Genomic DNA, 48,398 nt, shown 5'->3' with positions numbered 1-48,398 from the left:
CCACAGGATGTGGGTCAGAACGGCGTTGCCACAGGACGTGGCGAATATAGCCGTTCTTCCTCTAAAACAGGGCGCTTCCGCTTTTCGTGTTTCCCATGTAACAAGATTTTCCGTCATTCTTTTATGGGATTATTCATTTTCCTGCAATTTTCGTGGAATATTGAAGGTGAATGTTGTCCCTTTTTCAAGCATGCTGTTGACTGAAATATAGCCATCATGCGCCATTATGATATTTTTTGCGATTGCAAGGCCGAGGCCGGTTCCTGATCCTCGGGTTCTGGCTTTATCCGCCTTATAAAATCGTTCAAATACAAAAGCAAGGTCTTCTTCGGGAATTCCTGAGCCAGAATCACGGACAGACAGTACAAGCCCTTTTACAGGGTCCGTCCACTGTATCACTTCAACCTCTCCCCCTGCCGGAGTATGCCTGATTGCGTTATCAATCAGATTTGTCAAAACCTGCTCAATCCTGTCGGGATCCAACTCCCACGTAAGTTCAGATTCTTCTGTGCGAGTTTTAATTGTAATGTCCTTTTCCTTAGAAAGACCATGAAATTTATTCGTGATTCGATTTAAATACGGATCCATATCTATTTTTTCATAGCTTAGAGTAATATGTCCAGCTTCCATTCTTGCGAGATTAAGTAAATCGTTGACCAGGCGTCCCATCCGGAGTGATTCATCATAAATGATCTTGGCCATTTCTTTGTTTTCTTCTTCTGAACCCGCAATATCATCAATTATAGCTTCACTATAGCCTTGAAGCATGGATATTGGAGTCCGCAATTCATGGGAAACATTAGCGATAAAATCTTTTCGCAGTTTATCCAGTTTGCGTTCCTCAGTCATATCACGAAGAATTGCAACTGCACCGCGTATAGATTCATTATTATACAGCGGACTGACAATGAGCACCCAGTCATGCCCTTGCAGGGTGATTTCCCCGACCTGTTCATTTTGCATTTCCCCTGATCGGTTAAACAGGTTCATAAGCACCGAGGGAACAGAGTGTTGCTTTTCATGGATAAATCCTTTTTCATAGTACCAATTTTGGAGAAACCGATCTGCAGGCGGATTTGTTACTAAAATCGTACCATCATTATTAAAGGTGATAACACCATCTGCCATACTGCTAAGAATACTAGAAAGATTTTCCTTTTCCTGGTTTAATGCATTAATATTATATTTTAACTGCCTGCCCATTTGGTTAAAAGCTGTAGCCAGTTCGCCGATTTCATCATGTGTCAAGATTGGGACCTTCGTATCAAATCTCCCTCTTGCAACCTCAAATGCGGCTTCCCTCATTTTTCTAAGCGGAGCCGTTATTCTTGTAGACAGGAAAAAAGCAAAAATGGTAGTAAGGATAATAGCGACGCCTGCTGCAAGAAAAATGAATTTTGTGGTGGAATGGATTGTTTCCTCTCTTGATTCCAATGATTGATAAAAATAAATAACATCTTTCTTTCCGTCAAGTTCCAGCGGCAAGCCGACAACAATCGCAGAAATATCCTGGTTATCTTTATTCTTAATCGGTAGCCGCATTTCTGCCTTCACTGTTTTTCGTTTTGTAAATACTTGTTTCAGAAGCGGATCTTCCTTGAAAAATGAAGGTGAAAGACCTGTTTCAATAGACAGCTCCGAGGAATACAGTTTCCGTTCATCTTCTATCAGTACAATTTTTGTCTGGTCCCCCAGCAGCTCAGAAGCAATTGTCAATGCTGTGCTCGTGTCTTCGTGTTCAGATATTATATTTACCACCCTCGAGGCAGTCTTGGTGAGCTCATTTTCTATTTCCTCTTGATAGAAATTCTCAAAAAACTCCATTAGCAGAACGGATAAAATAAATAACACAAAAGATACAAGCAGCAAAATGGTAAACCAAAGTTTACCAACAACACTGCGCCAAAACATCATTGATTCACGACTTCGAACTTGTATCCAACGCCCCAAACTGTAACAATCATTTGGGCTGCATTTTCAGAAACACGGTTTAGCTTTTCCCTAAGCCGTTTTACGTGTGTATCTACAGTTCTCAGGTCTCCAAAAAATTCGTAATGCCAAACTTCCTTTAAAAGCTGCTCGCGGTCAAATACCTTGTCAGGCGATTTTGCAAGGAAATACAAAAGTTCATATTCCTTTGGAGTAAGTGCAACTTCTTTCCCATCTGCCAGTACACGGTGGGCATCGTTATCAATTGTTAAATGCGGAAATACGATAACATCCTTAGTGGAGGTTTCTGTCTGGACAAAGCTGGTGGATGATGAGCGGCGCAAAATCGCTTTTACCCGAAGCACAACTTCCCTTGGGCTGAAAGGTTTAACGATATAATCATCCGTTCCAACTTCAAAGCCTTGGACTCTATTGACTTCCTCTCCCTTGGCAGTCAGCATGATAACGGGTGTCGCTTTCTTTTCCCGCAATTCGCGGCATACTTCTATACCGTCCTTTCCAGGCATCATAATATCGAGAAGAATTAAATCATAGTCGTTGGCAAAAGCCTTTTCCAAAGCCTGGTTACCATCTTCGGCTTCATCAATGGAATATTCTTCCCGCTCCAGATACATCTTCAAAAGACGGCGAATTCTCTCCTCGTCATCAACAACCAAAATTTTTACATTATCCATCAAGATACCCTCCCGTTCAAGTTGTCACATGAAACTACTTACTATTTTTTTTGCCAAAGCAAATAGCCTTGAACAAATTTTCAAATAGAATGTTTTGATTAAGCGTAAGAATGCAAACCTGCTAGAACAAGGTTGACTGCAACAAGATTAAACATCATAATGGCAAAACCAATAACGGCAAGCCACGCAGATTTTTCTCCATGCCAGCCTTTTGATAGTCTTAGATGAAGGAATGCTGCATAGAAAAGGAATGTAATAAGAGCCCAAACCTCTTTCGGATCCCATCCCCAGAATCGGGTCCACGCAATTTGTGCCCAAATCATAGCAAATATTAACGCTCCCAATGTAAAGACAGGGAAACCTATTAATACGGATCGATAGCTTATCTCATCTACTAAATCCAGATTAATATTTTTAACAAGCGGCCTTAATAAGGCTGCGACTCTCTTTCGGAAAATTAGCCTTAACAAGCCATAAAGCACCAAGCCGCCGCCAATGGACCAAATAACTGTATTTAATTTTTTGGCATTAATGATGGCCGGCATCTCCGCAATTGGTTCGAAATTCCCTTCTAACAGTTCGCCTTTATGCGGACCTGCAAGGGCTGGTAAGGAATATTCCATTACAGCTTCTTTACCCTTTTTATCAACCCAGTTGAAGCTTTCCTTGTAATCCAGACCTGAAAAAACGGACGAAACAATGACGAATGCCAATGTACAAATTAATCCAAACATAACGGTTTCAAGCCAAAATGTCTGCTTGCTGCTTTTCGTTTGATCCACTGCCTTCACTAAAAAGATCAGTCCTGCAGCAAAGCTGACAGAAAGAATAGCTTGGCCTGCTGCAGCAGTGGTAACATGGATATGCAGCCAGTCACTCTGCAGGGCCGGAATCAAAGGCGATATGTCCCTTGGGAACATGCTTCCATATGCAATAACAAGGATAGCGACTGGAAGAGTGAACACACCCAATGCCGCAGTTCTGTAAATAGAATAAATAATAATAAATGCACCTACCAGCATCATGCCAAAGAAGGTGGTAAATTCGAAAAGATTACTAACGGGAGCATGTCCGCTGGCAATCCAGCGTGTCACAAAATAACCGAGTTGGGCTGCAAAACCCAGAATAGTTAATCCAAACCCCATTACAGCCCATTTGCTTTGTTTCTTTTCTTTTTCTGTCTTTTTGTCCTTGATCGCACCGCCAAACACTAATGTTGCGACAAGATAAATAATAAAAGCAGAGTATAATAGATTGCTGCTAATCTCAGCCAACTGTAATCCCCCTCTTATGATATCTTTTTCTCCTGTTCCTGAGTCTGGTCAATTGGCTCATGAATCCCCGTATCTTTTATAACCATATTGATTTCTCTTTTTAACCCATGCCAGTTTTTATTCGTATGCCCCGCGATCCAGACTTCTCCGGACTTCGGCTGTATCCAGATCCGGCGGTGGTTCCAGTAGGCCCCCTGGATTACGCCAATCATAAAGATCGCTCCCCCAAGTCCAATAACCCACAACGTTAAATCCTTTCGCACAGTTAAAGCAGAAACGTTCTTTGTTTCAATCCCGGCAAAAGCCATCTTGTATTCATTATCGCCAAAAGGTTCAACCGTTTGCTGGATAGCGACAAAGCTGACCTCTCCTTCAGGATTGTCAGGTGTGAACATTTTAAAAATGAATGCTGGGTTGTTCGGAACAGGTGATTTGGTAACCGGATCACCGTTCTCATCAAATTCAAAATCAGGAAAATAATTCATTAATTGAACTGAATACCCTTTATTCAGTTCATATTTAAGCTTCGGATTATATAGATCAATTTCAATTTCTCCAAAGCTTTCTTCTGATTTTTTATTAATAAGATTAAAGTGCATTTTATCAAGCTCATCAAGCTTGTAATCTACTTGGTATAAAGCATAGTTGTCATACTTTAAAGGCTCGTTAACCTTAATGCTGTAATCCTTTACTTTTTTCAGATTAGGTTCTTCACCGGGAATGGCATCACCTTCACGTTCCAAAAGCGTGACATTGCTTTGATAGTTTTTAGCAACTGCGCCCATCTTTCCAAGCGCATCACTAAATACTTCTTTATCCTTTTCCTTATCATATACTTCAAGGATAAATTTATCGCTCGATAAGTAATACTGCCCATTGGTTCCTGGAATCGCTTTCGTCTCCCCTTCCCGGATCCAAAGCACTTTATCGACATACATTCCAGGTACAAAGCGGAGCATCGCGCCCAATAAGAATATAATCAGTCCAATATGGTTGACATAGGGACCCCATCTTGAGAATCGTCCTTTTTCCGCAAGTAGATTGCCATCTTCTTCTCGGATGGAATATCGCTTATCCCGTAGATTTATTTTGATTTGTTCCAAATCTATATTAGAATTTGCACCCGTTGAAATGCCAAAAAGCCTCTGCCGTTTTAAAAAGCCCTCATGCCGGGAAACCTTCTGTGCCTTCAATGCCCTGTAAAGCGGAATCACCCTGTCCAGGCTGCATATAACTAGTGAGATTCCTATAGATGCAACTAGAATTAAGTACCACCAAGACCCATAGAGATTATGGAATCCAAATTCAACATACAGCTTGCCGAACGTTCCGTATTCATCCAGGTAATACTGCTCCGGTGGTATGTTGGGCGGTATATACATCTCCTGCGGCAAAATCGTCCCTAACGCAGAAGCAATCAGAGTAATGACTATCAGCCAAATTCCCACCTTAACAGATGAAAAAAAATTCCATATCTTGTCAACAATTGTTTTGTCATACGTTTGTGAACGGCGAGCGCTTCCTTCATATCTCATATCGACAAGTTTTCTGTCCTTCTCTTTCTCATCCAGAACCCTGCCGCATGCTTCACAAAGCACCGTACCATGAGGGTTTACATGGCCGCATTCGCATTTCACTTCATTCATGTTAAAAACTCCCCATTGTTTATGGTTTAATTCTCTCCATTAGTTTTTGAACTCCTTCTTCAGTCAGACTCCCAGTAATAGATTCGACTACTTTGCCTTCCTTATCAATCAGGAACGTAACAGGCAGAGGGTTAACCTGATAGGCACTCTGCACCTCATCCTTTGCATCAATAAGCACAGGGAAATTCAGGTTATGCTTATCAATAAAACTTTGGACCGCAAATTCGGACTCTCCTACATTTACAGCAAGAATCTGCACGCCCTGGTCCTTATAAACCTTGTATTGGTCAGCCATATAAGGCATCTCTTTTTCACACGGTTTACACCATGTTCCCCAGAAATTCAGGAAAACCCCTTGGCCCCTATAATCGGAAAGTTTATGTTTTTGGCCGTTCATATCAGTAAGTACAAAGTCAGGTGCTTCTGCGTTTAATTTTAGCACTTCACTTTTCTCTTTTGTAAGATTAGCGTATAACGAATAGGCTAAAGCTGCGCCCAAAATGATAAGAATAGCCGTTCTAATCACGAGGCGTTGCTTTTTCTTCATAAATATCCCCCTAATTCCCTATAAATCTTCCCCTCATTATAACATTTAACCTCATTTCGACATTGTTTTCATTTTTGAAGGTTATGTGACAATTACCTTTTTTGTCCGGTTACAGCCAAAGCTCTGAGCTGTTTTACTTCATGCGGCGTCAGCTCCCGTGAGTCGCCGACTGAGAGCCCTTGAAGCGTGAGAAAGCCGTATCGCTCCCTTTTCAGCTTCATAACCGGATGGCCGATTGCTTCAAACATCCTTCTGACCTGCCGATTCCTGCCTTCATGGATCGTAATCTCTACAATCGATGTCTGTTTTTTCTTATCAACGGATATCACTCTTGTCCTTGCGGGTGCTGTCATTCCATCTTCGAGTTTAATTCCTCTGTCCAATTTTTTCAGACTCTCCCTAAGCGGAATGCCCTTGACCTTCGCAACATACACTTTGTCTACTTCATGTTTAGGATGCATTAGCACATTGGCAAATTCACCGTCGTTCGTCAATATCAAAAGACCTGAAGTATCATAATCAAGCCTTCCTACTGGATAAATCCGTTCTGCTATTTCCGGAAAAAAGTCAGTGACAACCTTCCTGTTCTTATCATCAGATACAGCAGAAATAACGCCGCGCGGTTTATACAACAGATAATAAACGGGAGCTTCTTTTTCTAGTGGTACTTCATTAACCTCGACCTTATCATTCGGACCTACTTTCGTTCCGAGCTCCCTTACAATTTTGCCGTTCACCTTAACTTTGCCTTCAGCAATCAATTCCTCCGCTTTCCTGCGGGAAACTAAACCTGAATGGGCAATTACCTTCTGTAATCTTTCCATTTATAATCACCTCTTACATATTACTTCTTCCATATGTATTGTACAAGCACCACACAATTATACAATTATTACATATCCAAAGAAAAAAACAAATGGAGAAGAGTGGCACAGCTTTTGTTTTTTCTGCCGTTGGAGTAAACAGCCTGCTTGGAATTACGGGAGCATTCCACAAAAAATAAGAGCTTACCTAAAAAAGGCAGCCCTTGCATGATTTAGTATATGAAATTTATGCTTTCAAAACTTTGAATTATTTTCATCTGCCAAAAATCATAATCACGACTACTATTGCTGCAATGATCCCCACAAGGTCAGCCAGCAGGCCAACCTTGACGGCATCCCCCATTTTCTTGATCCCAACTGCGCCAAAGTAGACGGTAAGCACGTAAAAAGTTGTGTCCGTACTGCCCTGAATGGTGGCCGCCAGCCTGCCGATAAAGGAATCCGGGCCATGAACAGAGATTAAATCACTCGTTAAAGCAAGGGCAGCTGAACCGGAAATTGGTCTGATTATGGCGAGTGGCAATATTTCAGCAGGCACACCAATCATTTCAAGCAGCGGTCTGAGCAAGCCGACAAAGAAATCCAAAGCCCCAGACGCTCTGAATACAGAAATGGCCACGAGCATTCCTACTAAAAATGGAATGATCGAAAAAGAAATGGTTATACCTTCTTTGCCGCCTTCTACAAAACTCTCATAAGTAGGCACTTTTTTAAAAGTACCATATATTAATATAAAACAAATCATTATCGGAATCATCCATATCGATATCGCGGTAATCCACTGCAACCCTATTTCCCCCCATTCCGGGTTCTTTTATAATAAAAATACCTATCTATGAATATGGCTCCCACCGCCGATATGGCTGTAGCTATTAAAGTGGGAAACACAATGTCCGTGGGAGAAACAGAGTTGTAATTCATCCGGATTGCAATTACGGTGCTTGGAATGAGCGTAATGCTGGAGGTATTAATTGCGAGAAATGTGATCATTGAACGGCTGACTGTATTTTTATTTCCATTTAGTTCCTTTAGCTGTTCCATAGCTTTAATCCCCAACGGTGTAGCAGCATTGCCAAGACCGAACAGATTGGCCATCATATTGGAGAGGATATATCCCATCGCCGGATGGTTGGATGGCACTTCGGGAAATAGTTTTTTGACCGCAGGTCTGAAAAGAATGGCCAACTTCTCGAGCAGCCCGGCTTCTTCTGCAATTTTCATCAGTCCGAGCCAGAAGACGAGGATGCTCATTAACCCGAGGCAAATCGTTACCGCTTCCTGTGCGCTTGTAAACAGTACTTTATTCACCTTATCCATGGTCCCATTTATTAACGCATACGCAACTCCAATAACGGTCATACCGACCCATATGTAATTCACCATGTTAATTCAACCCCAGGAAGGTAAAGAATATTCGTTTCCACTGTGGCTCGTTTCCCATTCTCATTGTCGCTTCTGCTTTTCCAAAAAAAATGTTTCTGGTGCCAATACTTTCTCCATCAAGAAGGATTTCTGTCCTGCCTACTCTTTCAGGCAAATTCTTCCCTTTGCTCCATTCCTTTTTTGGCTGAATCAGTTTGTATGATATGGTAACCTGCTCTTTTTCCTCACCGGTTAAAGGATAGAGGAATGGGGTACGTGTATATATATTCCCTTTATATACTTTATTCTTCACTGCCTTGATCGGACCCGCAGCTAGTACTTCTGTTAAATCGTATTTTTGAAATGCAGATTCATACATATTAATGTGATCATTCCAATCATCTCCGTCATTGAGCGTAACCGCAATAAGACTCATATCATCCTTAGTGGCTGTTGACACAAGTGTCCTCTTTGCTAGTTTTGTATAACCCGTTTTGCCTCCAGTACAATATTCATACATGGAAAGCAATTTGTTTTTGTTACGCCAAACGTAGTCCCAACCTTCCATGCTGTTTGGTGCTCGATGCTTTTTAGTACCGGAAATTTTTTTATACTGTTCATTATTCATGGCATACCGCGTCAGTAAAGCCATATCATATGCTGATGAGAAATGGTCCTTCGTATTGTCCAGCCCATGAGGGTTGGAAAAATTAGTGTTTTTCATTCCGATTTCTTCAGCCTTTTGATTCATCATCCAGATAAATCCGTCGAAGCTGCCGCCAACAAACTCAGCTATCGCAACAGCTGCATCATTTCCGGAGCGAAGCATGAGGCCATACACTAAATCTTCAAGCTTCATTTTTTGGCCGTGCTGAAGATACAGCGCAGAACCTTCCGTCCCGATTGCTTTATCACTTATTTTGACCGTTTGATCCATCTTTCCTGATTCTAGGGCCAGGATGGCAGTCATTATTTTCGTTATACTGGCTATTCTTCTTTTTTCATGGGCATTGACTTCATATAGAACACGCCCGCTGTCCTGCTCCATCAAAACGGCATTCCTGGCACTCACTCCGATTGCTGCCTTTGCCTGGTGCGGGTTTAACGAAACAAGAAGAGCCATAGCTATGATAATTGAGGTCCATTTATATAAAACACGCATGCAGCCCATCGTCCCCTTTTATGTTTTGTACAAGTTTATGCATGAGGACAAGGGTTATGACAAGAAAAGCGTAAGCACCCTGTTCTAGAGGAAGAACGGCTATCCCACTGGGTTAATATCATGGGGCGCTCTGATTGGAGAATTTCAAGCCTTCTTGCCCTAGGTGACCAGATCAGCAGCGCCCAGCCGACACCCTCAACCTGCTTAGCGGCCTCGCTAAAATGCCTTTTGAATGCTTCAAAACTCCCAAAATTCTGTTCAATCTGACTCAATAAAATACCTTTAGGATTCCCCCCCCTTTTGGACTCATAATCTCCCAAAAGATTGTATGGAGATAATGGCCGGATCCGTAAAAAGCTGCTTCCCTTTCCCAATGCTTTAGCAGCTCAAAGTCATTAGATCGCCTCGCCTTATTTCATCATAAATTCAGCCTTATTCAAGCCATCCACGTACGCTTTAGGGTGCTTTTGACGATGAGGACGCATGATTTCCTCGGAAATGACCGGTTCCCATGCGTTATATGGATAAGGTGAGGCGGCAAAGTATGCTTCCCGATAGGGAACAGGGCCTATTACCTCCCCATCCATCGTTTAAAATGGGAAAAACATTGAGAAATTGTCCTGCGTGAAAATCAGCTATAAAGTTCTCACACCTCTGTTAAAAATGACAACAAATTATATCTTGGCCTCTATGCATTCTACCAAATACAAGAGGCATTGCTGCATTAAGCTCCTTTGCCTGCCAACCGGGAAGGAAAGGATGACCTCTTGCGTTTAATAGTTAAGTATACAAAAAGGCAGCGAAGATTCTTCGCTGCCCTTGGTTTCCCCGCATACAGTCCGCGAAACTGCTTTCTGGAGAAATGTTCTCTTTATTTTGATTGCATCATCTTGGTACGATAATCCGTTTCATAGAACTCAAGCTCTTCACGAGCGTTTTGAAAACCGCTCTCCAATTCCTTGATAATATGGGAGAGGCTTACCGGTACTTCTGAATGGAACTTGATCGAGTTTTTCCCGGTATAGGCAGAACGGCTATCTTCATACCATCGGTCAGATCTAGGAGAGAAATACTCATCAATGCATTGGTGGTAAATCTTATATAATGTTTTTTCGGCTGCACCTTTGTTGAAGGGTTCTGTTTGAAGAACAATCTGGCAAGCCTCAAGGCCTTCTTCACAGTTAACAAGTAATCTGCGCAGGCTTGAAAGTACTCCCTTATAGTACTGGTCATCACCAGCCTTTTCCTCGCGAAGCATTGTTAAAGTTGTTCCGTTTAGAAACTCCTCAAGCTTTCCAACCGTATTCCCCAGGAATACCCTGACGTCCTCTAATTGTGATTTAACGATTGTATTACCCACTAAATGCAGCCTCCTTTTGTTATCTTTGCTCCTGCAGAGTAAAATCCAATGGGGAAACGACCTCATAACCGTTTTTGTTAATGATTCCCTCAATTAATTCTTCAAGTTTTTGATAATTAATTTTTTCAAAGTAACTGGAAAATTCCTTTACCGAATTAATGTAGACTCTTTTCCGTGAACGGAAGCCCGGGTTTGCGAGCAGACAGACGATACCTGCAATATCTTTCAGATAAAATTCACTGCCGCCTGAGGTAAACAAAGGGTTTTCGGAATACGGTGTAAATGATAGGACGGATTCATCAAAAAACCTGACATATAAAACATGTAAAGTCTTTTCCTGGCCGTTTTCTATGTAGGTTACCTCTGAGCGGTTAAAGAAATCCTCCGAAGTGTTGGATTTTTCCTTTTCCAGCTCATAGCCCCTGCAATCTTTAATTAACACAAAAATCCCCCCGCTGATAATGTCAGCTTTACTTGTTCTCCACCATTTTAACACAATTCAGAATAAATTGTTATTCTACTGGGTCAGGAAAATTCCCAAAAAACAGGTCTGCTTCACCGTTCTCAATATCATCCTCTCCACGCTCCGCCAGCGGAGGAAGCTCTTCAATGGTCTTAAGGCCAAAATGTTCGAGAAATTCCTTAGTTGTCCCATATAAATAGGCCCTTCCTGAACCCTCGGCACGGCCAACTTCTTTGATTAAAGCTTTTGAAACAAGTGTTTGAAGCGGCCTTTCCGTTTTCACGCCGCGGATTTCTTCAATTTCAGCCCTTGTAATCGGCTGTTTATAGGCGACAATGGCCAGCGTCTCTAAAGCTGCCTGGGATAGGCTTTGATTTCCAGGGGTCTCGACCAGTCTTTTCAGGTAATCAGAATGCTCTTTTTTTGTGACAAGCTGAAAGCCACCTGCCATTTCGGCAATTGTAATGCCTCGGTGGCCAGCATCATATTCCTCCTTAAGAGAGGCGACAATATGTGCGGCCTGAAACTCCTCCAGCTCCAATACCGCAGAGATTTGTGAAAGGGATAATCCTTCGTCTCCGGCAGCAAAAAGCAGCGCTTCCAGAATCCCTTTCCATTTAATGAGTTCCAACTGCTTCTACACCTTCCTTGGCTACAACAAATATTTCCGCAAAGTTACTGTCCTGCTCTACGAAAATTTCATTCATTTTCATCAACTCCAGAACAGCAAGAAAAGTTACAACAATATATTCCTTTTCCGGATATGGGAACAACTCAAAAAAGCTTGTCCTTTTTTTTACTTTATTCAGGTTCTCCAATATTTCTTCCATTCGTTTTTCTATCGATATTTCCCGCCTTGTGATTCTTGTAAAGGCAGGCTTCTTCAACTTTTGCCTCCTGAGAAGCTTTTGAAACGCCCCCAGCATATCATAAAGAGTTACATTCAGCTCCTGACGGGAAGGTTCAATTTCTTTTGAGAATTGAGAAAGATCACTTGGCGGTTTCGAGAACATAAGGCTTCGTTCTTCTTCCATATGCTTGAATTCAACAGCTGCCTCTTTGTATTTTCTATACTCAATCAGCTTCTCAACCAATTCATCACGGGGATCGTCGTCATATTCTGTTTCATCAGCGCTGTGGTCATCCTCATATATCGGCAATAACATCTTGCTCTTGATCGCGAGCAAAGTAGCAGCCATTACAAGGTATTCACTTGCTATATCCAATTCCAATTCTTTCATTGCATGTATATAAGCCATATACTGGCCTGTAATTTCAGCCATTGGTATATCATATATGTCGATTTCCAGCCTGTTGATCAGATGAAGCAATAAATCCATCGGACCTTCAAAGGCATCAATTTTCACATTATAAGCCATTGCTATCCCACCAATTATTCCTTTTAGCTTAAGAGTCCTGCTAACAGAATCGAATATTACTAGTATAGAGGATTCACCTCTTTTGTCCAATACCTATCCAACTTTTATTAATTAATTACAAAAATCAGCACATTTTATTAACGCAAGAACTAACAGCCATGAATTCCACTTCGTTTAGCATGCCTCGTCCTAGGAGAACTTGACTTAGGGTTTTACAATAGTTTAGGCCCTAGCCTATACCGTATTGAATTGCTTTTCATATGCTGACAATGTAATGAATATCTAAAAATTCCAGGAGGTAATTATATGGGAGACAAAGGTTTCAGTTATGGCAACGGTTTCGCATTAATAGTAGTATTGTTCATTTTATTGGTTATTGTTGGAGCAGCTTGGTGCTAATTCTGACATAACCATACATGAATGCAGTCTGGCCGAATCAGTTCTGTTCGGGATTATTCTTTTAGTCCCGCAGCAGGACTGTTTTTTATTGTACAATATGTGACGCTTGATTTACTGGAAATAACAGTATATGCTTTGTAACAAAAAAGAACAGCTATTCAGTGGTTTTTTGATGAAGTATAAACTTTAAAAAAGTCTGGAGATCAAGTGCAAATCAGCCCGCCACAATTAATCTAACTTCAATAAGGGATTGCCTTGATCTAAATTAAAGGAGCATTGTTATGAGTTATCCAGAGGAATTTATGCTATACTTAGTCCATTTTCAGGGCAGCAGGGATTATTTTGAATGCCATGAAATACTCGAGGAATACTGGAAAGAGATAGATCCGGGTGTACGGGACTCACACTGGGTAGGACTTATTCAGCTCGCCGTTTCACAATACCATCATCGGCGAAACAATTTTGGTGGAGCTTTAAGGACAATTGAAAAATCCATTATTATTCTCAGCAACAAAAAGCTCGAGATGCTCTCTCTGGGCATTGATTATACAGAATTGATGAAGGTACTTCGTGAAAGCAGAGAAAATATTAAAAAGCAGCTAACCTACAGATCGATTGATATTCCGATAAGTGACAGCTTACTAGCTTCGAAATGCAAATTCCTTTGCGAGCAGAATGGATTCATTTGGTCCTCTCCCAGTAACATGGCAGATTACTCTTTGGTAAACAGGCACACTGTAAGGGACCGAACGGATGTAATAAAGGAAAGAACCCGGCAAAAAATGCTGAGGCAAAACAAAGGCTGAGCTTGCTGCAATAAGGTTTCTCAAGGTGAAATTAGGGGTAAATGGGTGCCTTTAGCAGCTCTTCAGTACCCCTCTGTACAGTATCGCAACAAAGAAAGCCGTTCAATATACAGGCAGATTTACTAACTCCTTTTTCAAAATGGAGGAAGATAAAAAAACCTGTCATAGCTGACAGGTTTTCGTGATAAGAAGTTTTCGGGTTTGCAGAAAACGATCGAGCCGATCTTTTTCGATATATGAAATATATTGTTAATCGTTATCTTATGCAAGGTCACACTTTTCAAGAAATGCCGCTGTATGTTCATTGGGCTGAAATTCTTTTTCCGGAAACATGTCCATTACAGCTTTGATCATCGTTTTGCCGATGCCTTGAAAACGGAAAGACGGATTAACGGAAATATGCTGGATTGAAACAGTATCATTATGGCCGGCCACGATCCCAACCAATCCGATAACATCATCTTCTTCTTTCCACAAAAAAAGCTGCCAGTTTGTGTCAGTTTCATACTGTTTCATTGTATTTTGAAGTTTTTTAATATCCTTTTCTTCCGGCATAAAGGAAAGCAGGCCCATTGCAATTTTTTCAAAGCTTTTCTTGTATCTTATTAACATAATGATCCCTCGTTACTGAAAAGAACGATGTGATAGTCACATCCCGTTCTTCCCTAAGATGACAGTAATCTTCCCTATCATACATAATATTGTTTATTCTTTCAACTTTTTGCAGGAGAATATTCCTGTGCTCAGCTCCTCAAACGATAAATTTCCAGTAAATCAGGCCCCAAACCACTGCTCCTATTAATAATATGCATAAGAGAATAATATTGCTCTTCCTCATTATCAGGCACTCCTTCATGTAGTTAATTTTATAAAAGCGGTTATTTTTCCTTTGCATTTATTAAGATATTTTATACTATTAACTATAGCCTGTCGTCTACCTTTTATAAAAAGGAAAGATTCTTCCATGGCATTTTTTAACTGAATCCTTTTGCAGGCACCCGTCGTCTAATACTTTAAGGAGGACTAATATGAAATCTAATACAATTAAAAAATGGGCTTTTTCAAGCCTCTTGCTTACAATGCTATTACCAGTAAATGCTCTTGCTGATGCACAGGTTGGAGAGATGACCGTAACCCTTGGAGAGAATTTAACACAGGAACAAAAGAATACCCTGCTCGCTGAAATGAATGCTCCAGAAAATGTGGAAGTGGTAACTGTAACTAATCAGGAGGAGCACACGTATTTAGGTGATTACGTCCCAAAAAGGCTTATCGGGACAAAAGCGCTTTCTTCCTCTGCCATTACAAATGAAGCGGCAGGATCAGGACTGACAGTTAAAACGAAGAATATTTCCTGGGTAACGGAAGAGATGTACATTAACGCACTTGCAACAGCAGGTGTCAAGGACGCAGACATTTATATAACTGCCCCAATTCAAGTTTCGGGAACTGCGGCATTGACCGGTATCATCAAGGCCTATGAGCTTCAATCGAACAAAGCGATCCCTGAGGAAGTAAAGCAGGCTGCAAACGAAGAAATGGTAAAGACCGCACATTTGGGGGACCAGGTCGGAACAGATGAAGCTTCTGCTTTGATGACAAAAATTAAAGAAGAAATCGCACAAAACCCTCCTGAAACTGAAGCTGATTTAAGGGCGATTATTGAAAGCGCCGCAAAAGAGCTCGGCATTACGTTAAACGAAGACCAAATCCAGAGTTTAATTGACTTGTTTAATAAATTAAAAGAATTAAATATTGATTGGAACGCTGTAGGCGACCAGCTTAATGAAGCAAAAGAAAAGCTTACAACCTTCCTTCAGTCAGAAGAAGGACAGTCATTCCTAGACCAGCTTAAGGATGTTTTTGCAAGCCTGATAGATGCGATTAAGTCGTTTTTCTCTTAAGAATGGCAGTCTAGTGAACCGATTTTTTTAGCAGTCATGTGGCAGACTTGGCCCTTTAAATTTAATTTCGATAAAAAAGACCCGTATGACTAAGTGTACGGGTCTTTTCTTCATTATTTACTGAAGCTGCAAATCCAGACGCAATAGATCCTCTATAGATTCCCGTTTTACAACTAAATGAGAGATTCCATTTTCAACGAATACAACAGCCGGCCTTGGTATACGGTTGTAATTGTTGGACATTGAGTAACCATAGGCGCCAGTACAGAATACAGCGAGCACATCCCCGCGCTCTGCTTTTGGCAGCGGCAGGTCCCAGATAAGCATGTCTCCGCTTTCGCAGCACTTTCCGGCAATCGCAACCGTTTCCTCTGCTTGATCAAGTGGACGGTTAGCTAATACCGCCTCATATTTCGCATCGTATAACGCAGGGCGGATATTGTCACTCATGCCTCCATCAATTGCTAGATATTTCCGCAGATTTGGTACTACCTTTTCAGAACCTACTTTATAAAGAGTCAATCCAGCGTCACCGACTAGCGAGCGCCCTGGCTCAATCCAGATTTCCGGCATTGGCAGGTCTGTCTGTCCGAGCTGATCCTTCACTTCTGTCACAATAGCATCAACATAGCTTGCTGCCGGGAGCGGCTGATCCTCCTCCGTATAGCGGATACCAAAGCCTCCCCCTAAATTGAGCACCTTTGAAACGTACCCGAACTTATCGTGAAATTCAGCTAATTTATCGATAATTTTCTTCGCAGCCAGCAAAAAGCCTGTTGTTTCAAAAATTTGGGAACCGATATGACAGTGCAGACCAAGAACCTGCAGCCATTCAGAACGTAATGAGCTTTCCAAAGCTTCTTCTGCTTGTCCATTTTGTAAATCAAAACCGAATTTCGAATCTTCCTGGCCAGTCAGGATATAATCGTGCGTATGCGCCTCAATTCCTGGAGTCACACGCAAAAGTATATTTACCTTCTGTCTCCTGATTTCACAGATTTCCTCCAGAAGAGCCAGTTCGGAAAAATTATCGACTACAATACAGCCTATATTGTGATCCAATGCCATTATCAATTCTTCTTCACTTTTATTGTTACCATGAAAGTGAATACGTTCTACAGGAAATTCGGCAGCAAGAGCTGTATATAATTCCCCCGCTGACACTACATCCAGGGAGAGCCCCTCTTCCTCAGCAAGCTGAACCATTGCTATCGATGAAAAGGCTTTGCTTGCATAAGCAACCTGTGCGGCTACTCCCAATCTTTCAAAGGTTTCCTTAAACCCTCTTGCCCTTTCGCGGATAAGCGCTACATCATATACATAAAGCGGTGTGCCATGCTCCGCTGCAAGATCCATTGTATCTACGCCGCCGATTTCCAAGTTACCCTTCGCATTCACTTGGGCCGTTCCATAATAATGCATTTCTCCACTTTCCTTCCTCTATCCCGTGTTCTTCCCATCATCTACATTTAAAAGCTAATAAAGATAAAATTACCATAGAAACAAGGGAACTTCAACAGGAATTCAGCTGAAATTTGCCCATATTATGGCCGCCTATATCTATCCTGAGGATGCACAATCCTCGGCCTAAGTTTTGATCCGGGTACCGTTGTCCTGAAAAGGATATGCTTGAAGGCTCCAGGGTTAAATGGAATGAAAGGCCATAAATAAGGTGTATGGAGAGCCCTGATACTGACGAGGTAAAGTATGTATACAGTAGTGCCAATAATTAAACCTGGGGCCCGGAAAACCGCTACAAGAATAAGCAGGACCAGCCTGATCATTTTATTGGCAACACTCAGTTCAAGGCTTGGCGTTGCAAAACTTCCAATCGTCGCAATTGCGACATATAAAATAACTTCCGGTACAAACAATCCAACATTTACAGCAATTTCCCCAATTAGTATAGCGGCAATCAGGCCCATTGCAGTCGTTAAAGCAGTAGGGGTATGAATAGCTGCCATTCTTAAAAACTCCATTCCAGCGTCAGCGATAAATAATTGTAAAACTATAGGAATATGGGTGGTTTTGCTAGGACCAATAAATTTCAGCATATCCGGCAGCATATGCTTCTCCAGGACAAATAAAAACCAAAAAGGGAGCAGATATAATGATGCAAAAATAGCAATAAACCGCATCCATCTTATAAATGTTCCTACAGCCGGAGACTGTCGATATTCCTCGGCATGCTGCACATGGTGGAAAATCGTTGTAGGAGCAATGATTACACTCGGTGATGTATCAACATAAATGAGCACATGCCCTTCTAAAATATGATTGGCTGCTACGTCAGCCCGTTCCGTGTAGCGGACAAGCGGATAGGGATTATAACCCTGATTAACCAGAAATTCTTCTACTGTTTTATCTGACATTGTCAAGCCGTCAATCTTAATTGATTTAAGGCGCCTTAGAATCTCATCAACTATTCCCGGATCGGCCACGCCTTCTATATACCCTACTGCAATATCCGTCTTTGATCGTTCACCTACTCTGAATATCTCAAATCTCAGCCGCTCATCCCTTATTCTTCTTCTTGTCAGTGCTGTATTGACGATTATATTCTCAACAAATCCGTCGCGTGAACCACGAATAACTTTTTCAGTATCCGGCTCTTGCGGCTGTCGACCTGGATAGCTCCTTACATCGACAACGAGTCCTTTATCTGTTCCATCTACCAAAATCACGATCAATCCTGATAATACCTCATCCACAAGTTCGTCCATTGTTTCAATAATCTTGACTGATTGGTGAAGAATTCTATTGTGTACCACTTCAAACGCTTTAGAGGCGGTCCTATATTCTGTTTCATTGGTATCAACCAATTCCTCAATGATATTGATAATGAACAATGGGTCGCATAGCCCGTTTACATAATACACTTGTACCTCTTTTTTCAGGAGGTTTAATTTCCTGACACCGAGGTCAAAGCTTTTGCCAAGCCCCACACGTTCCTTCATATATTCTTCCGCTTCAGCGGTGCGTTTCGGAATCGGTGTCATTGTTTGCTGTTTTGTATCCATTATATCCGCTCCTTTCTAGAATAATTTCGATCGCCAGCCTGGTGACGGGTGAACCAATTTTATAATAATCCCGCCTCGACATTTTCCCGATATCACCTATCCCGACCACTACGGGAGCATTCAGCTGATCAACACAATACACTGTATCTCCAGTGATTCTGCCAAGCTCCTGCTCCCTCGCCCCGTATTTATCAACACCAAATTCGGTGAGCTGGCAATCACGGTCAATGCACACATCAACCTTTGTCCATTCCCTGTGATGTGTTTTAGAAGCAACAGCGATTATGCCGAGCACTTCGATATCTTCGTGTCCTGCTACGTAACGCATTGCAATTTCCCCTGCACCCTCTCCTACATAACCGCAATCATCAAACATAACCAGGACCGGGTCATGGGCTGCCTTCTTAATCAGCTGTACGAGCTGTGGACCGGAAAGCACTGAAGGGTTGCCCTGGGACATTGAAATACAGCGGCAGTTTAAATCTGCGGACACACGTTCCAGTGTCCGCTTAGCATATTCATCTCCATCGGCGACAAGAATAACCTTCCTCTTTTCTGCCATCATTGATTTCCTTTCCGCTGACGCTCGATTCAGGGATTAGCGGTCTACAAAATAAACCCATTGAAATAAGGATCCAAATACCTTACCCAAGACTATAGCCATTAATAGATAAACAATTTTCTCCTGGAGGCCGATTCTTTTTGCAAGTATTGGCCAGACATTCAGAACTTCGGTGAGAGCAGCCGCCAGCATCCCATTAAATATTCCGTTTGCAAGCCCTATAGGAATAAGGAAGAATTTCCAAAATCCGAAGGTCGTATCCTGCAGGCTAATCCATCCGCCCGCTACAGCCCCAAGAACAGCAGCAAATTGATACGAATGAATCAGTTTTTCAGTCTTAGTAAGCTGTATCAATCTAGGTATGATACCTAGCACCGAGATGAATGCAACAAAACCTGCTCCAACAGCCAGGCCCCCAGCCAGACCAATAAATGCGGCGAACAGGATTTTAACGCTCATCTAGCTGCTTTACACTTTCCTTGTTTTCATTCATAATCATAAATTGATCCAAATCTTGCTGGTAATTAAAAATCTCAACCTCAAGGGGACTCGGCTCTTCATTGAATCGTTTTCGGAAAAAATGATTAAAAAACAAGATCATTCCCAACCCTAAACCAAAGCTGTACGGAATCTGGATAAGAAGGGGCTTGCTGTCTTCCCTGCCAGTGATTATTTTAAACAGCTTCTGATGCACATCCTGCATGCTAACATCTTCGTGATAGTTCATGATTGTCAAAGCTGTTCCGAAAAAAAGCAGCAGCCAGACTGCAGTGACAGCAAGATATGAAACTTTTCTTTTGTCATATATGATTTCAACGATTGTTTGTGTCGGTCCGAAGGTTTGAACCTCCAAACCTGGCATGCTTTCTAAAATTCTAGCCAGCATCTGTGACAGGTCAATGATCACAATTGTTTTATCCTCGATAGAAACCTGGTGAACAAAGATCTCCTCCACTTTTTTAACCAGTTGTTCCGGACCTAATACCTTTGCAATATTTTTCACTTGTATATTTTGGTCCTGATGCACGTGTACGCGGTAGCGCATTCTAATATAGACCATATTTTCCATGCTTCTCACACTCCGCACGCAAATTTACCCTAAAGGTAGTATCCGTAGGAAATCATTTGAAAATACAGCAAGAGCGATAGAACCATAAATTGGTATGATATTTTGCTGTTGATGGTTTGTTGGAAATTTTTTGAAGTCCATCTCTTTATAAGTGGCAGAGATTTCTTCTTAGAGGATGGTACAGCGAAGCGATTTATCCATTTGAGAATTAAAAAACCATATGAATCATTGATTCATATGGTCTTTCATTTGAGATAATATTTTCTTTTCAAGCCTAGACACCTGCACTTGTGAAATCCCTAGACGGGACGCTACTTCCGACTGGGTCTGATCTTTATAGTACCTCAGATAAACAATCAGCTTTTCACGTTCATCAAGCTCCTGGATCGCTTCTTTCAGGGCAATTTTATCAAACCATTTTGTATCATTCGCATCGGCAATCTGGTCAAGGAGAGTAATCGGATCCCCGTCATTCTCATATACCGTTTCATGGATGGATGATGGACTTCGGCTTGCTTCCTGGGCCATAATGATTTCTTCTGGAGAGAGCTGCAAATATTCCGAGAGTTCATTTACCGTCGGAACCCTGCCATAAGTTTTGGACAGTTCCTCTTTAGCTCTGCGGATTTTGTTCGCCATCTCTTTAAGCGACCTGCTCACCTTTACCGTTCCATCATCCCGAATAAACCTCTGGATTTCGCCGATGATCATGGGAACGGCATAGGTGGAAAATTTTACCTCAAATGATAAATCGAATTTATCTACCGATTTTAAAAGCCCGATACAGCCAATTTGGTATAAATCATCAGGTTCATAACCGCGATTTAAAAAGCGCTGCACTACTGACCAAACCAATCTTAAGTTGCTTTTTACAATCAGGTCTCTTGCATCCTGGTCCCCACTCTGGCTGCGTCGGATCAAATCCCTTACTTCATCATCCTTTAGATGGACTTGGCCCTTTTCTTTTTTGACACCCACATCCATAAGCAAATCTCCCTTAATTGCACAAAGCTTTACTTTTAGTTACGTGCTTTTTTAATCGGACGATCGTTCCTTCTCCACGGTGTGACACTACCTGAATTTCATCCATAAAATTCTCCATAATGGTAAAGCCCATACCTGAACGCTCCAGCTCAGGCTTAGAGGTATAAAGCGGCTGCATCGCTTCCTCCACATCATCAATTCCAATACCTTCATCCCTGATTGTGAGCTCGATAAGATCATCCTCAATTGTTACTGAGATAAAAACGGTGCCCTCAGGATTATTTTCATATCCATGAATAATGGAATTTGTCACGGCTTCAGAAACAACCGTTTTAACTTCAGTAAGCTCATCCATAGTCGGATCCAGCTGGGCAATAAAAGCAGCAACTGTTACACGGGCAAATGATTCATTTTGGCTAAGTGCAGAAAACTGCAATTCCATTTTATTTTTCATAACCTAGGCAACCCCCAATCTTTGTAAAGCATTTTCTTCGGAAACCTCGAGCTTGATAATTTTAAAGAGCCCGGACATATCGAATAAACGCTTTATCGACGGGGAAATAGCACACACAATCATTTCACCCTGTGTTTGTTTGATTTGCTTATATCTCCCAAGAATCACACCAAGACCCGAGCTATCCATAAATGATAGCTCCTCAAGATTTAATATAATATGCCGGATTCCGTGCTTCTCGATTTCACGGGTAGCCTGGTTCTTGAGATCTTCTGCAGTATGATGATCCAGTTCACCTTTCAGCCGGATGCAAAGAATCTGGTTCCTTGCCTCCATTTCAATAGTAAGACTCACTATATACAGCCTCCCTTTTCTGTCGTCTAGTGAGTCATTTCTATTTCCTTATACAAAATTCCTTCATGGTGACAAAACTAGTGCTTATTCGAGATAGTCAGCTCCGGTTTTGTACATATTTAGACAGAGACTGCTAATCTGCAGAGGAAAACATGCCGAAAGCCCGCTTATACATTTGCCACCAGCTTGCTTTCTCTACTGTTTCTTTAGCGACAATCGGCGACTTGACTAATACCTTTCCATCCTTCACGATTGAAAATGTTCCGATTCTATCTCCTTGCTTGATTGGTGCTTGAAGGTTTTTCTTAATCGAAATTTTATGAGTAAGATCCTTTATATTGCCACCCTTTTTCGTTAAGACAGAAATCGGCTCGCTTGTAACAGCGGTTACTGTCTTGGAGCTGCCTTTGCTGACTTTAACCTTTTGCAGCGAAATTCCGCGTTTATAAATCGGATGCGTCATATACTGAGAAAAGGCATAATCGAGCATCTTTGTTACTTGGGCATTCCGATCTTTAGGGGTAGGTGCACCGAAAACAACAGCGATTACCCGCATATCTCCCTTTTTCGCCGTAGCTGTTAGGCAATATTTTGCCTCATTTGTAAAGCCTGTTTTTAGACCATCTACGCCAGGATAAAATTTAACTAATCGATTGGTGTTTACAAGCCAGAATTTTTTTTCCGTGTCTTCCCGCAAATATGACTCATATGTTCCCGTGAATTTAGTAATTAAGTTATATTTAAGCAATTCCTTACCCATGATTGCCATATCATGCGCAGTACTGTAATGGTCAGCTTCAGGAAGTCCTGTTGCATTTTGGAATTTCGTATTCTTCAATCCCAGTTCTTTCACCTTTTTGTTCATCATGTCGATAAAGGCTTCTTCTGATCCGGCAATTCTTTCAGCCATGGCAACGGATGCATCATTCCCTGAACCTATCGCAATTCCCTGAAGCATTTGTTCAGTTGTCATTTCTTCGCCAGGCTCAAGAAAAATTTGTGAACCTCCCATTGAAGCTGCATACTCACTTGTTCTGACTTTCTCCTTCAACGTTAGTTCGCCTTTGTCGATCGCTTCCATAATCAATAGCATGGTCATAATTTTTGTCATGCTTGCCGGCGGCAGTTTTTCGTCCGAGTTTTTTTCATATAGAATGGCGCCTGTATCTCGTTCTATCAAGATTGCCGATCTGGCATTTTCGGCTAGTTCTACACTTTTCTTTTCAGAAGCCTTGGCAGCTTGTGCTGCCGGCAAAATTATGCTGGACAATAAAACTACAGTAAAGCATAGAGAAAGAATGCGTTTCATCTCCAAACCCTCCAATCTTTATAGCTTCCATCTTTTCCAAACCAGCCAAATTTATACAGCTGGTTTTAGAAAAAGATTTTCTAAAAAAATCAAAAAAAAGCTGATCCGTCGGATTTCCCCCGCGAATCAGCTTTTTTTGCTATAAATGTATAAATTTTACCCGTCAGGCAGTAATGACTTTATGGATTAAAATCGGTTTTGGCACCGAATCAGTTGATATACGGATATTTTCATAAAGTTTCTCTTTAACTTCGGATACATCTTCAAAATTGCTGTAAATGGTCACTAGAGATTCTCCTTTTGAGACTTTATCCCCGATCTTTTTGCGGAGCATCAGCCCAACTGCCAAATCGATAACAGAATCCTTCGTAGCCCTTCCCGCTCCAAGCAGCATGGCTGCTGTTCCGACTTCATCTGCAACGATTTCGGCTACATATCCGTCCTCTTTCGCCTCGAGTTCAAAGATGAATTTTGCCTGCGGCAGCCTGGCTGGATCGTCTACAACTTCAGCCTTGCCGCCCTGTGCTTCCAGGAAAACTTTAAAGGCCTTAAGCGCTGAACCATCATTTATTGCATTTTCGAGAAGAGCCCGTGCCTCGTCGAGTGAATTTGCCTTCTTAGCCAGAAGAACCATATGGCTTCCTAATGTCAGCGAAAGCTCAGTCAAGTCCGCTGGCCCTTTCCCTTTAAGCGTATCAATGGCTTCTAGAACTTCAAGCGCATTACCTATCGCATAACCAAGCGGCTGGCTCATGTCTGAAATGACAGCCATCGTATGCCTGCCAACATTGTTCCCGATATTAACCATGGCACGAGCAAGATCCTCTGAATCCGAAAGTGTCTTCATAAACGCTCCTGCGCCTGTTTTGACATCAAGCACAATCGCATCAGCGCCAGCGGCAATTTTCTTGCTCATAATTGAGCTGGCTATCAGTGCAATGCTGTTTACGGTAGCCGTTACATCCCTCAGTGCATATAGCTTTTTATCAGCTGGTGTCAGGTTACCGCTTTGCCCGATGACTGCCAGCTTGTTTTTATTAACGAGACTGATGAACTCTTCATTTTCGATTTCAACATGGAATCCTTCTACTGCTTCCAGCTTGTCAATCGTTCCACCGGTGTGTCCAAGTCCGCGCCCTGACATCTTCGCAACCGGTACACCAACAGAAGCGACAAGAGGGCCGAGAACCAATGTCGTAGTATCGCCTACTCCTCCGGTACTGTGCTTATCCACCTTGATACCTTCAATGGCAGACAGATCGATCACATCCCCCGAATGAACCATGGCCATGGTCAGGTCTGCACGTTCTTTTTCTGTCATCCCATTAAAATAAATGGCCATCGCAAGCGCACTTATTTGGTAGTCCGGGATTCTTCCGTCTGTATACCCAGCGATAATATAATCAATCTCTTCTGTTGCCAGCTCCAGCCCGTCCCGTTTCTTTTCGATTAAGTCTACCATTCTCATTCCAATTCACCACTTTTTGTTAATTATGGTTAAAAAATAATTACTTTTTCACAAATACTATTTCTAATTCCAGCGCCCAGGAATTTTTATGCAGTAAGAATAACGCCCCGAACAACACAGCGTGCTAGTTCCCGCTTTGAGACAGCACAAGGAAATCCTTCGGCAGCAATTCATCGCACGAAACAAAGCACTGCTTTGAGAGGACGTGATGATCATAGCCAACTCTAATAGAAAATGCCCGCTTCGACATTTGGCGCAGGACTGGATAGAACTTAATCGTCGTTCCTTATGTGTCGATGAGAGTCAGGACAGCGTTTCCACAGGACCAGGTTGTTACCGGTTTTAAGTTGCAAAACTGGTGTACCTAGCTGTTCCTCCTTTGTCGGGGAAATCCGCTTTTCTTAGATTTTCTTTACAATTTCCTTAATCAGACCCAAGAAGCTATGTTTTACTTTCTCGGTCGTTTCAATTACTTCTTCATGGGAGAGCGGCTGGTCTAGAATTCCCGCAGCCATATTTGTGATGCATGAAATTCCTAGAACCTTCATGCCGCTGTGCCTTGCTACAATAACTTCCGGAACGGTAGACATTCCTACCGCATCCCCACCAAGGACCCGGGCTAAGCGGACTTCTGCAGGAGTTTCATAGGTTGGTCCAGAGTTGCCGACATAGATACCTTCCTTAAGGATAATACCCAGCTTCATGGCTGCTTCCCTGGCCTTTTCTCCAAGTTCTTTATTGTAGGCTTCTGACATATCCGGGAAACGAGGCCCAAATCGTTCTTCGTTTGGCCCAATTAAAGGGTTTGTTCCTGTATTATTAATATGATCGGTAATCAGCATTAAGTCTCCAGCTGAAAAGTCTTCATTAACCCCTCCAGCAGCATTGGTTACTATTAGCTTTTCAACCCCTATCATCTTCATGACACGGACAGGGAATGTGACTTTATCCATTGAGTAGCCTTCATAAAAGTGAAATCTTCCTTGCATTGCAACTACGTTTTTACCGCTTAGTGTTCCCAGGACCAATTGGCCTGCATGCCCCTCGACAGTTGATACCGGAAATTCCGGGATATCTTGATAGGCTATTTTTATCGGATTTTCAATTTCATCGGCCAGAACACCCAGGCCTGATCCTAAAATTAAACCAATTTCCGGTTTTGCCTCCAGTTTTCCTTCAATAAATGCCGCCGCTTTCTCAAGCTTTTCATACATCATACAAAACTCTCCTTATTCTATATCGCCTAAAATGTTTTTTCCGTATAAAGGCATTTTAACTTTAAAATTGGCTGCAACCGTTGCGCCGATATCAGCAAAAGTGTCTCTCACAGGAAGCTCTTTACCAGGTGTAAACCGTTTGGAATACATAAGTAATGGAACATATTCGCGAGTATGGTCTGTGCCCGGATGAACCGGATCATTTCCGTGGTCTGCTGTAATGATCAGTAAATCATCTTCTTTTAATCTTTCAAACACTTCAGGCATGCGGGCGTCAAATTCCTCGAGGGCTTTCCCGTAGCCGATCGGGTCACGGCGATGTCCGTATAGCGCATCAAAATCCACTAAATTCAAGAAGCTTAAACCTGTAAAATCCATATCAAGTGTTTGCAGCAGCTTATCCATACCATCCATATTGGAAACAGTCCGCAGGGATTCGGTTACTCCTTCTCCATCATAAATATCGGAAATCTTCCCGATAGCGAGTACGTCGCACCCTGCATCCTTCAGTTCATTCATTACAGTTCTGCCGAATGGCTTCAGTGCATAATCATGGCGATTTGGCGTACGCTGAAAATTTCCAGGTTCACCGATAAACGGACGGGCAATAACCCGGCCCAATTTAAACTCATCCCTAAGTGTAATTTCCCTAGCAATTTCACATATTTTGTATAACTCTTTCAATGGAACCACATCTTCATGTGCCGCTATCTGCAGGACAGAGTCTGCTGATGTATAAACAATAAGCGCACCTGTCTTCATATGTTCTTCCCCAAGCTCCTTGATAATCTCCGTACCGCTTGCCGGTTTATTGCCAATAATACTGCGTCCTGTTTTCGCCTGGAGCTCCTGGATCAGCATCTCCGGGAATCCATCAGGGAATGCGCGAAATGGGGTACTGATATTAAGACCCATGATTTCCCAATGTCCAGTCATTGTATCTTTTCCCCTTGAAGCCTCTTTCATTTTCGTATAATAAGCAGTTGGTTGCTCCGCTTTTTGAATTCCCCGGATTTCACGGATGTTGCCTAGCCCCATCGCTCCTAGGTTAGGCATATTAAGGCCGTTCATTTTTTCAGCAATATGGCCAAGTGTATCCGAACCGATGTCGCCAAATAATTCAGCGTCAGGCGCCTCACCAATCCCGACTGAATCCATTACAATTAAAAACACGCGTTTGAAATGTGATGTGTTTTCCATATATATCCCTCCTGTTTTATAGCTGATAGGAAAATATCGTGAAAATAGTAGCTGCTCCGTACCTACTTCCTTTGGAACATTTCTGCCTTATTTTTCTTCATTGTATATTTCCCTTAATAAAGTGGATTAATCTATGTATAGCTGTTTTCTTCTTAATGTCAGAAGTCTGACCTCTATATTTTAAACGATTTGTAAGCTCTCTTACAATCCAAGAATTCCAATTGCTTCAGTATAAAACAACTCTGCTATTTGGCAATATCCGCCAAAGCGGCCGGTTTCCCTATCCGGCCGCTGGAGATTTCTCTCAATCTTTAATTCTACTATTATTTATGCACGAGGATGAAATTTGGAATAAACATCCTTAATCCTGACATTAGTTACATGTGTATATATTTGGGTAGTTGAGATATCTGCATGTCCCAGCATCTCCTGTACTGCACGGAGGTCCGCACCATTCATTAATAAATGAGTTGCGAATGAATGCCTTAGCGTATGCGGGGTCAGTTCTTTATCGATTGTTGCTTCTTGTGCAAGCTTCTTCAGAATTTTCCAGAAACCCTGTCTTGTCAGCCTGTTGCCAAGGTGATTAAGGAATAATGATTCTGTCTTTGATTTGCGGTTAGCAAAGTGCGGCCTTCCCTTCGACAAGTAATCCTCCACCGCCTTTAACGCCGTTTGCCCAATCGGGATGATTCTTTCCTTGTTGCCCTTCCCGACACAGCGGACAAATCCCATCGCTGCGTGCACATCGCTGACGTTCAGATTTATCAGCTCACTAACCCGCATCCCGGTTGCATACATAAGCTCCAGCATCGCTTTGTCCCTTTTGCCATAATGGGTGTTTTCCCGGGGCGAATCCAGCAAAGCCTCTACCTCTGCCTGGCTCAATGCCTTCGGAAGGCTCTTTTCCAGCTTAGGGGAGTCGATATGGACGGATGGGTCTTGGTCCACCGCCTTTTCCCTTATTAAAAATTGATGAAACGAGCGGACCGAAGCAATATGGCGCGCCAAAGTTTTCGAGGATTTGCCCTGATCCTTCAAATGAGCTAGAAAATGAATGATATGTGTCCTGCGGCACTCGTTCCAATCCGAGATTTTTTCGATATTATTCAAGTAAGCCATATATGATTTCAAATCCCGTTCATAGGACACCAATGTGTTCTTTGCCAGTCCTTTTTCAACTGTTAAAAAGTGAATAAAGTCCCTAAGTTGATATTCCATTCTATTATTCTCCGTTCAAATAAAACAGCAATAACCGGTCAAACCATGTGTCATCACCTGACTCAACAGCCTTGGTAACCTTTATTGCCGCCCCTTTTGGTTCATCATAACGCTGATAATTCTCATACTCTTGATTAAACCATACCATTCCGAAATAAAAAAGAACAGTAAAGCTAACAAACAAAACAAAAACTTTCAATGTGTGATATGCATTCCTGATCGTTGCCTTCATTCCATGCTACCTCCGATCATGTTCCTATTTCAATCTATGCCAAATAGGACAGGTTTTATACATAAAAGAACTATTCCTGCCCCTGTGGATTATGGAAAATAGCGTTTGTAAACTGCCTCTTGTTATACCGCGTCCTTCTGGCTATCTTTGATCAATTGTCGCTTTTTGAACAATAAATGAGTACATGGAAGAATCCTAAACTGGATTTACAGGGTACTTTACGGAATGAATCATATTTTCTCTGAATTTGTCCTGTTATTACGGAATTGATAGATATTTCACGGAATTATTTTATTTTTTCACGAAAATTAGTCATGTTTTTACGGAATTATTTCGTTGTCCTGATTTCGATTTTCACGCTCATTCAGGATCCAGGAAAGAAACCGATTTTCAAGGCACTTAGTACACTTTTGACATACTCTTTTGACACAAATATGTGCTGTCTTCAGCTGGATCTCACAAGCTAACTAAATTCCAATGAAAGACATCCTGATTAAATCTTGTACCTTTTTTCAAAACATCCATTGCATACCCTCAGGATTCAGCCATGAAAATCAAAAAACCCTTTCCCGCTGGAAAGAGTCTAAGCATTTGATTCTTGATCAGAATCATCTGTTTTACTTTGGCATCTATGGCAAATTCCATGAAATGTCAGTCTATGGTCCTTAATTCTAAAATTCCAGTCCCGTTCCACTATTGCTTCGACATCTTCAAGGAGGTCATCCTGTATTTCATCGACCGCACCGCATTCAATGCAAACTAAGTGGTGATGGAAATGGGCGGCCCCTTCCTGCCTTAAATCGTAACGGGATACGCCGTCTCCAAAATTTATTTTATCAACAATTTTTAATTCGGTAAGCAGTTCAAGTGTTCTATAGACAGTTGCTAATCCTATTTCAGGCGACTTTTCTTTCACGAGGAGGTACACGTCTTCGGCACTTAAATGATCCTCTTCATGTTCGAGTAAAACACGGACGGTTGCCTCCCGCTGAGGTGTCAGCTTATAGCTGGACGAGTGCAACTGTTTCTTTATTCTATCAATTCTAGTCTCCATAATTTCCCCTCCCGCGCCGCAGTCCTTATTATTATATCAAATAGCAGGGAACTGTCAAAATACATTCATTTTTAATAAAGAAAAATAATTTTTCTAAAAAAAGAATGAATTTACTTAGCTAGCAGGGAAACAGCGTTTTTCATCAGGACGGGAGAAACGTAGGCTTCCATTGCCCCGGCCGCGGTTAAAAAGATAATTGCTGCCGCAAGGGCTCCAAAATAGCCAATTAGAACTGGTTTTAGCGGTTCTCTTAACTGTTTTATGAACACCCGCTTGATTAGCTTTATTGATAAAGATACTGAAAGAACGGCGATGAGAATAAAGACCGGGATCACGATAATATTTTGTGGCAGTATCGCAACAAATGAAAGCAGCAACCCATTCCATCCCATTTGGTTCACTAAAAATCCGACTGTAAATCCGACAACCATACCCTTTAAAAATAATAGTAAAAGAATGATTGGAAGCCCAATTATCGAAACTCCAAGAATCCACATGACTCCTATGTATTTAACATTGTGGCTAAGACTTTGAATAAACATTTCAGGGCTAGCTGCGATTTTGCCCAGCGAAACCTGTCCAAAAAACTGAGATAAGTAATAAAACAAATCTTCTTTTTGGGTGAAGCTTAAGCTATTGACAATCACTGCCCCAAATATTACCCCCATCAGAAAAAGGACGGTGATAAAAATGTAAATTGAGGAATTGTTTCGAATATGGTTGGCTGCGGCGGCTTGTATTGCGTTTTTTTGCTTCATTTTAACTCCCCCTGATTATCACTTACTAGATTCTATGATTTCTGCTCTCGTTTATGACATTTTTATTTAGCGGCATCCAGTACCATTCCCTAAAAAATATGGTTCTGATATATGATATAAAAAAATTAATCCCTGCTTTGACAGCAGGGATTAGTTACTTATTGTCTATAGTATTACACTGCTAGAATAAACACTTTCAAGATATTCCAGAACAGGGCCATATCCCCTTTGTGGGATGTCCTTTAGAAAATAGGTAATATATCGATTATCAGATATCGATTCAAAAGTAGCCGTGGACTTAACTTCAAGGCGCCATTTGACTTTAGAAAATTCAATAGTTGTATCTTCTCTATTTGCCTTGTTTTCAGCTATGACATCCTGTACAACTGCAGCTACTTCAGTTGAGATATCAGCCCCGGAAACACCAAGGCGGTCCCTTAACGCCATTTTTAAAAGTGGGTGTTTGTCCAATCTTGGAGGCAATATGTCATTGGCTGCTTTTATATAGGCATTTGTCTCGTCATCACCATTATTTATATACTCGTTTTGTTTATCTTCTATTAGTTTGCTTATGCTATGGCCTCCGTCAAGTGCTTTCTGAGCTACCGATTCTGGGCCGGCATCAAAGTCCTTCACTGCCTTATCCGTTGTCTCCAGCAAAACGGAGGTACCAGCCAGAGCAGCCTGTTCAACTGATAGATTTGCTTGCTCTTTTACTACATACACCTTCACAATATTTATTGTAAGCACAAAGATCAGAGCCACAATCCCCAGCAGCCAGAGCAAGTAAAATGTGGAGTTTCCTTTTTGATTTCGGAGATACTTCATGGAGCCATCACCTTGCCGATGGCCTCCTGCTCCAATTCCAAAGATGCTTTTTTTCTCCATTGTTCAGGCACAAACGTAAGAGAATGTTCCGTATATAATATTATTTTAAACTTTCCATTCCCCAAATCAGAAGGCACCAGGTTTTTATAGGAAATGATTTCGCTGCTGCCCAGCGTTTCCTGGGCGGAAATAATAGCCTCATTTAACTCATTAGTGGCTGCAAAGGTTTTAGCTGCATTATTAACAGCCGTTTTTGCTGTAAATACCGCATACCCTGAAGCAACCACTTGCCAAAGCAGCAGGAAAAACATGAAGTAAAACGGAAGAATTCCAAGAAATTCAAGGCTTACGGAGCCTTTTTCATTTCGCAACCGCCTCTTTGAAGCTTTGCTTCTCATTTCCCGTCCCCTCCAATCGATTTATTTTAAATTGAAGGTACCAAACATGAAACAGAACAAGCAGCCAAGGTTTAAAAATGTCCTCCTGATATCTGTCCTCCAATAAATCTCTTACTCTAAAAACAGAGTAATAAAGCAGACCTAAAAAATAGAAGGAGAAAATGACATCAAAGGAAGTAAACAATGCATTCCCGTAAGGAGTAAATACCGCACCGCCTATGAAATTATGCAAAAAAGAAATTCCCAGTAATACGGTAAACACCCACCATACTTTAACAGGAATTAACCTCCGCTTATCAGCGGTTTTAAGGGTTTCCCTTTCCTTTAGGAACCAATATCCGAGATAGGCACCTAAGGTCACTGCGGTTAAAAGGATTACCAGCCATACACTAACCTTTTTAAAACCCCATTCAAATTTTTCATTCGCCATAGGCTGCACCCAAATCTTTTCGATATTTAATAGTTAGGTAAAAGAAAATAAGCGGAAATAAAAATGCATTCAGCAATACGCGGACGATTATATAAACGAAACTATTATTTTCAAAGTCAGCTAACAGGTAAAGGGAACCTGACCATACCAGCAGGTTTAACGCTGCAATAATCAAGACATCCAAAAGGATAAAGATATGTTCCTCTTTTAAAACCTTCCAGACACCGCTAATAGATTTTCTGATGCTTTTTTCATCAGAAAATAAAGGAATCAGCAATATGGCTGCTGTAGCCAAAACCGTTGGAATAAATAACAGTACAGAACCGAACATTCCTATAAGGAACAAAACGATAGTAAAGAATCCAATATAGCCAAATTCCCCAAAAAACACCTTCAATAAATCCATCCAGCTATAAGGAGTTTCACTTAAATCATTTTTGGCCATGTAAAAGAAAGGAGGAAACAAAGCTGTAAAATTAATAATGATTAAAAAGACTATGATCAAATTATTAAGCTGAATGGTTTCAAGGCCTCCAAAATAAGCTATGGCCGAAAAAATAAAAAATGTAAAGGGCATAACCAACACTAGATTAATGAGGATAATATTTAATAAATGCCGATTAAACATATCAGTAATATCCCTAATCATTTTGAAGTTCCTTTTTCCTGTTTAAAATTTGGATAACGGCAAATGACACAATAAGTGAAATGGCTGAGTTACGGACCAGCCCTTTATTGATTTCTGCAGGATCAGCAAATACCATTACATCAAACACGAAAACAGCGAATAACAGATTGATTACAGTTAGTGAAATGCTGGCCAGATAACTGGCAAAATAAGGAGTCTCCGGATTCCAGATGGGTGCAAGCACACCGTTTAGTACATAACATAAAACGTAAAGAATCGACAATGAAAGTGCAATCTGATTGATATTAAAAAGTCCAAGCAAAAAGGAAATAAATATAAACAAAGCCAGCACAATTCCAATTCCCTTTAAGAACCCAGTTAGATTAAACATATTTTCCCCACCATTTATATTCAGAAGTCTTATCAGCTTTTTATATCCTCTGGCCTCTTTAGCATGGCAGACGATATAAAGGATACTAATAAACCAATGCCAAATAACATCAGGGAAATAAAGAACGCCCCCTCGTTATCATTCAGCATTTTCATTATCAGGAGCTCCTGTCCATTTCTAAACGAAAAAGCCCCGATAATAATTAAAATAAACAAGAATACAAAAGTGCCAAGAGCAATCTTTGATCCTTCAGGCCGGTGAAAGGCCTGAAAGATCAATTCCTTCTTAAATAATGAATAGCACAGTACCAGTAAATACAGCAATAGAACTGGCCAGAAAAGCAATGTATCATTGGTAATTCTCAACAGTGGAGTTACCGTAAAAAAACCCATAGATATAAGCATTATAAATGTTACGAGAGAGTTATACCTTACCGTACCCGGTACAGTTTTCCACCAATACCTGGCAAGGGATAAACCTGTTATGGTTATAAGCATATTTAAGAGAAAAATGCGAAGTGACCCGGACGGAATGGCACTAGCTCCTGCACCTATTAAAAGATCCAGTACTAGCAGGCCAAACGCATTTCCTTTCATAAAATCAGCTTTCTTATCCAAATAATCCACCCAACTTTCTAAATCCGCTCTTAACACCTTTGCTTATCCCATCATAAGCCCACTTAATTCCCTTTGTAACAGCCTTTTTGGCCTTTCTTCCGGTGCTGGTTCCATTTATCAGATAGGTTGTGATAAGACCAACGGTTAAACCTGCAGCTGCTCCTGCGACAGTACCCAAACCTGGAACTACCGATCCGGCTACCATCCCGGTTGCAATGCTGGAGGCAACACTTCCTATAGCAGTAGAACCTACCCCAATGGCCAGCTCGGTCGTAACATCTGCTGCAAAGTCCGTAGATCCCCAGCCTGTATCAGCTTTGCTTCCGGCAGGACTATAATCCCAGATAGACCCGGCAGTTGCCATGGCATAGTTTAGAGGGCCGTTCATTTTCATCACATTGCTTTTTGCAAAGAAGGCCTTATTCAGCCCTTTTTTGCTAAATGGATTCCAGCCATCATTGATACCGGAAACAACAGAGTTTTTTACGAAATTTTTAAAATCCATGTCTGTAGTCAAATTCTGTTTGCTTCGCTGAAATGCATTAAATGTTGTTTCCTTTATCCTTTTCGTATGGTCTCCCAGTGCCCGTGCATTCCCATTCACATCATAGCTTTTAAATCGCTGGTAAAGATTATTCAGAACTTTGTTATCGAATTTCTTCCGGCCAGATACTTTATAAGCGTCCGTTCCGGCAATTTTTTCAATGTTAAATCCTCCATACCAGGAAAGAGCGGCTCCAGCAACATCACGGTTTAAAAAACCGAGACCGTAGGTTTTATAGTCATCAAAAAAACCTGCAACATGGCTAAACCAGCCTCTTTCTCCATCCGTTGTCTTGACAAGAATATTTAACAGGGAGGGAGGTTTTTCTTCTCCGGCAGATCCATCACCGGTTCCGGCACTTCCACTCGGACCCTTGCCGGCAGTCACGCCTTGGCGTCCATTAGGACCAACGCCTCCATTCACGCTTTGGCTCCCGTTAGGACCCTGGCCTCCACTCATGCCTTGCCCCCCGTTCAGGCCTTGGCCTCCTTTTATGCCTTGGCCCCCGTTCAGGCCCTGGCCTCCATTTATGCCTTGGCCTCCGTCCGGTCCTTTTCCTCCATTAGCACCCTGTCCCCCCTGAACACCACTTCCTCCATTTATTGGAGTTCCGCCTTGAATGGCATCTCCATTTTGTTCCATGCCCTTAAGCTCCCAGTATAGTGAACCAGGCGGGATTGGGGTTGCATTCGGAATGATAAAAGTACCGCTGGCAAAAGGTTTTGCGGGAAGGATTGGCTGCCCTGATGAAGAACCTGCCTTCCCTGCATCAACAGGGTTGCCTGGCTGATATACCTCTCCAGGAACAATGAATGCGCCCCCTTCAATCGGCTGGCCAGGCTGATAAGCTTTTCCCGGTGTGATAGCCTTTCCCGGTGTAATAAATGTGCCGGCATAAATTATGGATGGGAAGAAGAGCCAGAACATCAGCACAGCGGCCATTATCACGGCACATAACCGGTGGAATATAACTTTACCCATCAATCGCTCACCCCGTTACTGAGTGTTTTGCTGATATTTTTGCTCCAAAGCGCTTATGGCTTCTGTGTAGCTTTTTTCATTTAATGCTCTAAGTTCTTCATTAAACTTATCAATCTCGCTAGAAATCCAGTCATGATATTCATTATTTTTCTTTTCAAGGTAATCATAGGATTCTCTTTCCATTAACTTTTCCTGCCAAAAGACTGACATAATCAGGTAGATGGTTGTTTCTTCATCCGTACATTTAACTTCTTCATTTGTGATATAACTAAAAATATCCAAACTGTTCCTCGTTTTTTTGTATTCGATATTCTGCATACCCTGCTCTTTCCAATCCTGCCATGTTTCAGCGAGATCATTAAGTTTTGACAGTTCTTTGCTTAATTCCGTCTCGTCTGCGACATTTGAATAGAGTCCTTTTGTGGCAGCAGCGATTTCATTTAGCTGATTTTGTCCTTTACTGTCCACATCAAACCCTATGACATTTACGATAGGAGTTACATTGGAATTAAATAAATCTGTAGCAGCCTGTACCGGGTCATCTTCACAGGTGGAGATGCCGTCGCTTACAAGATAAACAATGTTGGTGTTTGTCGCTCCATCATACTTTGATAAATCCTTTTGAGATTCTCTCAAAGCAAGCCCTATCGGCGTCCAGCCCACAGGTTTGATCGTATCAAGTGAAGCCTGGAATTTACCTTGTTCATATGGAGAAATAGGATAGACAATCTCACTGCTGCTGCAGGAAATCTGTTTATCCGAATCCGCATTGCTTCCCTTTTGCCCGTACACCCTTATCCCCACATTTGCTTCTTTAGGGAGAGTGCTGACAAACTTCAAAATAGATTCCTTGGCAGCATCCATTTTTGCTTTTCCGTTTACGGTTTGTGCCATGCTTCCTGAAGCATCCAAAATGATTTGCACATTTAGCTTTTCTTTAAACTGGTAGCGTGTATCCTTGATCTCTGGATCCCCGATTGATTGAAAACGCAGCTGCTTTATTGCTTCCTCAGGGCCTTTGTAATCCTCCTGGACCATTTCTAAAAGTTTATTATAAAAAAGATCAAGCTCATTTTGAGAAGGGCTTTTAGATATATCTGGCAGGTCTTTAAATGTGTCCACTACCATCTTTTTGTCCTTGTCATTCATGAAAAAGGAAAATTCCTCATACTCTCCAACCTGCCTTGCAGCAAGCTCTTCATATGTTGCAGGAAGCGGTTCTGCCTTGACTTCCTGCTCTGCAGATGCTTCCTGTAATTCCTTCTCTTTTCCTTCTTCTTTCTCAGCTTTTTCACTTGATTCCGTTTTATCCTTTGAGTGTTTTTCGCTTGCCTCAGCTTTTTCTTTTTCGGTACTTGTTTGCCCATCCTGGCTGCAGCCTGAGACTAAAATTAAAAATGCAGACATGATAGCAAAATGGATTTTTAACAGCTTCATCATTTCCCACCTTAATTGTGCCAGACTGATATGTAATTGTTTCCTTAGCCTACCATTTGGGTAATTTTATCAATAATTTTTGTAATGACATCTCCGATGCTTCCTTCACTCTTGCTTACAGCCTGAGAAACAATACCTAAAACAAGAATCAGTAAAGCAGCGAGACCAAGCCATTCCAAAGACTGGGCACCTTTTTCGTTTTTCACTGGATACATCCATTTTGTCCAAGCTTTAATCATCATGTTTTTCATAGTAAAAATCTCTCCCTTTTCATTCGGATTATTTAAAAATATTGAATAGATTGCTATTGTCATTGAATAGATTGATGGCCATTAAGCCTCCAATCAATGCCAAAGCAGAAGGCATAACGATAAATGTAGTAATCAGAGTTACTTTTGGCGAGGCCTTTGCAGCCTGTTCTTTTATTTTTTCCTTTTTGATTTTCCTCATTTCACCGGCCTGATGCTTAAAAGTACGGGAAATGGGAACACCCAGCTTTTCTCCCTGGATAAGCGATTTAATCAACATTTGAAACTCTTTGCTGCTGTTTCTGTCCAGTAGTGACCGATAGCCTTCCGCCCGGGGAACCCCTACATCCGTTTCCTGGATAAAGCGGCCAAATTCAGTCTTGATTGGTCCTTCAAAATAAGGAACAATATCACGTAAAGCCTGATCCAGGCCAACCCCTGCCTGCAGTGTCACGCTCATTGTGTCCAAAAAATCAGGCAGCTGAAACGATAATTCCTCCTGGCGGTTTTTAGCTTTTTGGTTTAGCCAGAGAATCGTGCCCATAAATCCGGCTACCGGATATATGATAACGGCAACTTCTGCAAAAGGCAGCCTTAATATCAGTGATATCCCGCCGATCAGCAGGCCAACGATCATCAGAAATATTTTTAATCCCTGAAAGCGCTCGACTGTTAAATGGTAAGGAAAACCTGCCTGCATCAATTTTTTTTGAATATCTTCATTTTCACTAAAAAAATTAATCCGCTGCCCCATTGAAGAAAAATCATCAGCATATTGGAGCATTTTGGAAATGATCTTATCTTTTCTCGTAATCTTATGTTCCAACGCATCGTATATAAACGTTTTTTCTTTGATTTCCTCTCTTAGCTCTGCTTTAGACTGCAAATAGTTGTAAAAACTCTTAAGGCTAAGGGCTAAAAAGATAAGACAAAGGCAAATAATAATAACTAATAATCCATCCACGTTTTCACACCCTTATATTTGTCACTTTTCTTACAAGAATGAACGTGAGAACTGTTCCTCCAAGGAAAAATATCAGCAGAATAATACCAAGCCCTGAAAATAAGGGGTCGAGGAACCCATCAATAACATTATTCATCATAAGTACTAGAATAATAGGGATAACAGGAACCAGATAGGAGACATATCTTTGCTCCGCTGTCATTGTTTTTATTTCCTGCTGCAATATTTTTCGTTCTTCAAGCGTCTGGCTCATTTCATCCAGAACCGAGTAGAGGTTTCCCCCTGCTTTCTTCTGGATTAAGAGCGTGGCTACAAACAATTGAAATTCCCTACTGTTAATCCTTTTTTCCATTGACCTTAACGCTGAATTAAAGTCAATCCCCAGGGTAATTTCCTGTGCAAGCCTTTGAAACTCGCCTTTAGCCGGCTGGCTGATTTCCTGTGCTACCAGGTTTATTCCTTGGGTTAAAGTCATCCCTGAACGAGTGGAGTTCGCCAAGAGCCGGCAAATTTCAGGAAGCTGCTCAATAATCCGCTGCTTTACCATGTTCTTTCTAATCAGAAAAAGCACCCTTTTGCCAGCCTCAAGCATAAAGCCTGCCAAAATAAAGGTGATTGACAGTTTTAAGCTGAAAAAGTTTTGCAGGATGATGATGATGCCCATGTAGGAAACCACCAGGGCGCCAATATACTCGGAAGGGGTAAACGGTATATTTGCACCCGTTAATTTTTCATATATCGGCTGGGCTGTTTCTGTTCGGTCAAATCTGTCCCCTAATAAAACGATGAAGCTTTTTCGCTTATTTCCTTTATTATAAAAATCGTGAACATTCTTTCTCCATTCACGTTTGTCCTTTCGATAGTCCAGATAGTAATATCCGGAAATGATAAACATCAGGACAGTAAGTGCAGTAACTATAAAAAGTGTCATTGCTTCACCCCTTCGTATATCGGAGTAAAGGCCGCCTCGGGAATCGTTATTCCAAAAACCTCAAGCCTGCTCAGACACTGCGGGATGTATCCAGTAGGCGTGAAATATCCTTTAATTGAGCCATCCTGCGTCATGCCGGTTCTTTTAAAATGGAAGACTTCCTTTACTTCATGGGATCCATCCGGCTTTTTGACGACTTCGGATATAGAAATGATTTTCCGGGTACCATCTGTAAGCCGGGTAGCCTGGATAATAATATCAAGGGCACCCACAATATATTCTCTAATGATATGGCTCGGCAGCTCCATTCCGGCCATAACCACCATCGCTTCAACCCGCCGGAGGGCATCATCCGGAGAATTTGCGTGGACCGTTGTTAATGATCCCTCATGCCCTGTATTCATCGCCTGAAGCATGTCAAATGCCTCACCGCTTCGGACCTCTCCAACGATGATTCTGTCCGGCCTCATCCGAAGAGCATTTTTCACTAGCTGCCTGATGGAAACTTCACCGCTGCCTTCAACATTGGCTGGCCTCGCTTCAAGTCCGGCAACGTTTGGACGGTCGAGCCGAAGCTCTGCAGAATCTTCAATAGTGATAACTCGTTCCCCATATGGAATGGAGGCTGCAAGAACATTAAGCACGGTCGTTTTTCCGCTTCCTGTTCCGCCGGATATCAATGTGTTCATTTTTGCTTTGACAATTCCGTCAAGAAAGTCGGCCATCGCAGAGTTAAGGGAATGGAAGTTCAGCAAATCATCCATTTTAAACGGTTCTTTCCTGAATTTTCTGATCGATACCAATGTCCCATTCAAGCTAATGGGCGGGATAACCGCATTCACCCTGCTGCCATCAGGTAGGCGGGCATCAACCATCGGGGAGCTTTCGTCAATCCTTCTCCCGATTGGAGCGACAATCCGGTCGACGATATGGCGGACATGATCATCATCACGAAATGCAACATCTGTTAGTTCAAGCTTTCCAAGCCTCTCGACATACACTTCATTCCAGCCATTTATCAAAATCTCCGTAATCGCAGGATCATTGATTAATGGTTCAAGTGGTCCATAACCAACCGATTCATCAAGAATGCGTGTTATCAGAATTTCCTTATCATGGCGGGAGATAATAACCTTTTCTTCCGCCATAAAGTGACTCACAAGCTGTTCGATCCTAAGCCTCATCTCGCCCTGTGAGAGCTGGGTTAGCGCTTCAAGATTCGTATCTCTTAAGAGCCTTGCTTTATAGTGCTCCACCAATTCATCCACAAGATGATTTTCATATTGATAGGATTGCAGTTTTACTGAGCTGGCAATTTTCTCTTTACGTTTTTCAAATAAGGATGCCATTATGCATATCCCCCTACTTCAATACAGAAAGCCCCCATTTTCTCACATCTTTTGCAAATGGGATAAGCCTTCTCTCTTTTGCAGTTTTTCTTACCGGCTCCCCCTTGTTCAAGAAAGGCTGCAGCCCTTTATGGTCCAAACGGACAGCGGCCGCAATGGGAAACCTTAGAACATTTTTAAGGTCTTTTTCCTGTACTTCATTTTCTCTTCCAATTTTATTAAGGATAATGGAGGTCCTGGACGGCAGCTCAATTCCCAATCTGACCGATAGCTCTTCAAATTGCTTTAACACTTTTAATGAAGGGGTATCTGGATTCAATACATAGTAAATCTGATCAGATTCTTCCAGTGCTGTCACAACATGGCTATTCATATACGATGGCAAATCGACAATTACAAAATCAAAGCTTCGCCTGCAGGTTCTTAATAATTTCGCAATAAATTCCTCAGATATTGTTTCTGCTGTTTCCGCGTCACAAGGACTAATCAGTACTTCCAGCTTAGAAGAGTCCAGTTTTTGAGAAACATTTCGGATATGGCTCTCGTTTAATTCATCAATAACCGGTGTCAGATCGGCAATCGACCGGTTGGATTGGATAGATAACAGCGTTTCAATTCCTCCAAATTGGAGATTAAGGTCTATTAAAATCACTTCGGCGGCCGATTCTATTTTTATCGTTTGAGCTAAAGCGGTAGCCAGATTAGACTTTCCGCTTCCCCCATTTCCGCTAAATAACGAGAAGATCTTTCCTCTACCGCTTCTAAATGAAGCAGGGGCATCCGCCTTTTTCATTTTTTGAGCTTCATAGTTTTTTACTATGGCAGGAAAGCGGCTAACGAAAAGACTGTGTTCCTCCGGATAAACAAAGAACTCAGCTGCTCCGGCTTTTGAGATGTTTCTCAATTGGGTAAAATCTGTTTCTTTTGCAATGTAAATGACTAATGTGGATGGTCCTACCGATTTTATGTATTGAATGCTTTCCATTGCAATATCGGTTTGGGGCTGTACATAAATAACGATATCCTGCACGTCCCTGTTCACTTCTCGGACAGCTTCCTGGGTATGTATCAGCTGGACAGGATAGCTTGCTGAGACAGCATTTAATATTTGATTATGTATGACCTCATCGTCACTGATTAATAGAACTTTCAGATCCGGCTCCATATGATTCCCTCTTGCTATTTATTTTTGCTTTCATTTGTTGCTGCTGATGTTTTTGGCTGATTAGGCGCTGCAGCTGGTTTAGACACTGTTTGACCGGCATTCGTCACGGGCTGTGCTGTTTTTGCAGCGGGCGCTGGCTGTGCGGCCTTCGTTTGATTCGCTGCTTTCGTTTGGCCTGCAGTTTGAGGAGGATCCTCTTTTCCTACGTTGGCTTTCAGTACTCTCACTTTATCTGCATAATTTTGTATATGTATTAATTTAGGAGCGTCCTCCATTTTAACTTCCAATGCAACGCCGGCAAATTTATCGCCTTTCCCTTGTGCAAAAGCCACTGGCACATCTCTCATAAAGATTTCCGTTTTCGTCTGCCCTTTATTTTCAGTAGAGACGATTATGTCTACCCTATCTAACGTTTCAATTATTTGATCAAACTGGACTTTTTCGGAAGGATACATAGCAACCAGCCTATTGTTTTCTTCCCGAAGGTTTGAATATGGCTTTATCATGTTTTTGGTTATTATTTCTTCCTTTGATAAAGGGACAACGGACACCATATTCAGCAAGTCATCCTTATTTTTAATGAAGCCTTCATTTACGAATTTGTTTGGAATATCCATTGTAGTTATTTGATTCTCTTGAATAGGTTCCCTCACAGGAATATTAGTCCCTGCGACATATACTTTTGTCATGCCCCCCAGTTCTGCGTTTAAATTCTTGACCTTCTCGTACACTAAATAAGCCGCAACAGAAGCTAAAAGAAAGGCAAGAAGCAAAAATATAGCGGCTCTTCTCTTTGACTCTAACATCCTGCATCTTCTCTCCTAAAATAGGTTTTTCCGAGTTAAAATATGGAAATTTAATCATTACTTTTTACCTCGTTTAAAAACCTATAAACCAAAATTTACCGGAAATATACCATATATCTCTACACAATAAGTATCATCTGTTCACAAAAACGTCAAACTCGCCAGTAAATTTGTCAAATTTTGCATAAGAAATAAATCCTATAAATTGCAGCACAGGAGGAATAATTTAGGTAAAAAGCAATGATTCATCAGGATGTGAAAGTGGAGGAGATGCAATAAAGAAACTCTATTTTTGTAAAAATCCGTTATTATTTGTTACAACTATTACAAATAATAGGTCTAAAATCTTATTTTCCACTCCGGTCATGTAACATTTCTTTTCTTAAAAAGTTCAGAATTTATAGAGTAAAAATTTTTCCCTGAATACTTCCAATATTTTCAGTTCAATCTACTTTTTTAATATAATAATCCTAAATGAGCAAAAAAGCTGACGAGGTTTTCCTCGACAGCCTGATTGCAGAAAGTTTCATATTTCGTGTAAACCCTACCAAGTGTGTGAAAAGCTATTTAGAGAGTCTTATCCGATACCTTGACCTTTCCATACTTCCCTCCGCCCCCCGCTTCAATCTGCAGCTTTCCGCTTCTGGCAAGATCAATATAATAAGCTACTTTTTCGGGAACAACCTTGAGCAGTTCACTATATTCAGCCTTATGCAGGATCGACATTTCTGTTCCAAATGCATCCAGCAGGCGGTTCATCAGCTTTGGTCCTAGCCCTGGAATAAATTCAAGCGGGACCTGGTGAATATATGGAGGCCTTTCCGGTCTTTCGATGTCATCGCCGCCCAGTTCTTTAATACGTTCTGAAACACCTTTAATAATCTTACTGCTGCCGCAATGGCTGCAAGCTGCAGCGTTAATATCCTGCCCGGTAAGACAATTTGCACAAACTGTTTTATGGTATTTTCCAAGTAAAGGATTTAATCCATAGTTGGCTGCTACTTTTCTCCCGCCTTTCATCTTCAATGCCTTTTCAAGCTCGGAAAAGCTGGATGCCTGCATCTCTATCTTCTGGTACTCCCTCGCAATTTTTCCGAGCGAGTGGGCATCGGAGTTCGTTAGAAAAGTATAGCGCGACAGTTCTGTAATGGACTCTGCCATTTGAGTGTCAGAGCTTAAACCAAGTTCGACTGCATCTATTAAATCACTGTCAAAAACCTCATTTAGGCTTTGCTTAACCCCTTTGCCGTACATACTTTTAAATGGAGTAAACACATGGGCGGGAATAAATAGCCCCCCAAGAGATTTTACTGCTTTTTGAAGGGTTGTGGCATTAGTATAAATACGCTGTGAGCTTAAATGAATATTCTTCACATGTCCGCTCATCCAAGCTGAAAAGGTTTTCATCCTTTCAATTGTGGGTAAATATGCGAGCACATGTATCGGCCCATTGCAATGAGCATCATTGATCTCAATTTCAGAGCCCGGGATAAAGGTCATGTCTCCGTACTGAAGCCCGCCATCAGGTTTTTCGGCTAATTGACCAGTTTCCAACAACTCCATAATTTCCTCTATTACCTCCGGAGAATGGCAGTCGATAATGCCTATCATATCCAAGCCTTTTCTTTCCCTTGCTGTTGTCAAAGCATTGCTAAGCGTAAGCGACCTTGATCCCGTAATTTTAACGGCCCTGCCGGTTTTCGTCCGGCCAATATGGATATGCAGATCCACATAATATTCATCCATTTTCTTTCGTTGCCTCTCTCAGCTGTAAATATTGGACAGCAAAGGCCGTCTTAGCATCGTATATTTTTTCCTGTTTCATATAATCTATGGCTTCTTCCAGCCTCAATTCCAGAATCTCAACAAACTCATCATCATCAGCAGAGGCTGGATCTTCCTTCTTCTTCAGGTTTTCGGCAAGAAATAAATGAATAAGCTCGTCTGCAAAACCAGGGGATGTATAAAAAGATGTTACATAGACCATGCTTTCAGTTACATATCCTGTTTCTTCTTCAAGCTCACGATGAGCGGTTGCGAGAGGCTCTTCTCCTTTTTCAAGTTTGCCGGCTGGAATTTCTACCAAACTGCGTTCCATTGCTTTACGGTATTGCTCAACCATCACTATTTTATTTTCCGCAGTGATTGCAATAACCGCTACTGCACCGGGGTGCTTGATGATTTCACGTTTTGATTTATTGCCGTTAGGCAGTTCAACTTCATCAACCTGAAGCGAGATTACTTTACCATCAAATATTTTTTCCGTAGATAACGTTTTTTCTTCAAATTTCTTCATTTTTGCCACTCCTTGTTCTATTAACAGCATTATTGTTCATACATTTTACCATAAAGTGAAACTTCCATCAGCGGTATGCCCCACTGGATGTGGACATGCAGGCATTGTCAAACTTTGTGCATTTTCATCAAATAATTAGTTTCCCGCTGATGGTTAGTTGAGGCCCACAGGACAAGGAAAGCTCCGGCAGCGATACATCGCACGAAACAAGGCGATAGCTTTGTGAGGATGTGGGTCACACAGACTTTGCCACAGGACGTGAAGTTTGTTGTCTGTGGTCTGTTATTCGGGCCTTTAAGGGCAGTTTTCCCAAAAAGAAATGCCCTTGAATCCCTATAGATTTAATAGGGGAAATTACTGCCCGTTAATCAGTGATAATGATTCTGGAGGTAGTCGTATGAAGGTATATGTATTGGATAAAGGAATCGTTCTAGCAGGAAAAGGCTGGGAGATTCAACAGAAATTGAAAGAATTCCGCCGTAAATATGTTCTGGTAAATGATTGGATCAGCGATGTTCATAGTCTAGCTAAAACAAGTGAAATAAAAAGGGTAAAGTGATTTTTTTGAGATAAAAGTGGCTCTCCTATACAATGAAAGTACCTAAAACAGGAAAAGGAGAGGTCCACATGAAAAAAAGAAGGCTTGGAAACTCGGAGCTATTTGTATCGGAAATGGGATTTGGCTGCATGTCGCTTGGAACAGATGAAAAGAAAGCGGCACATATCTTACATGCTGCTATAGATGAAGGGATTACATATTTTGATACTGCGGATTTATACGATTTTGGCAGGAATGAAGAAATAGTTGGAAAAGCATTGAAGCCATTCCGTGATAAGGTTGTTTTATCAACCAAGGCAGGAAATCGCTGGAATGAGCGAAGAGACGGCTGGAGCTGGGATCCATCCAAGCAGTATATCAAGGCAGCCGTAAAAGACAGCTTAAAACGGCTCGGCACCGATTATATTGACTTATACCAGCTTCACGGCGGTACCATTGACGATCCTATCGATGAAACAATTGAAGCTTTTGAGGAACTTGTCCAGGAAGGATATATTCGTTATTATGGCATTTCTTCGATCCGTCCCAATGTAATAAAACAGTATTTAAAACGTTCATCAATCGTCAGCATCATGATGCAATACAGCCTGTTTGACAGGCGACCGGAGGAATGGCTGCCGCTTATTGAAGAAAATCATGTCAGCGTCATCGCCCGCGGACCGGTGGCTAAAGGATTGCTCAGCGACAAAATGCTATCCAAAGCTTCCGGCGGCGTAAAGGACAATGGTTATTTGGATTACAGCTTTCAGGAGCTGGAGCATATATTGCCATTGATCGCGGAAAAGCTGCCGTCAAGAAGCATGAATGAGATTGCTTTGAAGTACGTGCTTACTTCATCAACTGTAGGAGCGATCATACCCGGTGCCAGCACAATCGAACAGCTTCAAGAAAATGTGAAAGCAGTGAATAGTCCGCCGCTTACTGAGGAAGAGCAGAAGATTTTAAATGAGATTACTAAGCAGTCCATCTATGAGAGCCATCGGCACTGAATTTGAGGTACGGGAACCCTTCCTTCACCAACTAAGCTAATACGTAAAATGAGCAAAAGTTTATGGAAAAAGTCATTTTTATGCAGATTAACTCGTTTAAAAACAGGATGTGTTTCTACACACAATGGTTTTACTAGAAACCGATTCCTTCTTCGAAAATTAATCTAGCCGAATTAAGGAATATCTATCCGATTCAAAAAAATCTATCCAAAACGGCAATCAATCTAGCCGAATTTCATTTTTATGATTTAAGTAACATTAGCGAAACTAAGAAGGGGGCGTAACATTGGCTTACTCCCTTGCCCCTCTTCTTTTTTTAGCACTTTTTTAACCAGCAAATCTCTTTTTATTCTTTTTCAAGGACTATACCAAAATAAAATTCATATATTCAATCATTACCTCTTAATTATGTTATACCATCTCAATAAGTTTCCATAAAAAAACCCGGTCTATTAAATGACAGGGTCCCCAAGCACTATTGATTTACATCATTATTCCGCCATCAACATGAATGACGGTTCCGTTTACATAGCTAGCTTCGTCTGATGCAAGATATAAATAGGCATTTGCAATATCTTCAGGTTTTCCTAGCCTGTGCAGCGGAATCATTGCCTTAAGCTGTTCAATTACCTTTTCCGGTACGGATTCAACCATGCTTGTTGCGATGAAGCCTGGTGCAACGGCGTTGACGTTGATACCTTTTCTGCCAAGCTCTTTTGCCCATGTTTTCGTCATGCCGATTACACCGGCCTTAGATGCGGCATAGTTGGTTTGGCCGATATTGCCGTACACTCCTGATACTGAAGATGTGCTGATGATTTTTCCGTATCCTTGCTTAACCATTGCGGGCACAACGGCTTGTGTACAGTGAAATACACCAGTCAGATTGACATCGATAACGCTTTGAAAGTCCTCTGTACTCATTTTAGTAAGCATGGAATCACGGGTGATGCCTGCGTTATTGATCAGGATATCAATTTTGCCGAACCGTTCAAGCACGGCTTCTACCATGCTATCGACACTATTACGGTCAGCTACGTTTACTTGGAAAAATTCTGCCTGATATCCCTCTTTTTTCAGCCTATTTACACTTTCCACACCAGATTTGTCATTAAAATCGGCGATGGCCACCACCGCTCCTTCCTTTAAAAAAACCCGGGCAGCCGCAAACCCAATGCCATTAGCCCCACCAGTGATAACTGCAACTTTATCCTTTAATCTCATACTGCCTTCGATTCCTTTCTTTCTATAAAGTTTTCTATCTTATTAACTGTAAGTCCAGGTTTTCTATCAACGGAGAGTGGCCACAGCTGGTCAACTCTACAAATTCTGCCCGTCCTTCAAAGTATTCAGCAATTTCCCTCGCTATTTCACTTTACCATATTTTTCTTATTCTATTAAGATTATAGTTTTACACAATCTCAATAAATAGCTGGCTTCGAAAGTGTTACATGGAAAACTATTAAATCAATTTAATAGCGCTTTTCCTGTACGGGAAAAGCGCTGGCTTTTTCTATTTAAAGTTCCGCCAGTCAGTATTGCTCTCGTTCAGCAGCTCTTCAAAGGATTTATTTTTTTCTTTTTGTTTGCGTTCAAACACCCTTTTTGCTTCCTCTTCTTCTTGTCTTTTCTTTTCCGCCATTGAAAGTTCATTTTTTGTATTTTTCAGCTTTGCAAGCATTTCCTGATTGACCATATCCCCTAGTGTCAAGGCTCCATCATTTTGTGCCTTATTGCTTTTTCTTTCTTGGAATTGATTCTTTTTCTTCATCTTGAGACCTCCCTTACATAACCATTATAACACGGTTACCCGTTAGTTTTTTATTCAAAAGGCTCTATCAAACTTGCCTGTTAATTTTCGCTCTAGTGCGGTTCGGGAGCCTCCTCGGCGCTTGTGCCTGTGGGATCTCCCTTGACCCGTTTTTCCCGCAGATTAGCTTCCCCGTATAGACACCGCACGAGAAAATGCGAATGGAAAAGCGGAAGCGCCCTGTTTTAGAGGAAGAACGGCTAAATTCGCCACGTCCTCACAAAGCTGCCGCTTTGTTTCGTGCGATGAATCGCTGCCGAAGCATTCCTTGTCCTGTGGCGACGCCGTTCTGACCCACATCCTGTGGGCCTCTGACAAGCATAAGACATGCACTGACAGAAGGCGCTTTTTGCCTTCCGAAGTGATTGGCTTATG

At 41.6% G+C, this 48,398-nt stretch carries 53 protein-coding genes and 1 pseudogene; 5 read left to right on the top strand and 49 right to left on the bottom strand.

Going from position 1 to position 48,398, the window contains the following annotated elements; all coding sequences use genetic code 11:
* Positions 1–129: 129 nt before the first annotated feature.
* The 14 genes and pseudogenes from D0469_RS13835 to D0469_RS13770 form a co-directional block, all read right to left on the bottom strand.
* Positions 130–1,914, bottom strand: coding sequence for an ATP-binding protein (locus D0469_RS13835; RefSeq protein ID WP_117327331.1), 1,785 nt, complete (start codon positions 1,912–1,914; stop codon positions 130–132).
* A complete protein-coding gene (locus D0469_RS13830; RefSeq protein ID WP_117327330.1) occupies positions 1,911–2,624 on the bottom strand; it encodes a response regulator transcription factor in 714 nt (237 codons plus the stop codon). The genes D0469_RS13835 and D0469_RS13830 overlap by 4 nt, the downstream gene beginning before the upstream one ends.
* 98 nt (positions 2,625–2,722) lie before the next feature.
* Positions 2,723–3,898, bottom strand: coding sequence for a c-type cytochrome biogenesis protein CcsB (gene ccsB / locus D0469_RS13825; protein ID WP_117327329.1), 1,176 nt, complete (start codon positions 3,896–3,898; stop codon positions 2,723–2,725).
* A 14-nt stretch (positions 3,899–3,912) separates the two neighbouring features.
* A complete protein-coding gene (gene resB / locus D0469_RS13820) occupies positions 3,913–5,544 on the bottom strand; it encodes a cytochrome c biogenesis protein ResB (RefSeq protein WP_117327328.1) in 1,632 nt (543 codons plus the stop codon).
* Positions 5,545–5,563: 19 nt separating this feature from the next.
* Positions 5,564–6,091 carry a thiol-disulfide oxidoreductase ResA gene (gene resA, locus D0469_RS13815; RefSeq protein WP_117327327.1) on the bottom strand — a complete coding sequence of 176 codons (528 nt, stop codon included), beginning with the start codon at positions 6,089–6,091 and terminating at the stop codon, positions 5,564–5,566.
* Between the two features lie 92 nt (positions 6,092–6,183).
* The gene (locus D0469_RS13810) at positions 6,184–6,915 is read right to left on the bottom strand and encodes a pseudouridine synthase (protein ID WP_117327326.1); all 732 of its coding nucleotides are present in this window, start codon (positions 6,913–6,915) and stop codon (positions 6,184–6,186) included.
* A gap of 253 nt (positions 6,916–7,168) precedes the next feature.
* Positions 7,169–7,672 carry a spore maturation protein gene (locus D0469_RS13805; RefSeq protein WP_407675745.1) on the bottom strand — a complete coding sequence of 168 codons (504 nt, stop codon included), beginning with the start codon at positions 7,670–7,672 and terminating at the stop codon, positions 7,169–7,171.
* A gap of 32 nt (positions 7,673–7,704) precedes the next feature.
* Positions 7,705–8,298, bottom strand: a complete 594-nt coding sequence (locus D0469_RS13800) for a nucleoside recognition domain-containing protein (protein ID WP_117327324.1) — start codon at positions 8,296–8,298, stop codon at positions 7,705–7,707.
* A gap of 1 nt (position 8,299) precedes the next feature.
* Entirely contained in the window at positions 8,300–9,439 is a 1,140-nt protein-coding gene (locus tag D0469_RS13795; protein WP_117327323.1) for a D-alanyl-D-alanine carboxypeptidase family protein, read from the bottom strand.
* 98 nt (positions 9,440–9,537) lie between these two features.
* Positions 9,538–9,995, bottom strand: a pseudogene (locus tag D0469_RS13790) (superoxide dismutase); the annotation flags it as partial.
* 315 nt (positions 9,996–10,310) lie between these two features.
* Positions 10,311–10,799 carry a YpuI family protein gene (locus D0469_RS13785; protein ID WP_117327322.1) on the bottom strand — a complete coding sequence of 163 codons (489 nt, stop codon included), beginning with the start codon at positions 10,797–10,799 and terminating at the stop codon, positions 10,311–10,313.
* Positions 10,800–10,818: 19 nt separating this feature from the next.
* Positions 10,819–11,241 (bottom strand): hypothetical protein, encoded by a 423-nt coding sequence (locus tag D0469_RS13780; protein ID WP_117327321.1) that lies wholly within the window; start codon positions 11,239–11,241, stop codon positions 10,819–10,821.
* Positions 11,242–11,311: 70 nt separating this feature from the next.
* A complete protein-coding gene (gene scpB / locus D0469_RS13775; protein WP_117327320.1) occupies positions 11,312–11,893 on the bottom strand; it encodes an SMC-Scp complex subunit ScpB in 582 nt (193 codons plus the stop codon).
* Complete coding sequence (locus D0469_RS13770) at positions 11,880–12,641, bottom strand: segregation/condensation protein A (RefSeq protein ID WP_117327319.1); 762 nt, start codon at positions 12,639–12,641, stop codon at positions 11,880–11,882. Before D0469_RS13770 ends, scpB begins: the two co-directional genes overlap by 14 nt.
* 306 nt (positions 12,642–12,947) lie before the next feature.
* Here D0469_RS13770 and D0469_RS13765 point away from each other — a divergent pair, with 306 nt between their 5' ends.
* Complete coding sequence (locus D0469_RS13765; protein ID WP_117327318.1) at positions 12,948–13,040, top strand: YjcZ family sporulation protein; 93 nt, start codon at positions 12,948–12,950, stop codon at positions 13,038–13,040.
* Positions 13,041–13,321: 281 nt separating this feature from the next.
* Positions 13,322–13,846, top strand: coding sequence for a DUF309 domain-containing protein (locus D0469_RS13760; protein ID WP_117327317.1), 525 nt, complete (start codon positions 13,322–13,324; stop codon positions 13,844–13,846).
* A gap of 261 nt (positions 13,847–14,107) precedes the next feature.
* Here D0469_RS13760 and D0469_RS13755 read toward each other — a convergent pair whose 3' ends face one another.
* On the bottom strand, positions 14,108–14,458 hold the full coding sequence (locus tag D0469_RS13755) for a GNAT family N-acetyltransferase (protein ID WP_117327316.1): 351 nt from the start codon (positions 14,456–14,458) through the stop codon (positions 14,108–14,110).
* A 416-nt stretch (positions 14,459–14,874) separates the two neighbouring features.
* On the opposite strand from D0469_RS13755, the gene D0469_RS13750 reads away from it, so the two are divergent.
* Positions 14,875–15,750 (top strand): DUF1002 domain-containing protein, encoded by an 876-nt coding sequence (locus tag D0469_RS13750; protein WP_117327315.1) that lies wholly within the window; start codon positions 14,875–14,877, stop codon positions 15,748–15,750.
* 117 nt (positions 15,751–15,867) lie between these two features.
* Here D0469_RS13750 and lysA read toward each other — a convergent pair whose 3' ends face one another.
* The 32 genes from lysA to D0469_RS13590 form a co-directional block, all read right to left on the bottom strand.
* Positions 15,868–17,172 (bottom strand): diaminopimelate decarboxylase, encoded by a 1,305-nt coding sequence (lysA, locus tag D0469_RS13745; protein WP_117327314.1) that lies wholly within the window; start codon positions 17,170–17,172, stop codon positions 15,868–15,870.
* Positions 17,173–17,294: 122 nt separating this feature from the next.
* Positions 17,295–18,770, bottom strand: coding sequence for a spore germination protein (locus tag D0469_RS13740; RefSeq protein ID WP_158553472.1), 1,476 nt, complete (start codon positions 18,768–18,770; stop codon positions 17,295–17,297).
* The gene (locus D0469_RS13735; RefSeq protein ID WP_117327312.1) at positions 18,721–19,332 is read right to left on the bottom strand and encodes a stage V sporulation protein AE; all 612 of its coding nucleotides are present in this window, start codon (positions 19,330–19,332) and stop codon (positions 18,721–18,723) included. The genes D0469_RS13740 and D0469_RS13735 overlap by 50 nt, the downstream gene beginning before the upstream one ends.
* Before the next feature lie 36 nt (positions 19,333–19,368).
* Complete coding sequence (locus D0469_RS13730; RefSeq protein ID WP_117327311.1) at positions 19,369–19,791, bottom strand: stage V sporulation protein AB; 423 nt, start codon at positions 19,789–19,791, stop codon at positions 19,369–19,371.
* The gene (locus D0469_RS13725; protein WP_117327310.1) at positions 19,781–20,401 is read right to left on the bottom strand and encodes a stage V sporulation protein AA; all 621 of its coding nucleotides are present in this window, start codon (positions 20,399–20,401) and stop codon (positions 19,781–19,783) included. The genes D0469_RS13730 and D0469_RS13725 overlap by 11 nt, the downstream gene beginning before the upstream one ends.
* Before the next feature lie 225 nt (positions 20,402–20,626).
* Positions 20,627–21,385, bottom strand: a complete 759-nt coding sequence (sigF, locus tag D0469_RS13720; protein WP_117327309.1) for an RNA polymerase sporulation sigma factor SigF — start codon at positions 21,383–21,385, stop codon at positions 20,627–20,629.
* Between the two features lie 13 nt (positions 21,386–21,398).
* Positions 21,399–21,839, bottom strand: coding sequence for an anti-sigma F factor (spoIIAB, locus tag D0469_RS13715; RefSeq protein ID WP_117327308.1), 441 nt, complete (start codon positions 21,837–21,839; stop codon positions 21,399–21,401).
* Between the two features lie 3 nt (positions 21,840–21,842).
* A complete protein-coding gene (gene spoIIAA, locus D0469_RS13710; RefSeq protein WP_117327307.1) occupies positions 21,843–22,193 on the bottom strand; it encodes an anti-sigma F factor antagonist in 351 nt (116 codons plus the stop codon).
* A gap of 133 nt (positions 22,194–22,326) precedes the next feature.
* The gene (locus D0469_RS13705) at positions 22,327–23,502 is read right to left on the bottom strand and encodes a D-alanyl-D-alanine carboxypeptidase family protein (RefSeq protein ID WP_117327306.1); all 1,176 of its coding nucleotides are present in this window, start codon (positions 23,500–23,502) and stop codon (positions 22,327–22,329) included.
* Between the two features lie 163 nt (positions 23,503–23,665).
* Positions 23,666–24,970 (bottom strand): pyrimidine-nucleoside phosphorylase, encoded by a 1,305-nt coding sequence (locus D0469_RS13700; RefSeq protein ID WP_117327305.1) that lies wholly within the window; start codon positions 24,968–24,970, stop codon positions 23,666–23,668.
* Positions 24,971–25,371: 401 nt separating this feature from the next.
* Positions 25,372–26,187, bottom strand: coding sequence for a purine-nucleoside phosphorylase (locus tag D0469_RS13695; protein ID WP_117327304.1), 816 nt, complete (start codon positions 26,185–26,187; stop codon positions 25,372–25,374).
* Between the two features lie 12 nt (positions 26,188–26,199).
* Positions 26,200–27,387, bottom strand: coding sequence for a phosphopentomutase (gene deoB / locus D0469_RS13690; RefSeq protein ID WP_117327303.1), 1,188 nt, complete (start codon positions 27,385–27,387; stop codon positions 26,200–26,202).
* Between the two features lie 327 nt (positions 27,388–27,714).
* Positions 27,715–28,608, bottom strand: a complete 894-nt coding sequence (gene xerD, locus D0469_RS13685) for a site-specific tyrosine recombinase XerD (protein WP_117327302.1) — start codon at positions 28,606–28,608, stop codon at positions 27,715–27,717.
* Between the two features lie 4 nt (positions 28,609–28,612).
* A complete protein-coding gene (locus D0469_RS13680) occupies positions 28,613–28,840 on the bottom strand; it encodes a YqzK family protein (RefSeq protein WP_117327301.1) in 228 nt (75 codons plus the stop codon).
* A 583-nt stretch (positions 28,841–29,423) separates the two neighbouring features.
* On the bottom strand, positions 29,424–29,894 hold the full coding sequence (fur, locus tag D0469_RS13675) for a ferric iron uptake transcriptional regulator (protein ID WP_117327300.1): 471 nt from the start codon (positions 29,892–29,894) through the stop codon (positions 29,424–29,426).
* A gap of 110 nt (positions 29,895–30,004) precedes the next feature.
* The gene (spoIIM, locus tag D0469_RS13670) at positions 30,005–30,652 is read right to left on the bottom strand and encodes a stage II sporulation protein M (RefSeq protein WP_117327299.1); all 648 of its coding nucleotides are present in this window, start codon (positions 30,650–30,652) and stop codon (positions 30,005–30,007) included.
* A 165-nt stretch (positions 30,653–30,817) separates the two neighbouring features.
* On the bottom strand, positions 30,818–31,480 hold the full coding sequence (locus D0469_RS13665; protein WP_117327298.1) for a hypothetical protein: 663 nt from the start codon (positions 31,478–31,480) through the stop codon (positions 30,818–30,820).
* Positions 31,477–31,878, bottom strand: a complete 402-nt coding sequence (locus D0469_RS13660; RefSeq protein ID WP_117327297.1) for a TadE/TadG family type IV pilus assembly protein — start codon at positions 31,876–31,878, stop codon at positions 31,477–31,479. Before D0469_RS13660 ends, D0469_RS13665 begins: the two co-directional genes overlap by 4 nt.
* Positions 31,841–32,308 (bottom strand): DUF4234 domain-containing protein, encoded by a 468-nt coding sequence (locus tag D0469_RS13655; protein WP_117327296.1) that lies wholly within the window; start codon positions 32,306–32,308, stop codon positions 31,841–31,843. The genes D0469_RS13660 and D0469_RS13655 overlap by 38 nt, the downstream gene beginning before the upstream one ends.
* Positions 32,298–32,957, bottom strand: a complete 660-nt coding sequence (locus tag D0469_RS13650) for a hypothetical protein (protein WP_117327295.1) — start codon at positions 32,955–32,957, stop codon at positions 32,298–32,300. The genes D0469_RS13655 and D0469_RS13650 overlap by 11 nt, the downstream gene beginning before the upstream one ends.
* Positions 32,950–33,327, bottom strand: a complete 378-nt coding sequence (locus D0469_RS13645; RefSeq protein ID WP_117327294.1) for a hypothetical protein — start codon at positions 33,325–33,327, stop codon at positions 32,950–32,952. The genes D0469_RS13650 and D0469_RS13645 overlap by 8 nt, the downstream gene beginning before the upstream one ends.
* A 32-nt stretch (positions 33,328–33,359) precedes the next feature.
* A complete protein-coding gene (locus D0469_RS13640) occupies positions 33,360–33,944 on the bottom strand; it encodes a hypothetical protein (protein WP_117327293.1) in 585 nt (194 codons plus the stop codon).
* A complete protein-coding gene (locus D0469_RS13635; protein ID WP_117327292.1) occupies positions 33,937–35,469 on the bottom strand; it encodes a hypothetical protein in 1,533 nt (510 codons plus the stop codon). The genes D0469_RS13640 and D0469_RS13635 overlap by 8 nt, the downstream gene beginning before the upstream one ends.
* 15 nt (positions 35,470–35,484) lie before the next feature.
* Positions 35,485–36,909: a VWA domain-containing protein gene (locus tag D0469_RS13630; protein ID WP_233523057.1), complete on the bottom strand. Its 1,425-nt coding sequence runs from the start codon at positions 36,907–36,909 to the stop codon at positions 35,485–35,487.
* 41 nt (positions 36,910–36,950) lie between these two features.
* Positions 36,951–37,157 carry a hypothetical protein gene (locus tag D0469_RS13625; RefSeq protein ID WP_117327332.1) on the bottom strand — a complete coding sequence of 69 codons (207 nt, stop codon included), beginning with the start codon at positions 37,155–37,157 and terminating at the stop codon, positions 36,951–36,953.
* Positions 37,158–37,185: 28 nt separating this feature from the next.
* On the bottom strand, positions 37,186–38,118 hold the full coding sequence (locus D0469_RS13620) for a type II secretion system F family protein (RefSeq protein WP_117327291.1): 933 nt from the start codon (positions 38,116–38,118) through the stop codon (positions 37,186–37,188).
* 4 nt (positions 38,119–38,122) lie between these two features.
* Positions 38,123–39,049, bottom strand: a complete 927-nt coding sequence (locus D0469_RS13615; RefSeq protein WP_117327290.1) for a type II secretion system F family protein — start codon at positions 39,047–39,049, stop codon at positions 38,123–38,125.
* Positions 39,046–40,398, bottom strand: coding sequence for a CpaF family protein (locus D0469_RS13610; protein ID WP_117327289.1), 1,353 nt, complete (start codon positions 40,396–40,398; stop codon positions 39,046–39,048). The genes D0469_RS13615 and D0469_RS13610 overlap by 4 nt, the downstream gene beginning before the upstream one ends.
* A 13-nt stretch (positions 40,399–40,411) precedes the next feature.
* A complete protein-coding gene (locus D0469_RS13605; protein ID WP_117327288.1) occupies positions 40,412–41,563 on the bottom strand; it encodes an AAA family ATPase in 1,152 nt (383 codons plus the stop codon).
* A gap of 14 nt (positions 41,564–41,577) precedes the next feature.
* A complete protein-coding gene (locus D0469_RS13600) occupies positions 41,578–42,369 on the bottom strand; it encodes an SAF domain-containing protein (protein ID WP_117327287.1) in 792 nt (263 codons plus the stop codon).
* Between the two features lie 567 nt (positions 42,370–42,936).
* Positions 42,937–44,115 (bottom strand): endonuclease Q family protein, encoded by a 1,179-nt coding sequence (locus D0469_RS13595; RefSeq protein WP_117327286.1) that lies wholly within the window; start codon positions 44,113–44,115, stop codon positions 42,937–42,939.
* Positions 44,108–44,665 carry an NUDIX hydrolase gene (locus D0469_RS13590; RefSeq protein WP_117327285.1) on the bottom strand — a complete coding sequence of 186 codons (558 nt, stop codon included), beginning with the start codon at positions 44,663–44,665 and terminating at the stop codon, positions 44,108–44,110. Before D0469_RS13590 ends, D0469_RS13595 begins: the two co-directional genes overlap by 8 nt.
* 397 nt (positions 44,666–45,062) lie before the next feature.
* On the opposite strand from D0469_RS13590, the gene mciZ reads away from it, so the two are divergent.
* Both mciZ and D0469_RS13580 read left to right on the top strand, forming a co-directional pair.
* A complete protein-coding gene (mciZ, locus tag D0469_RS13585; protein ID WP_117327284.1) occupies positions 45,063–45,224 on the top strand; it encodes a Z-ring formation inhibitor MciZ in 162 nt (53 codons plus the stop codon).
* Positions 45,225–45,292: 68 nt separating this feature from the next.
* The gene (locus D0469_RS13580; protein WP_117327283.1) at positions 45,293–46,213 is read left to right on the top strand and encodes an aldo/keto reductase; all 921 of its coding nucleotides are present in this window, start codon (positions 45,293–45,295) and stop codon (positions 46,211–46,213) included.
* A 483-nt stretch (positions 46,214–46,696) separates the two neighbouring features.
* Here the strand turns inward: D0469_RS13580 and fabG are convergent, their stop codons facing one another.
* Both fabG and D0469_RS13570 read right to left on the bottom strand, forming a co-directional pair.
* On the bottom strand, positions 46,697–47,437 hold the full coding sequence (gene fabG / locus D0469_RS13575; RefSeq protein ID WP_117327282.1) for a 3-oxoacyl-ACP reductase FabG: 741 nt from the start codon (positions 47,435–47,437) through the stop codon (positions 46,697–46,699).
* A gap of 289 nt (positions 47,438–47,726) precedes the next feature.
* Positions 47,727–47,984: a YqkE family protein gene (locus tag D0469_RS13570; RefSeq protein ID WP_117327281.1), complete on the bottom strand. Its 258-nt coding sequence runs from the start codon at positions 47,982–47,984 to the stop codon at positions 47,727–47,729.
* Positions 47,985–48,398: the final 414 nt, after the last annotated feature.

Origin of the sequence: Peribacillus saganii, assembly GCF_003429095.1 — a bacterium.
GTDB lineage: Bacteria > Bacillota > Bacilli > Bacillales > DSM-1321 > Peribacillus > Peribacillus saganii.
This window is presented reverse-complemented; position numbering and strand designations above follow the sequence as displayed.

Coding starts and splice junctions, on each gene's coding strand:
- D0469_RS13835 (WP_117327331.1), bottom strand. CDS start 1,914: ATGATGTTTTGGCGCAGTGTTGTTGGTAAACTTTGGTTTACCATTTTG.
- D0469_RS13830 (WP_117327330.1), bottom strand. CDS start 2,624: ATGGATAATGTAAAAATTTTGGTTGTTGATGACGAGGAGAGAATTCGC.
- resB (WP_117327328.1), bottom strand. CDS start 5,544: ATGAATGAAGTGAAATGCGAATGCGGCCATGTAAACCCTCATGGTACG.
- resA (WP_117327327.1), bottom strand. CDS start 6,091: ATGAAGAAAAAGCAACGCCTCGTGATTAGAACGGCTATTCTTATCATT.
- D0469_RS13810 (WP_117327326.1), bottom strand. CDS start 6,915: ATGGAAAGATTACAGAAGGTAATTGCCCATTCAGGTTTAGTTTCCCGC.
- D0469_RS13805 (WP_407675745.1), bottom strand. CDS start 7,672: ATGATTCCGATAATGATTTGTTTTATATTAATATATGGTACTTTTAAA.
- D0469_RS13800 (WP_117327324.1), bottom strand. CDS start 8,298: ATGGTGAATTACATATGGGTCGGTATGACCGTTATTGGAGTTGCGTAT.
- D0469_RS13795 (WP_117327323.1), bottom strand. CDS start 9,439: ATGCGTGTTTTATATAAATGGACCTCAATTATCATAGCTATGGCTCTT.
- D0469_RS13770 (WP_117327319.1), bottom strand. CDS start 12,641: ATGGCTTATAATGTGAAAATTGATGCCTTTGAAGGTCCGATGGATTTA.
- D0469_RS13765 (WP_117327318.1), top strand. CDS start 12,948: ATGGGAGACAAAGGTTTCAGTTATGGCAACGGTTTCGCATTAATAGTA.
- D0469_RS13760 (WP_117327317.1), top strand. CDS start 13,322: ATGAGTTATCCAGAGGAATTTATGCTATACTTAGTCCATTTTCAGGGC.
- D0469_RS13755 (WP_117327316.1), bottom strand. CDS start 14,458: ATGTTAATAAGATACAAGAAAAGCTTTGAAAAAATTGCAATGGGCCTG.
- D0469_RS13750 (WP_117327315.1), top strand. CDS start 14,875: ATGAAATCTAATACAATTAAAAAATGGGCTTTTTCAAGCCTCTTGCTT.
- lysA (WP_117327314.1), bottom strand. CDS start 17,172: ATGCATTATTATGGAACGGCCCAAGTGAATGCGAAGGGTAACTTGGAA.
- D0469_RS13740 (WP_158553472.1), bottom strand. CDS start 18,770: ATGGATACAAAACAGCAAACAATGACACCGATTCCGAAACGCACCGCT.
- D0469_RS13735 (WP_117327312.1), bottom strand. CDS start 19,332: ATGGCAGAAAAGAGGAAGGTTATTCTTGTCGCCGATGGAGATGAATAT.
- D0469_RS13730 (WP_117327311.1), bottom strand. CDS start 19,791: ATGAGCGTTAAAATCCTGTTCGCCGCATTTATTGGTCTGGCTGGGGGC.
- D0469_RS13725 (WP_117327310.1), bottom strand. CDS start 20,401: ATGGAAAATATGGTCTATATTAGAATGCGCTACCGCGTACACGTGCAT.
- sigF (WP_117327309.1), bottom strand. CDS start 21,385: ATGGATGTGGGTGTCAAAAAAGAAAAGGGCCAAGTCCATCTAAAGGAT.
- spoIIAB (WP_117327308.1), bottom strand. CDS start 21,839: ATGAAAAATAAAATGGAATTGCAGTTTTCTGCACTTAGCCAAAATGAA.
- D0469_RS13705 (WP_117327306.1), bottom strand. CDS start 23,502: ATGAAACGCATTCTTTCTCTATGCTTTACTGTAGTTTTATTGTCCAGC.
- D0469_RS13700 (WP_117327305.1), bottom strand. CDS start 24,970: ATGAGAATGGTAGACTTAATCGAAAAGAAACGGGACGGGCTGGAGCTG.
- D0469_RS13695 (WP_117327304.1), bottom strand. CDS start 26,187: ATGATGTATGAAAAGCTTGAGAAAGCGGCGGCATTTATTGAAGGAAAA.
- deoB (WP_117327303.1), bottom strand. CDS start 27,387: ATGGAAAACACATCACATTTCAAACGCGTGTTTTTAATTGTAATGGAT.
- xerD (WP_117327302.1), bottom strand. CDS start 28,608: ATGGAATATCAACTTAGGGACTTTATTCACTTTTTAACAGTTGAAAAA.
- D0469_RS13680 (WP_117327301.1), bottom strand. CDS start 28,840: ATGAAGGCAACGATCAGGAATGCATATCACACATTGAAAGTTTTTGTT.
- fur (WP_117327300.1), bottom strand. CDS start 29,894: ATGGAGACTAGAATTGATAGAATAAAGAAACAGTTGCACTCGTCCAGC.
- spoIIM (WP_117327299.1), bottom strand. CDS start 30,652: ATGAAGCAAAAAAACGCAATACAAGCCGCCGCAGCCAACCATATTCGA.
- D0469_RS13665 (WP_117327298.1), bottom strand. CDS start 31,480: ATGAAGTATCTCCGAAATCAAAAAGGAAACTCCACATTTTACTTGCTC.
- D0469_RS13660 (WP_117327297.1), bottom strand. CDS start 31,878: ATGAGAAGCAAAGCTTCAAAGAGGCGGTTGCGAAATGAAAAAGGCTCC.
- D0469_RS13655 (WP_117327296.1), bottom strand. CDS start 32,308: ATGGCGAATGAAAAATTTGAATGGGGTTTTAAAAAGGTTAGTGTATGG.
- D0469_RS13650 (WP_117327295.1), bottom strand. CDS start 32,957: ATGATTAGGGATATTACTGATATGTTTAATCGGCATTTATTAAATATT.
- D0469_RS13645 (WP_117327294.1), bottom strand. CDS start 33,327: ATGTTTAATCTAACTGGGTTCTTAAAGGGAATTGGAATTGTGCTGGCT.
- D0469_RS13635 (WP_117327292.1), bottom strand. CDS start 35,469: ATGGGTAAAGTTATATTCCACCGGTTATGTGCCGTGATAATGGCCGCT.
- D0469_RS13630 (WP_233523057.1), bottom strand. CDS start 36,909: ATGATGAAGCTGTTAAAAATCCATTTTGCTATCATGTCTGCATTTTTA.
- D0469_RS13625 (WP_117327332.1), bottom strand. CDS start 37,157: ATGAAAAACATGATGATTAAAGCTTGGACAAAATGGATGTATCCAGTG.
- D0469_RS13615 (WP_117327290.1), bottom strand. CDS start 39,049: ATGACACTTTTTATAGTTACTGCACTTACTGTCCTGATGTTTATCATT.
- D0469_RS13610 (WP_117327289.1), bottom strand. CDS start 40,398: ATGGCATCCTTATTTGAAAAACGTAAAGAGAAAATTGCCAGCTCAGTA.
- D0469_RS13605 (WP_117327288.1), bottom strand. CDS start 41,563: ATGGAGCCGGATCTGAAAGTTCTATTAATCAGTGACGATGAGGTCATA.
- D0469_RS13600 (WP_117327287.1), bottom strand. CDS start 42,369: ATGTTAGAGTCAAAGAGAAGAGCCGCTATATTTTTGCTTCTTGCCTTT.
- D0469_RS13595 (WP_117327286.1), bottom strand. CDS start 44,115: ATGGATGAATATTATGTGGATCTGCATATCCATATTGGCCGGACGAAA.
- D0469_RS13590 (WP_117327285.1), bottom strand. CDS start 44,665: ATGAAGAAATTTGAAGAAAAAACGTTATCTACGGAAAAAATATTTGAT.
- mciZ (WP_117327284.1), top strand. CDS start 45,063: ATGAAGGTATATGTATTGGATAAAGGAATCGTTCTAGCAGGAAAAGGC.
- D0469_RS13580 (WP_117327283.1), top strand. CDS start 45,293: ATGAAAAAAAGAAGGCTTGGAAACTCGGAGCTATTTGTATCGGAAATG.
- fabG (WP_117327282.1), bottom strand. CDS start 47,437: ATGAGATTAAAGGATAAAGTTGCAGTTATCACTGGTGGGGCTAATGGC.
- D0469_RS13570 (WP_117327281.1), bottom strand. CDS start 47,984: ATGAAGAAAAAGAATCAATTCCAAGAAAGAAAAAGCAATAAGGCACAA.